This is a genomic window from Microbacterium gallinarum (assembly GCF_014837165.1).
Lineage (GTDB): Bacteria > Actinomycetota > Actinomycetes > Actinomycetales > Microbacteriaceae > Microbacterium > Microbacterium gallinarum.
Window position 1 is genome coordinate 226809 of the sequence record NZ_JACSPM010000003.1, and the last position, 57671, is coordinate 284479.

The window sequence follows — 57671 nt, forward strand, 5'->3', positions numbered from 1 at the left end:
AGTACCCGTGGACGGCCGAGCACCCGCTGCCCGATCCCGGCGGCCGGCTGAAGTTCGGTGTCTATCCCGACGACGAGCCGGTGTTCCGATGGATGCGTGAGGGCGCGCCCGGCCGCGTGCGCTGCATCGAGGCCGAGGTCATGGACCTCTCCGACGACATCGCGTACTCCGTGCACGACTTCGAGGACGCGGTCGTGAACGGCTACCTCGATCCCGCGCGCCTCGCGGACGCCTCGGAGCATGCGGCCCTTCTGTCCGCGATCCAGAGCTGGGTCGGATTCGACTTCGCGCGCGACGAGCTCGAGGACGCCCTGTACCGACTTATGCGGATGCCGGAATGGATCACGTCCTTCGACGGCACGCGCGCCTCGCTCGCAGGTCTCAAGAACCTCACCTCCGACCTCATCGGCCGGTTCGCGCGGGCGGCGACCACCGCGACGCGTGAGGCATACGGAATGTCGGCGCTCACCCGCTATCGTGCCCACGTGGTCGTTCCGCGTGTGGTGGAAGCCGAGATGGCGGTGCTCAAGGGCATCATCGGCGCCGTCGTGGTCTCGATCGAGGGCCGCAAAGACCTGTACAAGGAGCAGCGGCGCGTGCTCAAGCGGCTCGCGACGGCGCTCTGGGAGCGTCCGGAAGAGCTCGACGCACTCCACGCGGAGGACTTCGCAGCCGCCGGCACCGAGGCCGCCCAGCGGCGCGTGGTCGTCGACCAGGTCGCGAGCCTGACGGATCAGCACGCGATCGCGTGGCACGGCCGTCTGGTCGGCGAACTGGATCCCGCGACCATCGGCGTGTGGTCGCCAGCCGCGCGAGCGCCCGGGACGCGCTGATGGCGGGGCGCATCCGTCAGAGCGACGTCGAAGAGGTCAAGTCCCGCACGAACATCGCCGACATCGTCGGTGAACGGGTCGCGCTCAAGAACGCCGGGGTCGGCGCCATGAAGGGACTCTGCCCGTTCCACGATGAGCGCAGCCCGAGCTTCAACGTGCGCCCGCAGGCGGGCTTCTACCACTGCTTCGGCTGTGGCGAGTCGGGTGACGTCTACTCGTTCCTGACGAAGATGGACCATGTCTCGTTCACCGAGGCCGTCGAGCGGCTCGCAGGGCGCATCGGCTACACGCTGCACTACGAGGACGGCGGAGCGGCACCCGAGCACACCGGGCGCACGCGCCTGTACGCCGCCAACGCTGCGGCAGCCGAGTTCTTCCGTGGTCAGCTCCTCACAGCCGAGGCAGACACCGCGCGCCGCTTCCTCGGCGAGCGCGGCTTCGACGCGGGCGCCGCCGCCCACTTCGGCGTCGGCTACGCACCGAAGGGCTGGGAGGGCATGCGCGACGCGCTGCGGTCCGCCGGCTTCACCGACGAGGAGCTCACCAACGCCGGTCTCGTCTCGCAGGGGCAGCGCGGTGTCTACGACCGGTTCCGCGGTCGCGTCGTGTGGCCCATCCGCGACGTCACCGGACAGGTCATCGGCTTCGGCGCCCGACGGCTCTACGACGACGACAAGGGGCCGAAGTACCTCAACACTCCCGAGACGACGATCTACAAGAAGGCGCAGGTGCTCTACGGCCTCGACCTCGCCAAGCGCGACATCTCGCGCGAGCATCGGGTGGTGGTCGTCGAGGGCTACACCGACGTCATGGCGTGCCACCTCGCGGGGATCACCACGGCGATCGCGACGTGCGGAACCGCCTTCGGCTCCGACCACATCACCGTGCTGCGGCGGGTAATGGGCGACGACTCGACCGCGGGCGAGGTCGTGTTCACGTTCGACCCGGATGCCGCGGGCCAGAAGGCGGCGCTGCGCGCCTTCGCCGACGCCAAGCGCTTCAACGCGCAGACGTACGTCGCGACCGGGCCCGAAGGGCTGGATCCCTGCGATCTGCGGCTGAAGCGAGGCGACGGCGCAGTACGGGGACTGATGGACACCAAGGTGCCCATGGTGGAGTTCGTGCTCGATCAACGGATCGCGGGCTACGACCTCACCAGCGTCGAGGGGCGCGTCGGCGCACTGCGTGCTTCGGCCCCCGTCGTGGCCGAGCTCCGCGACGCGCTGCTGCAGCCGGAGTACATCCGCGTGCTCGCCCGTCGCCTCGGCATGGACACCGAAGACGTCCGGCGCGAGGTCGAGCGCGCCGGACGCAGTGGGGCGCGCCGCGACAGCGCACCCCCGACGGCACAGGCCGACAATGCGCCCGGCGAGCCGCTCGTGCGCGTGACGGTGTCGTCGCTGCCGCTCACGGCCGACGTCACGCTCGAGCGCGACGCGCTGATGGGGTTCCTGCAGTTCGGGCACCGCATGGATGCCGCGCTCGTCGCACGCGCGGTGGGCCTGCCGTTCCGGCATCCCGCCCTCGATGCCGTCCGGCAGGCGGTCCAGCAGCACGCCGACTCCATGCAGCGTCCCGGGTGGGCGGTCGAGGCGGTCTCCACGGTGCGCGAACCCTTTCGCTCGCTCGGCGCCGAGCTGCTCGCGTCCGACTTCCCGGCCCTCGACGATGCGGCGGCGCTGTCGTCGGCCTCCGACCTCGCCCGGCGGCTCGTGATCCGCTCGCTGGACGCGCAGAAGAACGAGCTGCTCGGGGCCATCCAGCGTGTGCCCGCCGCTTCAGAGGAGGGCCGCGCCATCCGGCTGCAGCTGCGCGAACTCGACGCGGAGCGCCAGCGGCTCGGCAACGAGTCCTGACGCACGGAGCGGCTGGCGCGCGCGAGCCGCGCAGGGCAGGATGAAGGCATGCCTCGACGACGAGCCGCCGACGCCGCCATCCATGCGGTCGACCTCTCGATCGCCCGTGTCGGACGCGGCGGAGCCGCCCAGCGGGTCATCGACGGCGCGACCTTCACCATCGCGCACGGCGGCACGCTCGCCGTCATGGGCCCGACGGGTGCCGGCAAGTCGAGTCTCGCCGCGGTGCTCGCAGGCTCCGATGACACGAGCCTCGCCGTCATCGGCGGCGATGCCGAGGTCGAGGGCATCGGCGTGCGCCGGCCCGGACGTGCGCACCGGCTGCACACGTACCTGACGGGCTATCTGCCGCAGGCCGCCGGCATGGCGCTGCCGGCCCGGCTCACCGTGGGCGAGGTGATCTCCGAGCCCATCACGAGCCGCGACCGGCGTGTGAATCAGCGGGCGCTGCAGATCCGGGTCGCGACGCTCCTCGACGAGCTGATGCTGCCGCTCGGCACTGCGGCGAAGTACCCGTACGAACTGAGCGCCGGGATGCGGCAGCGGGTGGCCTTCGCCCGCGCACTGGTCCTGCAGCCCAAGGTGCTCGTCGCCGACGAGCCGTTCTCCAACATGGACGTCGAGGTGCGCAAGGCCGCGCGCGACGCGATCCTGCGGCGCCGGGCCGAGTACGCGATGTCTACGCTCGTCGTGACGAATCAGGCCGACGTGGTCCGCGAACTCGATGCGGACGTGCTCGTGCTGCGCGGTGGCCACACCGTCGCGTATGGCCACGGCACGGACGACCTGCTGTGGACGCCGGATGGCGACGCGGACCACCGGCTGGTCGCGTCCTGACGTCACGAGCACCCCTCAGCGTTTGCTAACATAGTGGGGTTGCCTGCGCGAGCGGGTGACTCTTCCTCCATAGCTCAATTGGCAGAGCAATCGGCTGTTAACCGATAGGTTCTTGGTTCGAGTCCAAGTGGGGGAGCGAAAGCCCCGGGGCTCCACCCTCGGGGCTTTCTTCATGCCTGAGATCGACTGTGCTCAGGCGTCGATGTCGTCGACGCCCGGCGTCCAGGCGTGACCAGGCCGGCCCCATCCGCGCTTGCGCGCGATCTTCTGCGCGGTCTTCCAGTCGCTGTCGCCGAGGCGGTCGACGTACAGGATGCCGTCGAGGTGGTCGAACTCGTGCTGCATGATGCGCGCGCGCCAGCCGTCGACCCGGATGCGCACGGGGCTGCCGTCCAGGTCGGTGCCGGTCACCAGCACCTCGTCGGAACGCCGCAGCGGGAACCGCTCGCCGGGGAACGACAGACAGCCCTCGGACTCCTCGTCGGGGTCGGGGTCGCCGGGCTCGAGCGGGCGCATCCACAGCTCGGGGTTGATGATCACGCCGCGCCACGGGGCACCGTCGTCATCGGTGTACGAATACGTGTAGACGCGCAGCGCCGCGCCGACCTGCGGGCCGGCGAGGCCGACGCCGGGCGCGGCATCCATCGTCTCGAACATATCCGCCACCAGCGTGCGGATCTCGTCCGTGATCTCGTCGATCGCCACGGCGGGAGCGTGGAGAACAGGGTCACCCATGATGCGAATCGGCAGAACGGCCACGCCTTGAGCCTACCGAGAGGCGACCGCGACTAGTGTCGACGTGTGGTGTGGATGGCGGACGAGCTGCAGGACGTGGGCGACCAGCTGGTCGGCGCGTTCCAGAACCCGGCCCTCCTCGTCGGCATCCCGCTGGCCCTCCTCGGCGCCGTCTTCATGTCGTTCGGCGCGCAGTATCAGCACCGCGGCGTGACGAAGGTCGAGAAGCTGACCGGCTCGGCGGGCACCGGTGGACTGAACTTCCAGCACCTCCTCAAGCTCCTCTCGCGACCTTCGTGGGTCGTCGGCACGCTCATGCTGGGGCTCGCGATCGCGTGCCAGCTGTCGGCGCTGGCCGTCGCGCCCCTCATCGTCGTGCAGCCGCTCGGCGCGATCGCGCTGGTCATCACGACTCTCCTGAACGCGCAGATCAGCGGGCATCGCCCGACGAAGCGCTCGCTGATCGCGATCGGCGCGTGCGTGGGCGGCATCTTCGTGTTCGTCACGATCGCCGCGCTGTTCGCGACCGAGAAGCCGGTCACGAATCAGCAGCTCATCACGATCCTCGTCCTGTTCGGCGTCGTCACTCTGGCACTGGGCGCCCTCTGGCTGTGGCGGCGGCAGAAGCTCGGCGCGCTGTTCTACATCTCGGCCGCCGGCGTCATGTACGGCTTCGTCGCCACGCTCGCGAAGGTCATCATCGAGCGGATCAAGACCGGCGACTTCGAGTGGCTCACGCTCACGTGTCTCGTGGCGCTCGTCCTGGGTGCGGTCGTCGGTGCGTACTTCGTGCAGACGGCCTACTCGTCGGGTCCGCCCGACCTCGTCATCGCCGGGCTCACGGTGATCGACCCGATCGTCGCCATCATCATCGGCCTCGCCATCCTCGGCGAGGCCAGCGGAGCCCCCGTATGGGTCTACCTCGCGTTCGCGGTCGTCGGCGGAATCGCCGTGTGGGGCGTCTTCCAGCTCGCGCGGTATCACCCGCAGATCCTGAGCGACAGCCAGGAGCTGCCGATCCGGCGGGGGAGCGAGCCGGGCGCCGACTCGACGCAGCCGATGACCGGATCGATCCGCGTCACCGAGGCGGTCGCGAAGGTCTGGCCCGATCCGCCGGTCAAAGACAAAGACGACCGGCGCTGATCACGCCGGGTCGTCGACGTGGATGACGAGACGGCCGTCTTCGATGCGACCCTTGTCGCCTGGCGTCGGAGCCGGCGCGGGCAGCTCCACCCGGGCCTCCCAGTCGGCGTGGGCGTCTTCGGCGGACGGACGCCACACGGCGTCGAACCCCGAGCCGACTCCGGCGAGCGATCCGCCGGCAGAGCCGTCGAGCTGCTTGCGCAGCTGCGAGCGCTTGAGGCGGGGCGCGAGCGCGATCAGCGCGACCGTCGCAGCGAGGATCCCCGCCACCACGAGCCAGCCCATCGCGTCCACGGGCCGATTCTCCCACGGGCTCGCGCGCGGAGACAGGGAAGGGGCCGCCCGCCGGCGGCCCCTTCGTCATGTAGGGCGGGTGGGACTTGAACCCACGATCGTCGGGTTATGAGCCCGCTGCCTTGACCAGCTTGGCCACCGCCCCCTGCGGACCGAGCCTAACGCCCGGACACCTTGTTCATCGCCGTGCCGATGTAGGAGTACTTCACGAAGACCTCCGCCGCGATGCCCGCCTCTTCGAGGAGGCCCTGGACCGCACTGAGCATGTAGCTCGAGTCCCACCCCATGTAGAGCCAGGTGTCGTCGTCGAGGCGGTCCCACTGGCCGTTCCACGACTGCGCGGTGTACACGGGCCCGCCGCGTCGCGCGCTGTAGGCGACGACGGCAGGACGGGCATCCGCCCACAGGCGCTTGAACACGCGGTTGAAGAGGTACTTCACGTCGGGCACCTCCCAGTGCTCGCCGCGGTACTCGACGTAGTCCCACTCGCGCTCCCAGCCGCGCGGCCATCCCCGCCGGTGCACGGCATCGAGGATCGGCGTGAGACCGTCGTCGTCGATGAGCGTGGCGCCTGGTCGCGCCCAGATCTCGACGAAGCGCTGCCCCAGGGTCGCGGACCGCTCGGCGATCGCGGCGGTGCCCCAGCTCTCGCGCTGGGCGAGGTCCGAGGTGAGGCCGACGGCGCTGCGACCGTAGACCGCCCGCTTCTCGGGGAATGACGCGTCGAACGCGCGGAGGGACAGCTCCTCTTCGAGGAGGGTCAGGTTGCCGAGCGTCGTGGCGAGGGCGCGGTGGCTGTTCTGCTCGTCTTCGCTGTACTCGGACCACGCGCGCACGCCGTCTCCCGACCACGACTCCGACGGCGACAGCGGGACGATGTGCTCGACGTCGAGTGGCGCCCCACCGTCGACGCCCGCGAGGCGCCCCAGCACGTACGCCGCGTGCGGCAGCTCGGAGTACTTGAGGGCGGCGCGGATGCGCTCGTCGGACGGGGTGATGCGCGAGATGGCGGTGACGAGATCGGCCTCACCGCCCTCGCGGGCGCGGATCAGGCGTGCGACGAGCCGGTCGTTGTCGAGGCCGGCCACGGTTCGGCGCAGAAGGAGCGCCTGCAGGTGCTCCAGCGTGCGGATCAGGTCCGCCCGTTCCAGCGCGCCTTCGCGCCAGTCTCGGTACACGCGCATGACGAGCGGGCGGACTGCCGTGCCGAAGACGCCGAGGTGACCGAGATGGCGCGAGACCGCGGCATCCGTCTCCCTCTCCGGCTCGAGCAGCACACGATAGATCGCGGAGTACCCCCGCCACTCGGCGGCGTGGCTCCGGAGGTCGTCGATCTCGAGTCGCGGGAAGACCTGCCGGAAGGTGTCGTACACGCCGCGGCTGCGCGCGACGACAACCTCGCGGCCCGTCGTCATGATCAGGTACTGACGCCAGAACTCGGCGATCGAGTCGCCGGTGTTGCGCTCGATCGGGAGCCAGTACTCCGCCTCGACCTCTCGCTGTTCGTCGTGCGAGAGCCCCATCAGCACGTAGTTGTGGATGAGCTCGTGGTCGCGCAGCGGCTCGCCCGTCGAGTTGAGGCTCTCGAAGATCTGCTGCGCGTTCGCGCCGGCCCGCAGGGTGATGGCGACGTGCTCCAGCTTCTGCAGGCCTCGCCAGATGTGCGGGGCCTCATCCGCGCTGATCTGGCTGCGGAAGAAGGCGTAGTTGTCGTCGAAGCGCGAGTCTCGCGCGCCGTCGCCCTCGCCGCGGCGGTCCAGGACGACGTCCTCGAACACCTCCGCCCACGCCCGGTGCGGACGCAGCTTCGTCGCGTCCGCGTCGTGCGGCTGCACGAGGACGCGGGCGAGCTCGGCGGCCAATCCCGGGTCGCTCTCGCGGACCGTGTGCTGCAGGGCGGCGACGAGGAGCATGATCGTCGTGATCCGCTGCTGCCCGTCGATGAGGACGAGTTCGGGCTGGTCGCCGGCGGTGGTCGATGACAGGATCGACCCGATGAAGTGCATGTGGCGGTCGTCGAGATCGGCGACCTCGCGGATGTCGGACAGCAGCTGCTCGCACGCGCCGATGTCCCAGCGGTACTGCCGCTGATAGACCGGGACGACGATGGTCCAGTCGCCTGCCGAGAGCCAGCGGATCGTGTTGACCGCGGTCGCGTCGACATTGGTGGCCCTGACCATCGCCCGGATACGCTCCTTCGAAGCTGTCGTGGCGCGGGGGCCGATCGGCCCCCGGACACGCCGATCACGAGTCTAATCGGCCGTGCCTGAGGCATCCGTTATTCACGGTCCCGTCCAGGGGCCGCCGAGAGCCTCCAAGGTAGGCTTGCCTTAGTTGGGCCTGTTAAAACGTGCTGGCCCGCTGACCGAAAGGCAATCCGTCATGGGTTACATCAAGTCCGCCGCTCTCGAGGAGACCGGCTACGTCGTCCTCGACCGCTACAACCAGGAGCTCGACCCCAAGGAGTGGCTCGACATCGAGTACAACGACTGGAAGTCGTCGGGCGACACGCGCTTCGCGCCGCTCGCCAGCGCATTCGGCGACATCGAGTGCAACGGCTTCTGGAACCACAAGCCGCCGCGCACCGACAAGGACGGCGTCTGGATCGACTCGCAGGTCGAGAAGGCCCCGAATCTCACGCGCCGCGCGCAGGAGCCGGGCGCGAACGTCGGTCGCTGCCGCGTCATCGAACTGCAGCCGACTCCCTACGGTGAGACCCTCTACAACCTTCACCAGGACGACAACAACCGTCTCAACCCGGACGGCACGGGCTGGGTGGTCCGCGGCTTCTTCAACCTGACCGACGACAAGGACAGCTTCTTCGTCCTCCGCGAGAACCGCACCGACCCCGAGGGCGAGGTGCGCATCGCCCTCCCCGCCGGCGCGCAGCTCATCATCGACACGCAGCGCCTGTGGCACGCGGCGACGCACATCGGCACCGAGCCGCGCTACTGCCTCATCACCTCGTGGACCTCCGGTCCCGAACTGGACGCGTACATCGAGAAGTACCACGGCGTGAACCACGTCGAGAGCGTCCACGTCCCGCAGGACGTGCTCGAGGCCGGCTACGCCGAGCAGGCCCGCAAGGACGCCGCCCGCGCCGCCTACTACGCCGCCAAGGGCCAGGCTGCGGTGAATGTCATGAGCGAGGCCTGATCGGCTCCACCCGCTCTCGAAGGCCCCGGCTCAGCAGCCGGGGCCTTCGTCGTGGAGGGATGCTGCGACACGGCCTAATCACATCCTTGTGATTCACCCTGCCGGTGGGTGATAATGGCGACAGCACAACCGAATACACCGCCGGACATCCGTGCACAGGTCGTTGGGGAAGACGTACCTGATGAAACGGAGAGATCATGGCGACACCACAGGCGCGTGGAGTGATCTTCATTCACTCCGCGCCACGAGCATTGTGCCCCCACCTCGAGTGGGCGATCGGTCGTGCCCTGGGCCGAGCGGTCAGCTTCGACTGGGCCGACCAGCCGGTGCTGCACGGTGCGCGGCGCGCGGAGTTCTACTGGGAGGGCACCGCCGGCACCGGCGCGGCGCTCGCCACCGCGATCCGCGGGTGGGAGCACCTGCGCTTCGAGGTGACCGAAGACCCCACCCCGCGCAGTGACGGCGGCCGCTGGCTGCACACGCCGGGACTCGGCATCCACTACGCGCAGACCGACACCGCGGGCAACGTGGTGATCGGCGAGGACCGCATCCGCTACGCCATGGAGGTCTCGGGCGGCAGCGCCGTCGAACTGCACCGTGAACTGCAGGTCGCGCTCGGGGCAGCCTGGGACGAAGAACTCGAGGCCTTCCGTCACGCGAGCGACGACGCACCTGTCGTCTGGCTGCACAAGGTCGGCTGAGGCGAGGTTTCGCCCTGCGACGCCGGACGCGGCATCCACAACTTCACAGACTCAGGCGGCTCGAGGCGCCGCCACCGAGGCTCGGAGAGAAGTGACCCGGGCAGCGGGAGGGCGAACCGCCGCCTGACACGACAGACGCCCCCGGAGGCTTCCCGGGGGCGTCTTCGCGTATGCCGGTGCGGCGCCGCGTCGGATCCGGCGTCAGACCGAGCGGAATGCGACGACGGCGTTGTGGCCGCCGAAGCCGAACGAGTTGCTGATCGCGAGCTGCGGGCCGTCGCCCAGCGGCTGCGCCTCGCCCGACACCTTGAGCGGGATCTCGGGATCCTGGGTCGAGATGTTGATGGTCGGCGGAGCGACGCGGTCGCGCAGCGCGAGGATCGTGAAGATCGCCTCGAGCGCGCCGGTGCCGCCGAGGAGGTGGCCGGTCGAGGCCTTGGTGGCCGACACCGGGATGTCGTGCACGCGGTCGCCGAACACGCTCAGGAGCGCCTTGTACTCGGCGATGTCGCCCGTGGGGGTCGACGTCGCGTGCGCATTGATGTGGGTGACGTCGTCGGGCGTCGCGCCCGCGGCCTCGAGCGCGAGACGCACGGCGCGCGAGGCGCCGAGACCCTCCGGCTCGGGAGCGGTGATGTGATACGAGTCGGCCGTGACGCCGCCGCCGGCGACCTCGGCGTAGATCCTGGCGCCGCGGGCCTTCGCGTGCTCCTCGGTCTCGAGCACGAGGCACGCCGCGCCCTCGCCCATGACGAACCCGTCGCGATCGACGCTGTACGGGCGCGAGGCGGTCTCGGGGGAGTCGTTTCGCCTGGAGAGAGCCTGCATCGCCGCGAACGCCGCAAGCGTGAGGCCGTGGATCACGGCCTCCGAACCGCCGGCGATGATCACGTCGGCGTGGCCGGCCCGCAGCGCGTCGACCGCGTTCACGATCGACTCGGTGCTCGACGCGCAGGCGGAGGCGACGGTGCGCGCGTAGGCGCGTGCACCGAGGTGCATCGACACCGCGGCCGCCGGCGCGTTCGGCATGAGCATCGGGACGCTCATCGGCATGACGCGCCGCGGTCCCTTCGTCTTGAGCACGTCCCACGCGGCGAGCGTCGTCTGCAGCCCGCCGATGCCCGTGGCGAAATCGACGCCGAAGCGCTCCGGATCGACCTCGGGCTTTCCGGCATCCGCCCACGCCTCCTGTGCCGCCACCAGCGCGAACTGCGCGGACGGGTCGAGACGGTTGGCGACCGGACGGTCGAGGACGGTGTCGGGACGCACCGTGGCCTCGGCGGCGAAGGTCACCGGGATCTGGTACTCCTCCACCCAGTCGTACTCGAGCGTGTGGGTGCCGGAGGTCCCGCCGAGGAGGGCCGACCAGCTCTCGGGCGCGGTGCCGCCCAGCGGGGTGGATGCGCCGATGCCGGTGACGACGATTCGGGGTGTGCTCATGGGGATGGAGTCCTCGTAGATGGCCGGTGGGGGCTGTGCGCCCCCACCGTGGCCTGCGTCAGCAAGCCGGGGTATGGGGCGGCGCCCCACAGGAATGGTGCTTACGCCTGGTTCGACGTGATGTAGGTGACGGCGTCGCCGACGGTCTTGAGGTTCTTGACCTCGTCGTCCGGGATGGTGACGCCGAACTTCTCCTCGGCGTTCACGACGATCGTCATCATCGAGATGGAGTCGATGTCGAGGTCGTCCGTGAACGACTTCTCGAGCGCAACCTCGTCGGCCGAAATGCCCGTCTCGTCGGTGATGAGCTCGGCGAGTCCGGCAAGGACCTCGTCGCTGCTGAATGCCATGGGTTTCTCCTGTTTCTTCGGGGTTCGCGAACCGGGTGGTCCGGCTCAAGTCTAGGGTCGGGGCGCAGAGGGCTCAGGGGAGCACGACGACCTGGGCGCCGAACACGAGTCCGGCGCCGAAGCCGATCTGCAAGGCGAGACCGCCGCTCAGCTCGGGGTGCTCCTCGAGCAGACGGTGCGTGGCCAGCGGGATCGAGGCGGCCGACGTGTTGCCCGTCGTCTCGATGTCGCGACCGACGACCACCGTGTCGGGCAGGCCCAGCTGCTTGGCGAATTCGTCGATGATGCGCATGTTGGCCTGGTGGGGCACGAAGGCCGCCAGATCGGATGCCTGCACCCCGGCAGCCTCGAGGGCCTGGCGTGCGACCTTGACCATCTCCCAGACGGCCCAGCGGAAGACGGTCGGGCCCTCCTGGCGCAGGGTCGGCCACGGCGCCGTGCCGTCGCGGAACTCGGTGAGCGTGTGGTTCATGCCCACCGCTTCGGCCTTCGAGCCGTCGGAGCCCCACACGGTCGGGCCGATGCCGGGCGTGTCGCTCGGGCCGATGACGACCGCTCCGGCGCCGTCGCCGAGCAGGAACGAGATGCTGCGGTCGGCGGGGTCGACGACGTCGCTGAGCTTCTCGGTTCCGATCACGAGGGCGTAGTGCGCGGCGCCGGCGCGGATCAGGGCGTCGGCCTGGGCGACGCCGTAGGCGAAGCCGGCGCAGGCGGCGTTGAGGTCGTAGGCGGCGGCCGGGTTCGATCCGACGCGGTCGGCCACGATCGCCGACACCGAGGGCGTCTGCTTGGGGTTGCTGATCGTCGCGACGATGACGGCGTCGATCTTCGCGGGGTCCACGCCCGAGCGCTCGATCGCCTCGCGGCCGGCGTCGGTCGCCAGGTCGATCGCGGTGGTCCCGGCGACCGCGCGGGTGCGGGTGATGATGCCGGTGCGCTGGCGGATCCACTCGTCGCTGGAGTCGATGGGCCCGACGAGGTCGTCGTTGGGCACGGCGATCTCACCGCGCGCGGCTCCGTAGGAGTAGATGCGCGTGTGGGCGGGCCCGGTGGGCTGGACGAGTGTGGGGGTCATGCGGATTCTCCGGTCATGCATCGGCCGAGGCGCTCAGCAGAGCGGCTGCAGCCTGGAGGTCGTCGGGTGTCTTGACGGCGACGGCGGGAGTGCCGCGCAGGGCCCGCTTGGCGAGCCCCGTGAGCGTACCCGCGGGCGACAACTCCACGATGCCCGACACACCCTCGGCTGCGAAAGACGCCATGCAGAGATCCCAGCGCACCGGCGAGGCCACCTGGTCGACGAGCAGTTCGACGAATGCCGGGCCGGAGCCGACGGCCGCGCCGTCGCGGTTGCTCCAGATCGTGATGCGGGGATCGGATGCCGCGACCTGTGCCGCGGCGCTGCGCAGCGTCTCTACCGCGGGCGCCATGTAGCGGGTGTGGAAGGCGCCGGCGACCTGGAGCGGGATGACCCGGGTGGCGGCGGGCGGCTCGGCGGTGAGGGCGGCGAGGGCGTCGAGCGCACCGGCGGCCACGAGCTGGCCGCCGCCGTTGTAGTTGGCGGGGGTGAGGCCGAGCTCTTCGAGCCGGGAGACGACGGATGCCTCGTCCCCGCCGATGACGGCGCTCATGCCGGTCTGCTCTGCTGCTGCGGCTTCGGCCATGGCACGTCCGCGGATGCCGACGAGGCGCAGGGCGTCCTCCTCGGACAGGATGCCCGAGGCCGCGGCTGCGGCGAACTCGCCCACGGAGTGGCCGGCGACACCGGCGACGGCGTCACGATCGGGGAGCGCGTTCCACGAAAGGAGGCTGGCCGCGACGATGAGCGGCTGGGCCACCTGCGTGTCGCGGATCCGGTCGGCATCCCATTCGGTGCCGGCGGCGACGAGGTCGACGCCGGACCACTCGGAGTAGGCCGCGAGGCGTTCGGCGGTGCCGTCGACGGAGAGCCAGGGGGACAGGAAGCCGGGGGACTGGGAGCCCTGCCCGGGGAAGACGGCGATTCTCACTCGTCCATCCTTTCAAGGATCATCGTGCGCCTTCTGGCGATCCCCGCACAGAAATGCGAAGGAGCTTTGTGAGACCTGTACAGATCAGGGGGCGCTTCGGCGCGAAGAAGGCGCGCGTCGGCGGGTCGCGTCGGTGCCGATCGAGCCCAGGATGAGCGCCGTCTGGAGGATCAGCGCCTCACGCGGGCCCGTGGCATCCCAGCCGATCACCTCCGAGACGCGCTTGAGCCGGTAGCGCACAGTGTTCGGATGCACGAACAGCTCACGGGCGGTCGCCTCGAGCGATCGTCCGTTGTCGAGGTAGCTCCACAGCGTGGCGACCAGATCTGCGCTGTGCGACTGCAGCGGGCGGTAGATGCGGTCGACCAGCGTCAGCTTCGCGAGCGGGTCACCCGCGAGCGCGCGCTCGGGAAGCAGGTCGTCGGCCTCGACGGGACGCGGCGCGTGGCGCCACGCGCGGGCGACGGCGAAGCCCGCCAGCGCGGCGCGGGCGCTCTGGCCCGCGTCGACGAGAGCCGGAACGGTCGGACCGAGCACGAGGAAGCCCGGGCCGAACCCGGGCTCGAGCCGCCGCGCGATCTCCGTGAAGGGCAGATCGGCGGCGACGTCGTCGGGGCGGGTCGCCGACTCGGAGCGTCCCACGACGAGCACGAGCCGCGAGCCCTGCACACCGATGAGCACGTCGACGCCGAGCTTGCGGGCGGTGCGCCGCAGCTGGTCGATGTCGAACTGCGGCGGCGTGGTGCCTACGAGCACGGCGACTTCGCCGTGGCCGTGCCACCCCAGCGCGGCGATCCGGCTGGGCAGCTCCTCATCGGCCTCGCCGGTGAGGATCGAGTCGACGACGAGCGCCTCGAGGCGGGCATCCCACAGTCCTCGCGCCTCGGCGGCGCGCGCATACACGTCGGCGGCTGCGAAGGCGACATCGCGCGAGTAGAGCAGGATCGCCTCGCGGAGGTGCTCGCCCTTTCCGGCGACCCGCTCCTCGGTGATCTCGACCGTGACGCGGATGAGCTGCAGTGTCTGCTGCAGGCTCACGCTGCGCAGCAGCTCCCGCGGCGCGGCCGCGAAGATGTCGGCGGCGATCCAGGGCGTCGAAGTCGGATCCTCGTACCACGAGATGAACGACGTGATGCCCGCCTGCGCGACCAGGCCGACGGCCGACCGGCGCGCCGGCGGCATATCGGCGTACCAGGGGAGGGTCTCCTCCAGCCGCTTGATGGTCGCCGTCGCGAGGTCACCCGAGATGCGCCGCAGCCAGGCGAGCGTATCGGTCTTGTCCATCGACGAGGGGGCGGGCATCGCGCCGGTCAGCTCTCGCCGCCGGCGTTTCCGCTCGTGCCCGCGGTCACGTCGTGCAGGCGGTACTTCTCGATGGCCTGCGCCGCCAGCCCGCGATCGACGGTGCCGTCCGCAGCCAGCGCCTGGAGCGTCCGCACCACGATCGACGGACCGTCGATCTTGAAGTAGCGACGCGCTGCGGCACGGGTGTCGGAGAAGCCGAAGCCGTCGGCGCCGAGCGTGACGAAGCGGTGCTCCACCCACGGGCGGATCTGGTCCTGGACCGCGTGCATGAAGTCGCTGACGGCCACCACCGGACCGGGGGTGTCGCGCAGCTTCTCGGTGATATACGCGGTGCGCGGCTCTTCGTCCGGGTGGAGGAAGTTGTGCTCGTCGGCGGCGAGGCCGTCACGGCGCAGCTCGGTCCACGACGTGACCGACCACACGTCGGCCTGCACGCCCCAGTCGTCGCGCAGCAGCTGCTGCGCCTCGAGCGCCCACGGCACGCCGACGCCCGACGCGAGGAGCTGTGCGCGGGGGCCGTCGCCCTCGGGCGACGAGATGCGGTGGATGCCGCGCACGATGCCGTCGACGTCCACGCCCTCCGGCTCGGCCGGCTGCACGAGCGGCTCGTTGTACACCGTCAGGTAGTACATGACATTCGGGTCGGGGTGGTTGCCGCCGTACATGCGCTCGATGCCCGAGCGCACGATGTGCGCGATCTCGTAGCCGTAGGCGGGGTCGTACGACACCGTCGCGGGATTCGTAGAGGCGAGCAGCTGCGAGTGGCCGTCGGCGTGCTGGAGGCCCTCACCCGTCAATGTCGTGCGTCCGGCGGTCGCTCCGATGATGAAGCCGCGCGCCATCTGGTCGCCGGCCGCCCACTGGGCGTCGCCGGTGCGCTGGAAGCCGAACATCGAGTAGAAGACGTACACCGGGATCAGCGGCTCGCCGTGCGTCGAGTACGACGTGCCCGCCGCGGTGAACGCCGCGAGGGCGCCGGCCTCGTTGATGCCGACATGCACGATCTGGCCCTGCGGGCTCTCCTTGTAGGCGAGGAGCAGCTCACGGTCGACCGAGGTGTAGTTCTGGCCGTGCGGGTTGTAGATCTTCGCCGTCGGGAAGTACGCGTCCATGCCGAACGTGCGCGCCTCGTCGGGGATGATCGGGACGATGCGGTGACCGAAGTCCTTCGCCCGCAGGAGGTCCTTGAGCAGACGGACGAACGCCATCGTCGTGGCGATCTCCTGTGTGCCCGAGCCCTTCTTCGGGAGCGCGTACGCCTCGTCGCCGGGGAGCTGCAGGCCGACGTGGTGCGTGCGGCGCTCCGGCAGGAAGCCGCCCAGCTCGCGGCGGCGCTCCAGCATGTACTGGATCGTCTCGTCCTGCGGACCGGGGTTGTAGTACGGCGGCAGGTACGGGTTCTCGTCGAGCTGCTCGTCGGTGATCGGGATGCGCATCGAGTCCCGGAAGTACTTGAGGTCCTGCAGCGTCATCTTCTTCATCTGGTGGGTCGCGTTGCGGCCCTCGAAGTGGTGACCCAGGCCGTAGCCCTTGATCGTCTTCGCCAGGATGACGGTCGGCTGCCCCTTGTGCTCGGTGGCCGCCTTGTAGGCCGCGTAGACCTTGCGGTAGTCGAGACCGCCGCGACGCAGGTTGCCCCAGATGTCCTCGTCGGACCAGTCCTTCACCAGCGCCGCCGTGCGCTCGTCGCGCCCGAAGAAGTGCTCGCGGATGAAGGCGCCGTCCTCGGCGCGGTACGTCTGGAAGTCGCCGTCGGGCGTGGTGTTCATGAGGTGAACGAGCGCGCCGTCGGTGTCCTTCGCGAGCAGCTCGTCCCAGCCGCTGCCCCAGACCACCTTGATGACGTTCCACCCTGCGCCGCGGAAGAAGCTCTCGAGCTCCTGGATGATCTTGCCGTTGCCGCGGACCGGGCCGTCCAGGCGCTGCAGGTTGCAGTTGACGACGAAGGTCAGGTTGTCGAGACCCTCGTTCGCCGCGACCTGGAGCTGGCCGCGGCTCTCGACCTCGTCCATCTCGCCGTCGCCGAGGAAGGCCCACACGCGCGAGTCCGACAGGTCCTTGATGCCGCGATTGGTGAGGTACTTGTTCGACATCGCCTGATAGATGGCGTTGATCGGACCGAGACCCATGGAGACCGTCGGGAACTGCCAGTACTCCGGCATGAGCCGCGGGTGCGGGTACGAGGGGATTCCGTCGGGCGCCTTCGACTTCTCCTGACGGAAGCCGTCGAGCTGCGTCTCGGAGAGACGCCCCTCCAGGAAGGAGCGCGCGTAGATGCCGGGGGAGGCGTGACCCTGGATGAAGATCTGGTCGCCGCCGGTCGGGTCGTCGAGCCCGCGGAAGAAGTGGTTGAAGCCGACCTCGTAGAGCGAGGCGGACGACGCGTACGTCGAGATGTGCCCGCCCACGCCGATTCCGGGTCGCTGCGCGCGGTGCACGGTGATCGCCGCGTTCCAGCGCAGCCAGCGCCGGTACCGGCGCTCGAGCTCCTCGTCGCCGGGGAACTCGGGCTCGTTGTCGGGCGCGATGGTGTTGATGTAGTCCGTGGTGGGGACCTGCGGCACGTTCAACTGCAGCTCGTGCGAGGTCTGCAGGAGGCTGAGCATGATCTCGCGGCCACGACCATGGCCCTTCGCCTGAACGAGCTGCTGCAGGGATTCCTGCCACTCGGAGGTCTCGTCGGGATCGCTGTCGAGGGGTTCCTGCGAGTACGGATCCTGATCGTTGACAGTCACAGATGACCTTTCGTCGTCTGGCAGATCGTGCCAGGTAATCGCTACCGGAGCGGACAGGCCTTTGTCGGCCCTGTACAACGCACCATCCTCCAGCCTAGCGAGTCGTGGGTCCAGCGGACGCCGTTTGCGAGCACGAGGCGATGAGCAGGCGTTCGGGCGCGAGGCCCCGACCTTAGACTGAACGACGAGGGCCTTTAGCTCAGCTGGTAGAGCGCCACGTTTACACCGTGGATGTCGTCGGTTCGATCCCGGCAGGGCCCACCGTCTTCACGACCGAGGTGTCGATGCCCGGGGTAGGTTGGAGGGCGTGAACGCCAGCCCCGCCGACCAGCGCCGCCTCGTCGAGGTCGCCGAGCTCGATGCCCGTATCCGTCACGCCGACCACGCCCGCAAGAACCCGCCGCAGGCGGCGAAGGTGCACGAGCTCCTCGCCCACCGCCAGACGCTCACTCAGGAGCTCTCCGTGCGGCTCGGCGCGCGCGACGACCTCCGCACGGAGCTGGCGCGCATCGAGTCCGACGTCGCGGTCGTCGACGCGCGCAGCGCCCGCGACGCCGAGCGCCTCGCGACCTCGAGCAACTCCAAGGAGGCGCAGGGGCTCGAGAGCGAGCTCGCTTCGCTGGCCCGGCGCAAGAGCGACCTCGAAGACGCCGAGCTCGAGGTGATGGAGCGGCTCGAGGAGGCCGAGGCCGCGGTCGCCGAGCAGGAGGCCCTCATCGCCGAGACGAACGCCCAGGGCGCCGAGCTCAGCGCCGAGGGCAAGCGCGTCGTCGCCGAGGCGACCGCTGCCTTCGAGGCGGCTTCCCGCGACCGCGCCGCCCTCGCCGGCGAGGTGCCGGCAGACCTCCTCGGCCTGTACGACAAGCTCGCCACGCGCAGCCCCGGTGCCGCCTTCCTCCGGGCGCGCACGTGCGAGGGCTGCCACATGGTGCTGTCGGGCACCGACCTCAACGTCGTGCGGCAGACCCCCGAAGACACTGTCGTGACGTGCCCGGAGTGCGGTTGCATCCTCGTCCGTACGAACGAATCCGGCATATGACGCCGCGCCTCGTCGTCGACGCCGACGGGGGATCGTGTGGCGAAGCGGATGCCTCGGCCTGACGCCCCGAGCTGGATCGTCGTCGGCCGCACCGACGGCGGCGTGGTAGCCGCGCTGCTCGACGCAGACGGCGCCGAGACCGGCCGTCACCCGCTGACCGCGTCCGATCTGCCCGGCTGGGTCGCCGAGCGCGAGGCCGCGGACGCACCGCGCTGGGTCTGGAACGACACCCCGCAGTGGTACGCGTCGTTGCTGCGCGCGGGCGTCCGGGTCGGCCGCTGCCACGACCTGCGCTTGTGTCACGCGATCCTCCGCTCGTCGGCGTACGTCGTCCGAGGCGCGATGCGCGGAGCAGGAGGGTGGGATGCCGCGCCCTTCGTCGCGGTCGCCGACTCCGCGCCTGCGCTGTTCGACCTCGACGGCGCGGAGCGGCCCGCCGGTCCGCCCGACGATCTGGACGAGGTGCTCGCCGAGTTCGCGCGCCAGCGCGGCGCAGTCGCGAGCTCCGCGGATCCCTCGCGGCTGCGGCTGCTCCTGGCCGCCGAGTCGGCGGGAGCGCTGATCGCCGAGGAACTGCGGGCAGCGGGACTGCCGTGGGATGCCGCGGCCCACGACCGCATCCTGGTCGACCTCCTCGGCGAGCGGCCGCCGGGCGGCGGGCAGCCCGAGAAGCTCGCCGCGGCCGCCGCGAGGGTGCGCGCGGCGCTCGGCGATCCGACCGCGAGTCTCGACTCGCAGCCGAAGCTCCTCAGGTCGCTTCACCGGGCGGGCGTGCTGGTGGAGTCCACCAGCCGGTGGGAGCTCGCCGAGCACCAGCATCCGGCCATCGATCCTCTGCTCGAGTACAAGAAGCTCGCGCGGCTGCTGTCGGCCAACGGCTGGGCGTGGCTCGACGAGTGGGTCGCCGGCGGACGCTTCCGGCCGGTTTTCGTGCCGGGCGGCGTGGTCACCGGGCGCTGGGCATCGTCGGGCGGTGGCGCCCTGCAGCTGCCGCGCCAGCTGCGCGAGGCCGTGCGCGCCGACCCCGGATGGAAGCTCGTCGTCGCCGACGTGGCTCAGCTCGAGCCGCGCGTGCTCGCCGCGATGTCGAGCGACACCGCTCTTGCCGCCGCCGCACGCGGGCGCGACCTGTACGCCGGCATCGTCGAGAGCGGCGCGGTTCCGTCACGCCAGCAGGCTAAGATCGCGCTCCTGGGTGCGATGTACGGCGCGACGACGGGGGAGTCGGGCCGGCTGATGCCGCGCCTGCGTCGCGCCTACCCGCGGGCGATGGGCCTCGTCGACGATGCCGCTCGCACGGGAGAGGACGGCGGCGTGGTCTCGACCTGGCTCGGGCGCACGTCCCCGCCGCCGTCGGAGGCATGGGCGGCCGCGCAGTCCCAGGCGACCGAGGCCGAGGCATCCGGAGCCGACGAGACCCGCGCACGCCGCTGGGCGCGCGACCGCGGCCGCTTCACCCGCAACTTCGTGGTGCAGGGCACCGCCGCCGAGTGGGCGCTGGCGTGGATGGCCGACCTGCGGTCGCGCCTGCACGCGATGCCTCCGGTCGTCGAGGACCTGGCTGCGTCGCGGTCCGGACCGGTGTTCGCCCGCCGCCCCCACCTCGCCTTCTTCCTGCACGACGAGGTCATCGTGCATGCCCCGGCATCGCTCGCCGACTCGGCTGCACAGGCGGTGACGGATGCCGCGGCCGCGGCCGGACGGCTGCTGTTCGGCGACTTCCCTGTGGACTTCCTGCTCGACGTGCACATCGCCGACTCGGCGCTCAAGGGCTAGGTGGCGAACGCACCCCATGCCGGCGTGGGAGAATCGACTCCGCGAATGGGTCGGCTGGACGGTCGCGTCGCGAGCGGTTCGCCGCTTCGCGCCGAGGAACGTCCGGGCTCCGCAGGGCAGGGCGGTGGGTAACACCCACCCGGAGCGATCCGCGAGACAGTGCCACAGAGAGCAGACCGCCGGGACCTCGGTCCCGGTAAGGGTGAAAGGGTGGTGTAAGAGACCACCGGGGTCGCGGTGACGCGACCCGCAAGGTAAACCTCGCCCGGAGCAAGGCCAGACAGGGGATGATGACGCGGCCCGCCGAGTCCCCGGGTAGGCCGCTGGAGCGGCACGGCAACGTGTCGCCGAGAGAGATGACCGTCCACGGGGCTTCGGCCCCCGGACAGAACCCGGCGTACAGGCCGGCCCATTCGCCCTCTCGTCAGCTGCTCAGGCGAGCGCGAGGGCCGCGGCGCTGTGCTGGTGGAATGATCGCGGGGTTCCCCCGCGAGGCACCGAGAGGTGTCAGGCGAGCGCGAGGGCTGCCGCCCCGATGATGCCCGCGTTGTTGCGATGCACGGCCGGCACGATGGGCGTGCGCAGGTCGAGCAGGTGCAGGAACTGGTCGGCGTGCTTCGAGACGCCGCCGCCGACGACGAAAAGGTCGGGGCTGAAGAGGAACTCGATGTAGCTGTAGTACCACTGCAGACGCTTGGCCCACTTCTCCCAGCTGAGATCCTCGCGCTCCATGGCGGAGTAGGCGGCGTACGCCTCGGCATCCTTCCCGTGCTTCGCCCGCTGCACGTGGCCGAGCTCGGAGTTGGGTACGAGCACGCCGTTGTAGAGCAGCGCCGACCCGATGCCAGTGCCGAGAGTGGTGAGGATCGTCAGGCCCGGCTTGTCCTTCGCCGCGCCGTAGCGGAGCTCGGCGACGCCGGCGACATCGGCATCGTTGGCGAAATGGATGTCGCGCCCCAGCCCGGCCTCGAAGAACTTCTCGGCCTCGAAGTCGATCCACTTCTCCGAGACGTTCGCCGCCGACAGCGTGCGGCCGTTCTTCACGATCGCGGGGAACGCGACGCCGAGGGGAATGGACTCGCCCGTCACGCCGAGGGTCGAGAGCACTTCGGTGACGGCATCGAGCACGTCCTGGGGCTCGGCCCCCTCGGGGGTCGCGACCTTGATGCGGTCGCTGATGAGCTGTCCGCGCTCGAGGTCGACCAGTCCTGCCTTGATCCCGGTGCCGCCGATGTCCACGCCGACAGCGCGAGTCGCCTGAGAAGCCATACCCTCACCCTATCCAGCCCCGGCGCGCGCGGGTGCGAGGCGGCGGTCAGTAGGATCGTGCGGAGGGCCGCCTCGACCGATCGGAATCCCAGGAGCGCACCATGACGAGTGACAGCGAGAAGTACTGGTACAACCTCAAGACGGGCGAGGTCGAGAAGGGCTTCGAGTCCCCGGCCCCCGACCGCGCCGGGCCGTTCGACACCGCCGAGGAGGCCGCTCAGGCGCCCGAGGTCATCCGCAGGCGCTCGCGCGCGTGGGCCGAGGAAGAGGCCCGGGAGGACTCCTGGGGTGGCTCCGCGGCGTCCGGTGACGACCGCGACGACCAGTAGTCTGGCTACGGCCGCATCGGGCACCCGGAGAGGATGCGATGGACAAGCAGCGTGACTTCGTTCTGAGGACGATCGAGGAGCGGGGCGTGAAGTTCGTCCGGCTGTGGTTCACCGACGTCATCGGCACGCTCAAGTCGGTGGCGATCGCCCCGGCCGAGGTCGAGGGAGCCTTCGCCGAGGGCCTCGGGTTCGACGGATCCGCCATCGAAGGTCTCACGCGCTCGTACGAGTCCGACCTGCTGGCGCACCCCGACCCCACGACCTTCCAGACCCTGCCGTGGCGGGGCGAGATCGACCCGACGGCGCGCATGTTCTGCGACATCACGACGCCCGACGGGCAGCCGGCGGTCGCCGACCCGCGCCACGTGCTCAAGCGCACGCTCGCCAAGGCGGCCGACGCAGGCTTCACCTTCTACACCCACCCCGAGATCGAGTTCTACCTGCTCAAGTCGTCGTCGTTCGGCGCTGACGGACCTGAGCCCGTCGACTCGGCCGGCTACTTCGACAATGTGCCCGGCGGCACCGCACACGACTTCCGTCGCCGGTCCGTCCGCATGCTCGAAGACCTCGGCATCTCGGTGGAGTTCAGCCACCACGAGGGCGGTCCCGGTCAGAACGAGATCGACCTGCGCTACGCCGACGCCCTCGCGACGGCCGACAACATCATGACGTTCCGCACGGTGATCAAAGAGGTGGCGATCGAGCAGGGCGTCTACGCGACGTTCATGCCGAAGCCCCTCAGCGGCAAGCCGGGCAGCGGAATGCACACCCACATGTCGCTCTTCGAGGGCGACGTCAACGCCTTCTACGAAGAGGGCGCGCAGTACCAGCTGTCGAAGGTGGGCCGTCAGTTCATCGCGGGCCTGCTGCGCCACGCCAACGAGATCGCGGCGGTGACCAACCAGTTCGTCAACTCCTACAAGCGACTGTGGGGCGGCGACGAGGCTCCGAGCTTCATCTGCTGGGGTCACAACAACCGCTCCGCGCTGGTGCGCGTGCCGCTCTACAAGCCGAGCAAGGGCCAGTCGTCTCGCGTCGAGTACCGCGCGCTGGACTCCGCCGCCAACCCGTACCTCGCGTACGCGCTCATGCTGGCGGCCGGCCTGAAGGGCATCGAAGAGGGCTACGAGCTCCCGCCCGAGGCGGAAGACAACGTGTGGTCGCTGACCGATGCCGAGCGCCGCGCGCTGGGCTACGCCCCGCTGCCTGCGAGCCTCGATCACGCCCTCGAGTACATGGAGGAGTCCGAGCTCGTCGCCGAGACCCTCGGCGAGCAGGTGTTCAACTACGTGCTGCTCAACAAGCGCCGCGAGTGGCAGGAGTATCGCTCGCAGGTCACCCAGTTCGAGCTCAAGAGCAACCTCGAGATGCTCTGAGCCGCCCCTGGCGCATGTCCGCGAGCGAACGTTCCAGCTCTCTCACGCATCTCGCGCGCCTCGGCTTCACGAGTCTGAGCGACGCCGACGCCCTCCTCACGGAGGTCGAGGCGTCGACCGGCGTGCCTCGCAACGCCATGACGTCCGGCGCGCAGCTCGCGGCGGACGCCGATGAGGCGCTGAGCGCGCTGGCGCGCATCGCCCGGCGCGATGCCGATGCCGTGCGGCGCCTGCACGCCGACGAACAGGGCTGGCGTGCGCTGTGGGCGCTGCTCGGCGCGTCCACGGGCTTCGCCGACTTCTTCCATCGCAACCCGGCCGAGCTGTCGGAGCTTGCCGGCGCAGGCGTGACGCTTCCGTCATCCGTCGAGTTGCGCGACACCCTCCTCGACGCGGTCAGCGCCGAGGACGGGTTCGCCGCAGACGGGGGAGAGGCAGCCTGGGTCGCCCTCCGCGTCCGCTACCGGCGCATGCTCGCCCGCATCGCCGCGTTCGACCTCTTGAGCGCGTCTCCGGTGGATCATGTACCGTCGGTGGCGGCACGATTGGCGGATGCCGCGGCCGCGGCCCTGGAGGCATCCCTCGCGGTTGCGCGCACCCGCGTCTCGGGTGGCGCAGCAGGCGCCGGGCTGTTCCCCCGCGATCAGGTCGCGCGTGCGAAGCTCGCGATCATCGGCATGGGCAAGGCGGGCGCGCGCGAGCTCAACTACGTCAGCGACGTCGACGTCATCTTCGTCGCCGGGACGGACGAGGGCGCGGCGGAAGAGCTGAGCGAGAGCCGCGTGGTCGACATCGCCACGCGCCTCGCTGTGCAGACGATGCGGGGCATCTCGGGCATCGAGATCGAGCCGCCGCTGTGGGAGGTCGACGCCAACCTGCGCCCCGAGGGCAAGCAGGGGGCGCTCGTGCGCACGCTCGACTCCCATCTGGCGTACTACGAGCGCTGGGCGAAGAGCTGGGAGTTCCAGGCGCTGCTGAAGGCGCGCGCGATCGCCGGCGACCTTACGCTCGGCGAGGCATACGTCGCGGCCGTGCAGCCGAAGGTGTGGACGAGCGCCGCGCGCGAGAGTTTCGTCGACAGCGTGCAGCGGATGCGCGAACGGGTGACCGAGCACATCCCGGCGGCGGAGGTGGCGCACCAGATCAAGCTCGGTCCGGGCGGCATCCGCGACATCGAGTTCACCGTGCAGCTGCTGCAACTCGTGCACGGGCTCTCCGACGACCGGATCCGCCAGCGCGGCACGCTCGAGGCCCTGGACGCGCTCGTCGCCGAAGGCTACATCGGGCGGAACGAGGCATCCGCCTTCGCGCGCGACTACCGTGTGCTGCGCCTGCTCGAGCACCGCGTGCAGCTGCGCAATCTGCGGCGCACGCACCTGATGCCGTCACGGCCCGAGGAGCTGCGGGTGCTCGCTCGCGCGACCGGCCTCGCCGAGACGGGCGACGGCGTGTGGGAGCTGTGGGAGTCGGTGAAGCGCGAGGTGCGCGACATCCACGTCCGTCTCTTCTATCGCCCTCTGCTGTCTGCCGTCGCCGCCCTGCCGGCCGAGGAACGGGCGCTGTCGGCCGAGCAGGCGCACGACCGTCTCGCGGCGATCGGCTTCGCCGACCCGGCGGGGGCACTGCGGCACATCGCCGCACTGACGAGCGGGCTGCGGCGAAAGGCGGCGATCCAGCGCCACCTGATGCCCGTGATGATCCGCTGGTTCGCCGAGGGCGTCGATCCCGACTACGGTCTGCTCGCGTTCCGCCGGCTGAGCGAGCGGCTGGGCGACACGCCCTGGTTCCTGCGGATGCTGCGCGACTCGTCCGCCGCCGCCGAGAGCCTGACGCGCGTGCTGTCGGGGTCGCGGTACATCGGCGAGCTCATGGAGTGGATCCCCGAGTCGGCCGCCTGGCTCGATGACGATGAGCTGCTGCGCCCGCGGACGGGCATCGCGCTCCAGCAGGAGGCCCGTGCGATCCAGGCGCGCCACGGGTCGCTCGAGGACGCGATGCGATCCGTGCGCGCGCTTCGCCGCAGGGAGCTGCTGCGCACCGCCATGGCGGCCGTCATCGGCACCATCACGATCGAAGAGGTCGCCGACGCGCTCACCACGATCACCGATGTGACGATCCAGGCGACGCTGCGTGCGGTCCGCCCGACGATCGTCCCGCCTGAGGACGCCGACCTCGACTTCTCGGTCATCGGCATGGGGCGCTTCGGCGGGCGCGAACTGGGCTTCGGCTCGGATGCCGACGTGATGTACGTGTATCGCGCGAACAGCGTCGACCCGCAGCGGGCGCACGAGCTCGCAGTGAAGCTGGTGGCGGCGCTGCGGACGCACTCCGAAGACCACCGGGTGCCGCTCGACCTCGACGCCGATCTTCGCCCCGAAGGGCGCAACGGGCCCATCGCGCGCTCGCTCGACGCCTATGCGGAGTACTACCGGCGGTGGTCGCTGTCGTGGGAGGCGCAGGCGCTCCTGCGGGCGCGCGGGGTGGCGGGCAGTGTCAAGCTCATCGGGTCCTTCATGGAGCTCGCCGACCAGGTGCGGTATCCCGCGACGGTCGATCAGCAGGGTCTGCGCGAGATCAAGCGCATCAAGGCGCGCGTCGAGAGCGAACGTCTGCCGCAGGGCGCCGACCCCGCCCGGCATCTGAAGCTCGGGCCCGGCTCGCTCAGCGACGTGGAGTGGCTGGTGCAGCTGCTGCAGCTCGAACACGCCCACGAGGTCGAGGGGATGCGGACGACGTCGACACTGGTCGCCCTGAAGGCCGCGCAGCAGGCAGGCGTCATCGCGGCGGTGCCGGCGGCGCGCCTGACCGACGCCTGGCGGCTGGCGAGCCGCCTGCGTTCGGCCAACACGCTGCTCTCCGCCCAGACGAGCGACATCCTGCCCGTGGATCGCAAGCGCCTCGACGGCATCGGTCGCCTGCTGGGCTACCCGCCGCGTTCGGCCACGCAGGTGGAGGAGGACTACCTCGGCACCACCCGCCGGGCGCGACGCGTGTTCGAGAAGCTCTTCTACGGCTGAGCCGGGCAGAGGGTGATGCCCCCGATGCTGTCGCCGTCGAGCGGTGCGCCGTTGAGCGCGGCCACCACGCGCACCGCGCGGTCCCAGTAGCGCGCGTAGTGCTGCGGATCGGCGTTGACCTGCGTGCGATGCGCGACGAGCGTCGGCTCGAGCCCGGCGCGGTCGGGTACCCGCGCGAGCATCGCCCGATAGAAGATCGTCGCCGCGCTGTAGGGGTCCAGCCGCGCCTCGCGCGACCCCCAGCCGTCCTGCTGCTGGAACAGCCCGATGGAGGTCGTGCGCGAGCCGTCGGGGTTGGTGACGCCGTTCGTCTCCCAGTCGCCGTAGTCGATGTTGCGCAGCGACGACTCGCCCATCGCAGTCATCACGGCGATCGTCTGATCGCGCTCGTCGAGCCCGAGGTCGCGGCCGGCGGTGAGGATCGTGCAGGCGTTCGCTAGCCGCTCGTTGCCGTAGCCGGCGACGCCGGGCATGGCGGGGAGGATGAACCGCGGGGCCGGTGCGGCCTCGGGTTCGTCGATGGGGGTGGACAGCGCGTGCGCGACCAGAGCGCCCGCCACCGCGACGCCGGCGATGACGGTCACGATCGTCACCGCCACCGACGCGGCGACGATGCCGAGGACACGCGAGAAGCGTCCCGTCCTCGGACCGGATGCACGCCGATGCACGGCCTTCCGCCGCCGCGCCGGCTTCGACACGCGCGCCGCAGCGCGTCGCTTCGTCGCAGCGGGTCGGGAGGACATCGGTCGTTCGCTTTCGGTCAAGCGGAGGGCGGTCCGTTCAGCGTAGGGGCGGCGGCTGGGTGAACGCCACGGGGAGCCGAGCACGACACGCGGAACGGCCCCCGGCGTGGTGCCGGGGGCCGTTTCGTGAGCGATGCTCGACTGCGGTTCGAACTCAGACGCCGAAGTACAGCTCGTACTCGAACGGGTGAGGACGGGCCGCGAGCGGCTTGATCTCGTTCTCGAGCTTGTACTCGATCCACGTCTCGATCAGCTCGGGCGTGAACACGCCACCCGCGAGGAGGAACTCGTGGTCGGCCGCGAGGGCGTCGAGCGAGTCCTGCAGCGAGTTCGGCACCTGCGGGATGTTCTTGGCCTCCTCGGGCGGCAGCTCGTAGAGGTCCTTGTCGACGGGCTCGTGGGGCTCGATGCGGTTCTTGATGCCGTCGAGGCCGGCCATGAGCTGTGCGGCGAAGGCGAGGTAGGGGTTGCCCGAGGCGTCGGGGGCGCGGAACTCGATGCGCTTGGCCTTGGGGTTGGAGCCCGTGATCGGGATGCGGATGGCCGCCGAGCGGTTGCCCGCCGAGTAGACCAGGTTGACCGGGGCCTCGTAGCCCTTGACGAGGCGGTGGTAGCTGTTGAGGGTCGGGTTGGTGAACGCGAGCACCGAGGGCGCGTGCGCGAGGATGCCGCCGATGTACCAGCGCGCGATGTCGGACAGGCCGCCGTAGCCCTTCTCGTCGTAGAAGAGCGGCTCGCTGCCGTTCCACAGCGACTGGTGCGTGTGCATGCCCGAGCCGTTGTCGCCGAAGAGAGGCTTCGGCATGAACGTCGCGACCTTGCCCCACTCGAGGGCGGTGTTCTTGACGATGTACTTGAACTTGAGGATGTCGTCCGCCGCGTGCACCATCGTGTCGAAGCGGTAGTTGATCTCGGCCTGGCCGCCGGTGCCCACCTCGTGGTGCGCCCGCTCGAGGTGAAGACCCGCCTCGATGAGCTTGAGGCTGATGTCGTCGCGCAGGTCGGCCTGCTTGTCGACGGGGGAGACGGGGAAGTAGCCGCCCTTGAACGGGGTCTTGTTGGCGAGGTTGCCGCCCTCTTCGACGCGGCCTGTGTTCCATGCGCCCTCTTCGGAGTCGACCGAGTAGAAGCTGGAGTTCTGCTTCACTTCGTAGCGCACGTCGTCGAAGATGTAGAACTCGGCCTCAGGGGCGAAGAACGCGGTGTCCGCGATGCCCGTCGACGCGAGGTACTTCTCGGCCTTCTTCGCAACCTGGCGCGGGTCCTTGCTGTAGATCTCGCCGTTGCGCGGGTTGTAGATGTCGAAGATCATGATCAGCGTCTTCGCCTCGCGGAACGGGTCGAGGTACGCCGTCGAGACATCCGGGATCAGCTGCATGTCGGACTCGTGGATGTTCGCGAAGCCGCGGATCGACGAGCCGTCGAAGAGCTGGCCGACCGTGAAGAACTCCTCGTCGACGGTCGACGCCGGGATGTTGAAGTGCTGCTGCACACCAGGAAGATCCGTGAATCGGATGTCGAGGAACTTGACGTCCTCGTCCTTGATGAACTTGAGCACCTCGGATGAATCTTTGAACATGAAGGCTCCAGTGATAGGGCATCGGGAAGTGCCGCACGCGTGCGCGCTTGTCAGGAACGGTACCCGGAGGGGATTGCCCGGCAGTGACACCATTGTTTCCAGGATGTTACGGGCCCCTGGGTACGCTTGACCAGTGACAGAACAGGCCCACGACTACCCCGGGGAACGACTCGGGCTGCCCCGTGAAGGAAGCGGATCGATCGCGCGGCTCGGCCGGCGCGTCGGCGCGCTCTTCGTCGATTACGGGGCCGCGTACCTGATCTCCGGCTTCTTCGGGTGGGACCCGCTTGCGATCCTGGCGATCTTCGCCGCGATCCAGATCGTGTTCATCCCCACGCTGCAGGGCAGCCCCGGCCACCGCATCTTCGGTCTGCGACTCGCGCGGCTCGACGGGGCATGGACCGGCCTGTGGCGGCCCGTGGTGCGCACGCTGCTGCTGATCGTGGTCGTGCCCGCGGTGATCTGGGACGCCGACCAGCGCGGACTGCACGACAAGGCCGCAGGAACGATCCTCCTGCGCGCCTGACGCGCGATCAGCGCGGGCGCGGGGCGCGCACCTTGGTCGGGTCGATGCCCTTCGGGATCGGCAGCGAGGTGAGCGTCTGAGACACCGAGTCGATGCGCTTGATGACCGCGGCCATCGTCGCGCGATCGACCTTCGTGGGCAGGGCCTTGATCGTCGCGGCGAGCTTCGAGATGGGCACGTCGCCTTCGCCGTGGCCGACATAGAGCACGGTAACCGGCACGCCCGACGCGACGCGCTGAACCTTCGAGCGCTCGTCGTTGACGAGGCGGGTGAGGCGACCGCGCGCGCCCTCGCCGACGATGACGACGCCACCGCGGCCGACGGCGCGGTAGACCGCCTCCTGGGTCTTGGGGTTGACGCCCACCGGCATGTCGGCCGCCTGCCACTTGCGGCCGAGCGACGTCGACAGCACGTGGCCGGCGGCTCCGGGCATCCCGTCGATCTTCTTGAACATCGCCCGAGTCGACAGGCGCGTCATGAGCATGAGGGAGCCGAGGATGCCGAGCATGAGGCCGGTGATGCCCCACAGGATGATGCTCCAGATCGCGACGGGCGGGATCAGGAAGCCCACGCCTACGCCGGCGGCGATGCCGAGCAGGACGATGCCCACGAGGAGCCACGGCAGCCAGGAGTACGCCTGCTGCGTGAACGTGTAGAGGGAGCGGATCTGCGAGAAGAAACCGGGGCGCTTCTCGGGAGCGGAACTGCGGGCGGCCATGGGGTCCAGCCTACCTTTTCGCGCGGGCGGACTGCGGCTCCTCCCCATGTCTTCCCGACCGGCGATCGTCCACAGGCGGGGATGAGCCCTCGCGGCGACCGTGAGCGCAGCGCCACGCTGGCGAGGTGACCCGCGAGACCGACGCCCTGCGCGCGCCGTACCGCCCGGTCCGCCCTGTGGGCGCGGCCGATGACGGGCCATGGCCGGGCCTCCTGGTGGGGCTGCCGTCGGGCGAGCGCCGCGTGCTCGTCGACGCGAAGGTGCTCGGACGCGAGTGGAGGGGGTGGGATGCCGCGCCCCACGGTCACGTGCTGTCGCCCGTCGATGTCGTCAGGCGCAGCGACGGGCACGATGTCGCTCTGCCGGTGTGCAGCGAGCGCATCACCGATCTGCTGGCGCGCCGGGCGGCGAACGGACCGCCGCTCATGCCCGGAGAGTCCGTGACGCTCGCCGTGAGCGTCCTGCGCGGATTCGCCGAGCTGCGCGATCCGGCCGCCGTGACGGGGGAGTGGTGGCTCACCGATGCCGGGCGGCCGGTGTTCGTGACGGATGCCGCGCCCCGATCGTTGCGCGACGCGTCGCTCTCGCTGCTCTCCGGAACGGCAGGGAGGCCGCATGAGGCGTGGGACGCTGCGAGCGCCGCCATCGCGGCGGAGCGTCCGTCGGCCATCGAGCTCGAGCGCGCGGAGGCACGGCTGTTCGACGTGGCCGAACCGCTCGCGATCACGACGGCGCCCGCCGGCTCGGGCGGTGTTCGGGCACTCGCACGCCATGACCGGCATGACGAGGCGGCGGAGGAGTCCGTGGGACGGCCGCGACCGTGGGACGGTCTCCTTCGCCACGTCGACTCCGACCTCGCCGACCTCGTCTCGCGCGCCACGACGCGTGTGTGGCGGCGCGCGACGAGCACGCGCGCGTCGTCACGCCGGGCACCGCTGCTGGTGGCGGGCGCCGCCGCGGCCGCGGTGCTCGGCGTGGGCCTGTTCTGGCCCTCGGGCGGCGATGACGCGGCCACGGCGGAGGTGCCGGCGCCCGCCGCCACCGCGACGATCGCACCTGAGGCCGCGACGCCCACGGGGTCGGCTGATCCGGCCGATGCGGTCGGCGAGGTCGAGACCGATCTGAGCCGCGTGGCGGGCGAGCTGCTGCACCGGCGCCTGGCCTGTCGCGGCGAGATCGACTGCCTCGCCGACGTGATGGTCGATCCGGAGTCGTCGTGGGCGGCCGGGCCCGTCGACGCGCCGCGCGAGGAGCGGTCGATCGCGTTGCTCGACGACTTCGGCGGGGTCGCTGTGCTGCGTGTGGATGCAGTGGACGGCGCAGCGGCTCAGCTCGTCGTCATCGAGCGCAGAGACGACGAATGGCTGCTGCGCGACGTACACGACGCCGCGCAGCAGCCATAGTCGAGGGGGCTCAGATGCCGAGCTGGCTCTCGAACTCCGCAGCTTCGAGTCGGGCCTTCACGGCACCGAGGAAGCGAGCCGCGTCGGCACCGTCGATCACGCGGTGGTCGTACGACAGCGCGAGGTAGACGTACGAACGGACCGAGATCGCGTCCTTGCCGTCGACCGACACGACGCCCGGCCGCTTGACGACGATGCCGGTGCCCAGGATCGCGGTCTGCGGCAGGAAGACGACCGGGGTGTCGAACAGCGCGCCGCGCGAACCGGTGTTGGTCAGCGTGAACGTGCCGCCGGCGAGCTCGTCGGGCTTGAGCTTGTTGTCGCGCGTGCGGGCGGCCAGATCGGCGATCTCGTGCGCGATCTGCGCGAGGTTCTTCGACGCGGCGTCGCGCAGCACGGGTGTCAGCAGACCGCGCTCGGTGTCGACCGCGATCGAGAGGTTCTCGCTCGGCGGGTACACGATGTCGGTGCCGTCGACCGTCGAGTTGATCACGGGGTACGCCTGCAGCGCCTCGGCGGCGGCGAGCGCGAAGAACGGCAGGAACGAGAGCTTGTCGCCGGTCTTGGACTGGAAGTCGCCCTTCACCTTGTCGCGGAAGCTCGCGAGCTTCGTGACGTCGACCTCGACCACGGTCGTCAGCTGCGCCGTCGACTGCATGGAGGCGACCGCACGCTCGGCAAGAACCTTGCGCAGACGCGACATCGGCTGGGTCGTGCCGCGAAGCGGCGAGACCTCGAGCGGGGCCGGTGCGGGGGCGGCGGCCGCGGCTGCGGGCGCAGGAGCCGACGCCGCCTCGGCGGCCTTCAGCACGTCTTCCTTGCGGATGCGGCCGCCGACGCCGGTGCCCTTGACGGTCGCGAGGTCGACGCCCTGCTGCTGCGCGAGACGGCGCACCAGCGGGGTCACGTAGGAGACGACGTCATCGTCCTCGGCGGCAGGTGCGGCGGGAGCCGGCGCGGCGGGGGCAGGCGCGGGAGCCGGCGCAGCCGCGGGAGCCGGAGCGGCCGCGGGAGCCGCTGCAGGAGCGGGAGCCTCTGCCGCGGGAGCCGGCGCGGCCGCGGGAGCCGGCGCGGCGGCCGGAGCCTCTGCGGCGGGAGCCTCGGCTGCAGGAGCGGGAGCCGCGGCCGCAGGAGCGGCGGCGCCGCCCTCACCGATGCGTGCGAGGGCCGATCCGACCTCGACCGTCTCGTCCTCCTGGACGAGGATCTCCTGAAGAGTGCCGGCGAAGGGCGAGGGGATCTCGGTGTCGACCTTGTCGGTCGAGATCTCGAGCAGCGGCTCATCGACCGCGACGTCGTCGCCGACCTGCTTGAGCCAGCGGGTCACGGTGCCCTCGGTCACGCTCTCGCCGAGCTCGGGGAGCACGACCTCCTTGCCACCGGACGCGGCCGGGGCGGCAGCGGGAGCGGCTTCGGGTGCGGCCTCGGCAGCCGGCGCAGCGGCCTCGGCAGCCGGAGCAGCGGCGGGTGCGGTCTCGGCGGCGGGCGCGGCCTCGGCGGGCGCTGCTGCCGGGGCGGCCTCCTGGGCGGGGGCCTCGTCAGCGGCGGGCGCGGCGGCCTCGGGCTGCGGTGCGGCCTCCGAGGAACCCGAGCCGTCGCCGATCTTGGCGAGCACGGCGCCGACCTCGACGGTCTCGTCTTCCTGGACCAGGATCTCCTCGATCACACCGCTGACGGGCGACGGGATCTCCGTGTCGACCTTGTCCGTGGAGATTTCGAGCAGGCCCTCGTCCTCCTGGACGGTATCGCCGACCTGCTTGAGCCAGCGGGTGACCGTACCCTCGGTGACGCTCTCACCGAGAGCGGGGAGGACCACGGAAGTGCTCATGACGATGTCTCCTTCGGAATGGATATCGGATCTAGCTTAGTGATGCCGCGAGGCCTCAGCGTCAGAGCGCGTGGAGCGGTTTTCCGGCGAGTGCGAGGAACGCCTCGCCCAGAGCCTCGCTCTGGGTGGGGTGCGCGTGGACGAACGGAGCGATGTCCTCGGGATGCGCTTCCCAGCCGACGGCGAGCTGGCCTTCGGTGATGAGCTCGCCGACCCGGTCGCCGACCAGGTGAACGCCGATCACGGGGCCGTCCTTCATGCGGACGACCTTGACGATGCCGCCCGTGCCGAGGATCTCGCTCTTGCCGTTGCCGGCGAGGTTGTACTCGTACGCGACGACCGCGTCGGCCCCATGGGCCTCGGATGCCTGCACCTCGGTGAGGCCGACGGACGCGACCTCGGGGTGGCTGTAGGTGACCTTGGGGATCTGGGTGTCGGGGATGACGACGGGGGAGAGGCCGGCGATCTCCTCCGCGACGAAGATGCCCTGCTGGAACCCGCGGTGGGCGAGCTGGAGCCCGGGAACGATGTCCCCGACCGCCCACACGTGCGGCACGCTCGTGCGCAGCCGCTCATCGGTCGTCACGAAGCCCCGGTCGATCGTGACGCCGGCCTCTTCGTAGCCGAGCCCGGCGGTCGCGGGCCCCCGTCCCACGGCGACGAGGAGGTAGTCCGCCTCGAACGTCTTGCCATCCTCGAGCGTGACGGTCACGCCGTCGGGCGTCTGCGTCACACCCTGGAACCGCACACCGAGCGACGAGGCGATGCCCCGGCGCCGAAACGCGCGCTCGAGAGCCTTGCTGAGGGCGACGTCTTCGTTGGGCACGAGGTGGTCGAGCGCCTCGATGATCGTGACGTCGACGCCGAACGAGCGCCACACGCTCGCGAACTCGACGCCGATGACGCCGCCGCCGAGGATCACCACGCGCGACGGGATCTCGTCGAGCTCGAGCGCGTGCTCGCTGGTGAGGACGCGACCGCCGATCTCGAGCCCCGGGAGGCTGCGGCTGTACGACCCCGTCGCCAGGATCACGTCGGTGCCGCGGTACACGTCGTCGCCGACGCGGACGGCGGGTCCTGCTTCCAGGCGGCCCTCGCCCTGGACGACGGTGATGCCGCGCGCCTTGACGAGCCCTTCGAGTCCCTTGAACTTCTTCGCGACGATGCCCTCGCGGTAGGCGCGGACGCCGGCCGGGTCGATTCCCTCGAACGTGGCGCGGATGCCGATGGTCGCGGCATCCCGAGCAGTGTCCGCCACCTCGGCTGCGTGGAGCAGCGCCTTCGTCGGGATGCAGCCCCGGTGCAGGCAGGTGCCGCCCACCTTGTCCTTCTCGACGAGGGCGACGGACTTGCCGAGCTCTGCGGCGCGCAGCGCGGCCGCGTAGCCTCCGCTGCCTCCGCCGAGGACGACGAGGTCGAAGGTGTGGTCGGTCATCAGGACTCCTCTGTCGTGACGAAGCGGATCAGGCTGCGGACGGTCGCTGCGGTCGGCCCCTTGTCGGTGTAGCCGTAGCCCCCGCCCTTGTTCATGCCGACACCGGCGATGTCGAGGTGCACCCACGGGATGCGCGGAGCGTCCGCCTCATCGCCGGTGCGACCGACGAAGTGGCGCAGGAACAGGCCGGCGAACAGCGAGCCACCGGCGGGGTCGCCGATCTTCGCGTTCTGCAGATCGGCGATGGGGGAGTCGAGATCGTCCACCATGTGCGCGGGCAGCGGAAGCTGCCACGCCGGCTCGGCCTCGGCGGCTGCGGCCGCGAGGTAGGCGGCGACCGCCTCGTCATCGCCCATGACCCCGACGTGGCGGGTGCCCAGGGCGATGGTGATGGCGCCGGTGAGCGTGGCGACGTCGACGATGACATCGGGATGCTCGCGACTCGCTGCGACCAGCCCGTCGGCGAGCACCAGGCGACCTTCGGCGTCGGTGTTGAGCACCTCGACGGTCGTGCCGTCGAGCATGCGCAGCACGTCGCCGGGGCGCGTGGCGCGGCCGGACGGCATGTTGTCGGCGACGCAGAGCCAGGCGGTGACCTTGACGGGTGCGCCGACGGTGGCGACGGCACGGAGCACGGCGAGCGCGGTGGCCGCGCCGCACATGTCGTACTTCATGCCGACCATGGAGGCGGCCGGCTTCAGCGACAGGCCGCCGGTGTCGAACGTGATGCCCTTGCCCACGAGCGCGACGTGGCGCGTCGCGCCCTCGGGGGCGTACTCCAGGCGGATGAGGCGCGGCGGCCGGTCGGAGCCCTGACCGACGCCGAGGATGCCGCCGTAGCCGCCCTCGCGCAGCGCGTCCTCATCCAGCACCTCGACCGTGACGCCGAGGCCGTCGACGGCCCGGGTCGCGCGCTCGGCGAAATCGGCGGGTCCGAGCCACTCGGCCGGGGTCGTCACCAGATCCTTCACGAGCGCGACCGCGTCGGCGGTCGCCGTGATCGCGGCGAGCCTCTCGTCGTCGGCGGTCGCGGTGCCGTGGACGACGACCTTCGCGGCGCGGGGCTTGGGCGCCTCGGACTTGTAGCCGTCGAAGCGGTAGCCGCCGAGCGCGGCGCCTTCCGCCGCAGCGGTCCACAGCGCGCCGTCGGCGAACGGCGCGGCGACGGCGACTGTGGCGAAGCCGGTCAGCGTGCGGATCGCGGAGCCGACCGCGTCGCGCAGGGCCGCGGCATCCGGAGCCGCACCGGTTCCCACGACGGCCAGCGGCCTTTCCGTGGACTGCGGTGCGTAGACGCGTTGGAAGGAGTTGGGCGAGCCGGTGAAGCCGGTGGCGAGGAGTGCCTCCCGCAGGCCGGGCCAGTCGCCCAGGTCGGGGGCGCCTTCGCCATCGATCGGGGGAAGGGCGAGGAGAAGGACGTCGGCGTCGGACTCTCGGACGGGGGATTCGCTGTACGCGAGGTCGGGAAACGACATGGTCTCCATCCAACCACGGCTGTTCGCTCTGAGCGGGACGGCCCTCGACCCCGGTCGTCGGCGTCGGCTCGTAGCATGGAGGCATGCCCCTCACCGGTCCGCTGTTCGAGCGCTCCGCCTCCGCGCCTCCCGTGCCCCGAGGCCTCCCGCTCGTGGTGGCGCTGACCGGCTTCACCGACGCGGGCAGCGCGGTCAGCCGTGTCGTCGACTACTTCCGCGACGACATCGTGCCCACCCCCCTCGCGGTCTTCTCCAACGACGTGCTGCTCGACTATCGCGCCCGCCGACCGGTGATCGCGTTCGACCAGGACCACCTCACCGACTACCGGCCGCCGCGGCTGGAGCTGTCGTTCGCTCACGATGCGCTCGGCCAGCCCTTCCTCCTGCTCGCCGGCTACGAGCCCGATTTCGCCTGGGATGCCTTCGCCGCCACCGTCCTCGACTTCGTCGACGACTACGAGGTGTCCACGGTCACGTGGGTGCACGCGATCCCGATGCCGGTGCCGCACACGCGCCCGATCGGCACGACCGTGAGCGGAACGCGCGGCGAGCTCACCGAGGCGCACTCGGTGTGGAAGCCGCACACTCAGGTTCCCGCCACGGCCGGGCACCTGCTCGAGTATCGCCTCGCCGAGGCGGGAGTGCGCGTCGCCGGGTTCGTGCTCCTCATTCCCCACTACCTCGGCGACACCGATTACCCGGCCGCCGCTCTCGCCGCGCTCGACAGCCTCACGGTGGCCACCGGGCTCGTGTTCACCGGCGAAGAGCTGCGCGAGGAGAACCGCGACTACCTGTCCAAGGTCGAAGACCAGGTCTCCGGCAGCGATGAGCTCTCCCGCATGGTGAAGGGCCTGGAAGAGCGCTACGACGCCTATATGGCGGGGTCCACGCTCGCGGCGCCGATGATCCACACCGGAGACCTGCCCAGCGCCGACGAGCTCGCCGCCGAGCTCGAGCGGTTCCTTGCGAGCCGTCCGACCGGCGACGAGGACACGCGCGGCCTCTGATCGGAATTCGCGGGCGCCCGCGGGTGTTGTACAGGAGAGCGATCCGATGCATTGCCGCTGATGCTGGCGGCTGATCCCAAGTATGCGATACTGGATGCTCTGACCCGTTGTCAACTGGTTCCCCGAGGTGCACTCGGCGGCGCCGGGACTTGACAAGGGTCTTACTAGTGTCCGAAATCTACCGGGGGCGTCGGCACACATCTCCGGTGAAAGGCGAAACGTGACCTCAGGCACGAACACCAAGGCCCGCTCGGCCGCGAAGGACACCGAGACGGACGAGACCACGGCGGCCGAGACTGCGACGAAGGCGCCCGCGAGGGCCGCGTCGAAGCCCGCCGCCAAGAAGACGGCGACCAAGACCGCGCCCAAGAGTGCGAAGGCCGCGCCCAAGAGCGCCAAGGCCGCGCCCAAGAAGGCTGCGAAGAAGGGCGCCGCGTCCGACGAGGACCTCGAGGACGACGTCGAGGAACTCGACGACGTCGAGCTCAACGCTGACGACGACCTCGAAGAGGCGGGCGACGACGACGCCGAGACGCCTGCTCGCCCGGCTGCCCGCCGCGGCGCGAAGGCCGCCGTGGCCGAAGAGGCTCCCGCGGCCGAAGACGAGGAGGAGGAAGAGGAGAGCACCAAGCCGGCGTTCACCGAGCCTCTCCCGACCGGCGCGATCGTCATCACCTCGAGCGACGAGGACGATGTCCCCGTCTACTCGACGCAGATCACCGGCGCGACGGCCGACCCGGTCAAGGACTACCTCAAGCAGATCGGCAAGGTGCCGCTCCTCAACGCGGCCGAAGAGGTCGAGCTGGCGATGCGCATCGAGGCGGGTCTGTTCGCCGAGGAGAAGCTGTCGCACATGTCGGCGGCCGAGAAGTCCTCGCAGCTGGGTCTCGACCTGCAGTGGGTCGCCCGCGACGGTCAGCGCGCGAAGTCGCACCTGCTCGGTGCGAACCTCCGTCTCGTCGTCTCGCTGGCAAAGCGCTACACCGGCCGCGGCATGCAGTTCCTGGATCTGATCCAGGAGGGCAACCTCGGTCTCATCCGCGCGGTCGAGAAGTTCGACTACACCAAGGGCTTCAAGTTCTCGACCTACGCGACGTGGTGGATCCGCCAGGCGATCACCCGTGCCATGGCCGACCAGGCTCGCACGATCCGCATCCCGGTCCACATGGTCGAGGTCATCAACAAGCTCGCGCGCGTCCAGCGGCAGATGCTGCAGGACCTCGGTCGCGAGCCCACGCCGGAAGAGCTCAGCCGTGAACTCGACATGACCCCCGAGAAGGTCATCGAGGTGCAGAAGTACGGGCGGGAGCCCATCTCGCTGCACACCCCGCTCGGCGAGGACGGCGACAGTGAGTTCGGCGACCTGATCGAAGACACCGAGGCCGTCGTCCCGGCTGACGCCGTCGGCTTCACGATGCTGCAGCGTCAGCTCGAGTCGCTCCTCGACTCGCTCTCCGAGCGCGAGGCGGGCGTCATCCGCATGCGCTTCGGACTCGGCGACGGTCAGCCCAAGACGCTCGACCAGATCGGCGACACGTTCGGCGTGACGCGCGAGCGCATCCGCCAGATCGAGTCCAAGACGATGGCGAAGCTCCGTCACCCGAGCCGTTCGCAGTCGCTGCGGGACTACCTCGAGTGAGCGAGGCGAACGACGGCAAGGCGCTCACCGTCTCCGTCGAGGGTTCGTCGTACGCCCGCATCCCGATCCGCACGCGGGTCGTGATGCCGGGCGACGACCTCGACGACTTCGTGAGCGAGTACGCCTCAGGTGTCGTCCGTGACGGCGACCTGCTCTTCGTGACGGAGAAGATCGTCGCGATCACCCAGGGTCGGTCGTACCTCGTCGACGAGATCCGGCCGCGCAAGCTCGCCTACTTCCTCTCGAAGTACGTGACCCGCACCCCGTACGGCATCGGCCTCGGCATGCCCGAGACCATGGAGATGGCGTTGCGCGAGTGCGGCACGATCCGCATCCTGTTCGCGGCCGCGGTGTCGGCCGTGACCAAGCTGTTCGGCCGCAAGGGCGACTTCTACCGCATCGCGGGCGACAAGGCGCGAGCGATCGACGGTCCGACGAGCGGCACGATCCCTCCCTACAACAAGGCTGTCGTGCTCGGACCCGAGCGTCCGCGCGAAGTGGCCGCCCACCTCAAGGCCCTCCTCGGCGGCGTCCCCGAGGTCGCGGTGGTCGACATCAACGACCTCGGCGGCAACATCCTCGGGTCGACGGTCGACAAGGCGTACGAGAAGCGCCTCGTCGCGATCCTGCAGGACAACCCGCTCGGTCAAGGACACCAGTCCACGCCGCTCGGGATCATCCGCGCGGTCTGACCGCCCGATCCCACGTACGAAGGCGCGGCACCCCCCCGGGGTGCCGCGCCTTCGGCGTTCCGGTCCGGTCGGCTCAGAAGCCGATCGCGGCGCGGTAGCGGGGCTTGTGGCCGGTGCGGATGCCGGTGACGCTGGGCTTGTTCTCGTACACGCCGGCGCCCCAGTTGCCCTCGACGAGCACGGGGCCGTCCGGCGTCACGACGATGTCCCAGCCGACGTACTGCACCTGCGGCACGACGCGGGCGACGCGGTCGACGAACGCCTTGACCTCGTCGACCATCGGCAGCTGGAAGTCGGCGATCACGAAGCCGCTGTCGGGATGCTTCTCGTGCACATGGGCGTGCGAGTCGTACCCGGGACCGACGGCGTGGCCGTTCTCGTCGAGCATCGTGTAGAAGCCGCCGAACGTCATCTGGTCGCTCACGGCGCCGCGGCCGAACTTCTGCGCCATCGCGAGGATGTGCGTGTTCTCGCCGTCGAAGAAGGCGGTGACACGGGTCGTGTTGACGGTGCCGGGGCAGACGGCGGCGAGATCGGCGTGCTGGCGGATGACCTCTTCGATCAGCACCTCGCCGCGCTCGAGCAGGCCGCGGTGGAAGGCATCCCAGTCGTCGACGTCCTCGGCACGGTAGCGGTGGACTCCGGTGCCCGCCTGGCCGACGGGCTCTTTCGTCACGATGGTGCCGTGGCGCTCGGTGAATGCGCGGACGGCGTCGGCGTTGTCGTCCTCGACGATCATCCACTCGCGGTGCAGGTGCTCGCTGAAGACCCGGTCGAACTCGACCTTGTCGTGGAACTTGTGCCGGAAGTCGGGGTGATCGTACTTCTGCGACAGTTCGTTCGACACCGGATGCGTCATGTAGGTCGCGCGCTCCGCGCGGCTGAGGATCGCGAAGTCGTAGTCGACATAGTCCTGGAACCCGACCTGGCGGAAGCCGGCCGACCACAGCATGTCGACGAGGACGGCGGGCGTCCACTTGCCGTGCTGCTGCGACGTCTCCTTCGCGCGTTCGACCACGGATCCGACGTCGATGCGGCGGGCGCGGGCGGCGAGGTAGCGAAGGCGGGGCGCGAGGCCGAGGCCCTGAGAAGGCATGCGTACTCCGGGTTGGGGATCGAGGGTCCCGGATAGTCTAGAGGCGTGAGTTCGGCGAACCCTGGGCATGGCGACGCTGCGTGGATCCATCGGCCGTCCAGTGCCCCGGTCGCCCGCGTCTCGGCCTCGGCCATCGCGCACAACGCCGCGCTGGCGCTCGCGCGACTCACGGAGGGCACGCGGGCGATCGCCGATCTGCGGGCCGACGCCTGGGGCCACGGTGCACCGGCGGTGGCCGCCGAGCTGCTCGCCGCGGGCGTGGACCGTCTGGTCGTCGACGACGCCCCGGCAGTGCGCGTGCTGGCGGCGGCGGGCGTCGCCGGGGCGACGACGAGCGCAGCGCCCGACCTCGACCCCACGACGCTGTACGGACTGCCGGGTGGTGCGCCTGACGCTGTGCCCGCGATGCGCCTGAGCGGCACGGTGCTGAGCGTGAAGGCGCTCCGCGCGGGGGAGGGTGTGTCGTACGGATACCGCTTCCGCGCGGCCGCAGACACTCGCGTGGCGCTGGTCACCGGCGGCTACGCCCAGGGCGTCGTGCGCGACCTCGGCAACCGGGCGCGGGTGACGATCGGCGGTGCGTCGCTGCCCATCGTCGGCCGCGTGGCGATGGACGTGTGCGTGGTGGACGTCGGAGACGCGCCGGTGCGGCGCGGCGACGAGGTCGTCTTCTTCGGCGATCCTCGGGCGGGTGAGCCATCGATCGCGGACTGGGTGGAGGCCACCGGCCTGCGCGCCGACGAGCTCGTCACCGTCGTCGGGCTGCGCGCGACGCGGGAGCAGGTCGCATGAGCGCCGTGCTCCGCGTGGACCTCGATCGCTTCGCGGCCAACCTCGCCCGTGTGCGCGGTGCAGTGGCCCCGGCCGAGCTGATGCTCGTCGTGAAGGATGATGCCTACGGGCACGGGCTCGACGGGATCGTGCGGCGGGCGCAGCGCGAGGGCGTGCGCTGGATCGGCGCATTCGACGTCGCGACCGGTTGCCGCGTCAGGGAGGTGCTGGGCGACGACGTCCGCATCTTCTCGTGGATCGCGGCCTCTCGGGCGGAAGCGGCGCAAGCCGTCGCCGCAGGACTCGACCTCGGCGTCGGCGACGCCGAGCTGCTCGAGGACGTCGCCGCCGAGGCGCGGGCGGCCGGTGCCGTCACGCGCGTGCACCTCAAGATCGACACCGGTCTGCACCGCAACGGCGTGCGACCCGAGGACTGGGCGAGGTTCACCGCGCGGGCGGCACAGCTGGCGGGGGAGGGATGCCTCGACGTCGTCGGCATCTGGAGCCACATCGCCGAGGCATCCGATGAAGAGGATGACGCCGCTCGCGCGCTGTTCGATGCGGCCGTGACGACCGCGCGCGAGGCGGGTCTCTCGCCGACGATGCTGCACCTGTCGGCCAGTGCCGCCTCGTTCGCCCGGCCCGAGTTCCGCTACGACCTCGTGCGCGTGGGGGCGTTCTGCTACGGCATCCGCTCGGCGGGCGGCCCGGGCGAGGAGCACCTGGGCGTGCGGCCGATCGCGGCGCTGGAAGCGCACGTCACCGCCGTCGATGTTGACGGGGCGTCGATCGACATCGGTCCGCTGGACGGCCTGCCGTCGACGCTCGCCGGTCGGGTGACGGTCGGCACGCCGGGTGGTCCGCGTGCCCTGAAGGCTTCAGGATCGGGCTTCCGAGTGGCGAGGTGGCCGGATGCCGCGCCCGGCGCGCTCGTGCGCATCTACGGACCCGGCGACGGGGGCGAGTCGTCGGCGACCGATCTCGCCGAGGCGATCGGGACGATCGGCGAGGAGATCGCGGTGCGCGTCTCGCCGCTGGTGCCGAGGATCTACTCGGGGGAGTGAGTCCGGGGCGTCAGTTGGCCTCGGCCAGCCGGGCCGTCTCGTCGTGCCACGAGGTGGCGACGGCGCGGAGCTTCTCTTCGTACTTGCGGCCGTGGTGGGCGCAGAAGAGCAGTTCGCTGCCGTTGACCTCGGCCGCGATGTAGGCCTGAGCGCCACAGGAGTCGCAACGATCCGCCGCAGTGAGGCGGTACTCGAGGACGGAGCCCAGCTCGGTGGGTGTCGAAGTTGTCATCTCGGGCCTCCTCGTAGTGATAGAACTCCGGTGCGGGTCATGAAATACAACCACGCCTTTGTTTCGAGAATGCCGCGAACGGGTCACATTTCGCTCACCGCGTACGGCGCGGCACCGCGAAGCGTGTCGGGCGACCGGCGTCCACGGCCCCGGATACCCTTGGAGATTGTGACCGCCGAGTACTCCGCCCACCATCTGCAGGTCCTCGAAGGACTCGAAGCGGTCCGCAAGCGCCCCGGCATGTACATCGGCTCGACCGACTCCCGCGGGCTCATGCACTGCCTGTGGGAGATCATCGACAACTCGGTCGACGAGGCGCTGGCCGGCCACGGCTCGCGCATCGAGATCATCCTGCACGCTGACGGCAGCGTCGAGGTGCGCGACCGCGCCCGCGGCATCCCGGTCGACATCGAGCCCCGCACCGGGCTCTCGGGCGTCGAGGTCGTGTTCACCAAGCTCCACGCGGGCGGCAAGTTCGGCGGCGGCTCGTACGCCGCATCCGGCGGCCTCCACGGCGTCGGCGCATCCGTGGTCAACGCGCTGTCCGAGCGTCTCGACGTCGAGGTCGACCGCGGCGGCAAGACGTGGGCCATGTCGTTCCACCGGGGTGAGCCCGGGATCTTCGCGAACGGATCGCCGACGTCGGCCTTCACGCCCTTCGAGAAGAGCTCCGAGTTGCGCGTCGTCGGGCGCGCCGCGAAGGGCGTCACCGGCACCCGCATCCGCTACTGGGCCGACAAGCAGATCTTCACGAAGGATGCGGCTTTCGCCCTCACCGAACTCGAGCAGCGGGCACGCCAGACGGCGTTCCTGGTGCCGGGTCTCGAGATCGTGATCCGCGACGAGCGGGGCGAAGAGGCAGTCGAGACCAGCTTCCGGTTCGACGGCGGCATCTCGGAGTTCGCGGACTTCCTCGCGCCCGACGCTCCCATCACCGACACGTGGCGCCTCACCGGCAGCGGCTCCTTCACCGAGACCGTACCGGTGCTCCAGCCGTCGGGGGCCATGGTCCCCACCGAGCTCCAGCGCGAGTGCGAGGTCGACATCGCGGTGCGCTGGGGGACCGGCTACGAGACCACGACCCGCTCGTTCGTCAACATCATCTCCACGCCCAAGGGCGGAACGCACCAGCAGGGCTTCGAACAGGGGCTCATGAAGGTGCTGCGCACGCAGGTCGAGCAGAACGCGCGACGCCTGAAGTTCGGCTCGAACGACAAGCTCGAGAAGGATGACATCCTCGCCGGACTCGCGGCCGTGCTCACGGTGCGCATCCCCGAGCCGCAGTTCGAGGGCCAGACCAAGGAGGTGCTCGGCACTCCGGCCGTCCGCCAGATCGTGGCGAACGTCGTCGCCAAAGAGCTCACGGCGCGCTTCGCGTCGTCCAAGCGCGACGACAAAGCGCAGACGTCGCTGCTGCTCGACAAGGTCGTCGCAGAGATGAAGGCGCGCATCTCGGCGCGCGCGCACAAAGAGACGCAGCGCCGCAAGAACGCACTCGAGTCGTCGTCGCTGCCGGCCAAGCTCGCCGACTGCCGCACGAACGAGGTGGCGGCCTCCGAGCTGTTCATCGTCGAGGGCGACTCGGCGCTCGGCACGGCCAAGCTCGCGCGCAACAGCGAATACCAGGCTCTGCTCCCGATCCGCGGCAAGATCCTCAACGTGCAGAAGGCGTCGATCAGCGACATGCTGTCGAACGCCGAATGCGCGGCGATCATCCAGGTGATCGGCGCCGGCTCGGGGCGCTCGTTCGACCTCGACGCCGCGCGCTACGGGAAGATCATCCTGATGAGCGACGCCGACGTCGACGGGGCGCACATCCGCACGCTGCTGCTCACCCTCTTCTTCCGCTACATGCGGCCGCTGATCGACGACGGGCGCGTGTACGCCGCCGTGCCGCCGCTCCACCGTGTAGTCGTGATGAATCCCGGCACGAAGCCGAACGACACGATCTACACCTACACCGAGCAGGAGCTCCACGCGCTGCTGACCAAGCTCACCAAGGCGGGCAAGCGCTGGCAGGAGCCGGTGCAGCGCTACAAGGGCCTTGGCGAGATGGACGCCGACCAGCTCGCCACGACGACGATGGACCGCGCCGGGCGCACGCTGCGGCGCGTTCGCATGCAGGACGCCGAGGCTGCGGCATCCGTCTTCGAACTCCTCATGGGCAACGACGTGGCGCCCCGCAAGGAGTTCATCATCGACTCCAGCGACCGTCTCGCCCGCGAGCGCATCGACGCGTGACCCGCCTCGGGTCGATGCGACACGAGGCCCTGGCGGAGATCACCGGGATCAGCGGACGCCGGTGCCGACCGCGCCGATGACAGCGTCGAGCGGCGTGCCCGAGGCATCCCGCTTCGCACCCGCGTCGGGCAGCGTGCGGGTCGCACCGTCCGGGCCCACCGCGCGGGGCTCGGAGCCGACCCACGCGAGCGTGAGCACGTCTTCGCCCTTGAGCAGCCGCTGAGCGCGCACACCGCCGGTCGCGCGTCCCTTCGCGGGGAACTCGGTGAACGCCGAGACCTTCGCGCTGCCCGGGTCGGTTCCGGCGAGGGCGGCGCGGGAGCCTGCGACGGTGACCACCACGGCGTCGAACGTCGACGCACCCACGACGCTGAACGAGATGACCTCGGCGCCGTCGCTCAGCCGGACACCCGCCATGCCGCCGGCCGCGCGACCCTGCGGACGCACCGAGGAGGCGTCGAACCGCAGCAGCTGGGCGTCGTCGGCGACGAAAACGAGCTCGGCGCCGTCGGTCGCCGGCGCGGCCCCGACCACGCGGTCGCCGTCGCGCAGCGAGATGATCTCGATGTCGTGCTTGCTGCCGAGCTCGGCGGCCGCGACGCGCTTGACGACACCGTGGCGCGTGCCGAGGGCGATCGGCGGGCCGTCTTCGAGGGGGACGATCGCCACGACGTGCTCGCCCGACGACAGGCCGAGGTACTGGTCGGCGCGCGTTCCCGCGGCGAGCTGCACGGAGTTGCCGGGGACGGAGGGCAGGTCGACGGGGGAGAACCGGATGAGCCGCCCGGCGCTCGTGACCGCACCGACGTCGCCCCGCGTGGTCGCATCGACCCACGAACGGATGGCGTCGTGCTTGGCGCGGCGCGACGGCGGGACGATGCCGCCGTTCGGCGCGTCGGCGGCGAGCTCGGCGCGCACCATGCGTCCGGTCGCCGACAGGAACACGCGGCACGGCGCATCCGCGATCTGCAGATCGGCGGCTGCGGCCGCCGCACGCGATCGCGGCGCCGCCGGTCCGCCGTTGAGGAGGAGGGTGCGCCGCGGGGTGCCGTACGTCTCGGCCGCGGCATCCAGCTCCCGCGCCACCTGCGCGCGCAGCAGGATCTCGCTTCCGAGGAGCTCCTCCAGCTCGGCGATCTCGGACTTCAGCTTGTCGCGCTCGGCCTCGAGCTCGATGCGGGAGAAGCGCGTGAGCCGGCGAAGGCGCAGCTCGAGGATGTACTCGGCCTGCGGGTCGGACAGGTCGAAGACGTCCATGAGGCGCGTTCGCGCCTGTTCGCCGTCGTCCGACGTGCGGATGACCTGGATGACCTCGTCGATGTCCAGGATCGCGATGAGCAGGCCCTCGACGAGGTGCAGTCGCTCCTTGCGCCGCGCCAGCCGGTAGCGGCTGCGGCGCGTCACGACGCTCAGGCGGTGGTCCAGGTAGACGCGCAGCAGCTCGCGCAGTCCGAGCGTCTGCGGCTGACCCTCGACGAGGGCGACGTTGTTGATGCTGAACGAGTCCTCGAGCGGCGTGAGCCGGTACAGGTGCTCGAGCACCGCGTTCGGGTCGAAGCCCGTCTTGATGCCGATGACGAGCCGCAGACCGTTGTGGCGGTCGGTGAGGTCGGTCACGTCCGCGATGCCCTGGAGCTTCTTCGCGGTGACGGCGTCCTTGATCTTCTCGATGATCCGCTCTGGGCCGACGAGGTACGGCAGCTCGGTCACGACGATGCCGGTCCGGCGCGGGCCGAGCGACTCGATCGAGACCTTGGCGCGCGTGCGGAAGCTGCCGCGGCCCTTCGTGTAGGCGTCCTTGATGCCGTCGAGGCCCACGATGATGCCGCCCGAAGGCAGGTCGGGCCCGGGCACGAACTCCATGAGCTCTTCGACGGTCGCCTCGGGGTTGTCGAGCAGGTGGATCGCCGCCCCCACGACCTCGATGAGGTTATGGGGTGCCATGTTCGTCGCCATGCCGACGGCGATGCCGGTCGCGCCGTTGACGAGCAGGTTCGGGTACGCGGCGGGCAGCACCTCGGGCTGCTGGAACTGACCGTCGTAGTTGGGGATGAAGTCGACGACGTCCTCGTCGAGGTTCTCGGTCAGCGCCATCGCCGGTGCCGCTAGGCGCGCCTCGGTGTAGCGCGGTGCGGCGGGGCCGTCATCGAGCGAGCCGAAGTTGCCGTGCCCGTCGACCAGGGGAACGCGCAGCGAGAAGGGCTGTGCGAGGCGCACCAGGGCGTCGTAGATCGGGGCGTCGCCGTGCGGGTGCAGCTTTCCCATGACCTCGCCCACGACGCGGGCGCTCTTGACGTGCCCGCGGTCAGGCCGCAGGCCCATGTCGGCCATCTGGTACAGGATGCGGCGCTGCACGGGCTTGAGTCCGTCGCGCGCGTCGGGCAGCGCGCGCGAGTAGATGACGGAGTACGCGTACTCGAGGAAGGACCCCTGCATCTCAGTCGAGACGTCGACGTCCTCGATGCGGCCGTGGTCGACGGGAGCGGAATCGGTGGGGGATGCAGGCATGACGATGTGGCCTCGGGTGACGGCGGTGCGGCGAGGGTCGTCTGCGGGTGTGCGAGACTGACCCCGATGTCGATCAGCCTACCCGCGGACCCGCCGCGAGCCCGGAGCCTCACCGGTGTCGTGCCGCAGATGTCGGCAGCGCTCGATGGAGCCTCGGACTGGTTCCCGCCGGCCGAGAGCGCCGTGGTGTGCGTGTTGGACGGGCTCGGATCGCACAACCTGTCGGCGCGCGCCGGACACGCGCGCTTCCTGTCGCAGGCGGGATCGAAGAAGGATGTGGCGCGCACCGTCTTCCCCTCGACGACGGCGTCCGCCCTGACCAGCCTGCTCACCGGCACGCTGCCGGGGGAGCACGGCATCGTCGGCTACCGCGCGCGAATCCCGGGCACAGACGACGTCGTCAACCAGTTGCGCGGATGGGACACCGACGGCCTGCCGCTCGAGTTCCAGCGCGCGACGCCGCTCGCGACGTCACTGGCCCGGCCGTTCTTCGTCGTCACCAAGAGCGAGTACCGCGACACGGGCTTCACGGCCGCGACGCAGGCGGGCGCGGAGTTCATCGGCGTCGACGACCTCACCGAGCGTGTTCTCACGGCGGCGCAGCTCGCGACGCAGCATCCGGGGTCCCTCGCCTATCTTTACGCACCCGAGCTCGACGGCGTCGGGCATCGTCGCGGGTGGCAGTCCGACGAGTGGACCGTGATGCTGGAGAGAGTGGATGCCGCGGCCCGCGCATTCGCCGACGCACTGGCCCCGGGCACCGGCGCGGTGGTGACGGCCGACCACGGCATGGTCGACATCCCACGGCACCGGCAGATCCTCCTTCGCGACGGCGATCCTCTGCTCGACGGCGTGCGGCTGATCGGCGGCGAGCCGCGCATGCTGCACCTCTACGCAGAGCCCGGCCGCGCGGAGGACGTGGTCCAGGCGTGGCGCTCGGCGGAGGAGGCGCGGTCGTGGGTACTCTCACGCGACGAGCTGATCGCGTCGGGCGTGCTGGGACCGGTGAGCCCCGAGGTGCGGGAGCGTCTCGGCGACGTCGTCGTCGCGGCGCGATCGGGCGTCGTCTATTACGACGACCGCCTGGCAGACAAGGCACCGCAGAAGATGATCGGCCAGCACGGCTCGTTCACGACCGAGGAGCGGGTCGTCCCGCTGCTGCGGCTGGGCGCGTTCGCCTGACGGCGACGCGGATCTCGATAGACGGCGCCGCGCTTCGTGCGGCGCCGCACTCGATCGGCGCCGGCTCAGTCGTCGCTGCGGGCGCCGAAGACGATCTCGTCCCACGACGGCATCGATGTGCGGCCCTTGCGACGACCCGCCTCCGCTACCGCGGACGGCGCCACGTCGAAGTCGGAGGCCTCGGGTTCGTCGTCACCCGGGGTCTCGTCGTAGCCGGGCTCGAGCGCGTCGAACAGCGCGACCGGCGACTGCGATCGCGACGTGACGGCCTCATCGGCACCGGGCAGCGGTTCGCGCTGGCCACGGCGGCGCCGGAGCGCCTCGAGGAGGTCGGCCGTCTCGGCCGAGGTCACGGCCGGCTCGTCGGCGCGCTTGATCGCCGCCTGCTGCACGGCCTGCGCGGCCGGAGCGGGAAGATCGGGCGACTCGAAGTCGGCGTCGGGCAGCTTGCGCGGCCCGAAGGCGCCGCTGTCGAAGCGGGTGTCGTCTTTGGCCGGCGTCGTCTCGAGCGCGCGCAGTCGGGGGATGAGACCCTCGGGCAGCGAACCCTGTCGCGACAGCTGGATGGCGTCGGCGTTGAGCGGAGACAGAGTGCTGCGGCGGGGGTCGAAGCCCCAGCGTGCGTCGTGGTCGACTTCGTTGGCCGTGAACTCGAGCTTGATGATCCACCCGGTGGGCTCTTTCCAGCTCGTCCACCGCTCGCCCGAGGCGCCCGCCTCGTGCAGCTTGGCGCGGACGGCGGCGCCGAACGTCGGGTTGCGGTCGCCTTCGAAGTCGCCGCCGAGCAGCACGGCGACGGCGAGCGCCTGGCCCACGATGTGCTCGCGCTCCGCGAGGACCGGGCCTTCGAACCGGCGGACGTCCTCCACGCGCGCGCCGAGAAGGCTCGCGACCTCCTCGGCTGAGAGTCCGGCGCGGATGTGCGATTGGATCTCGCGCGGACTCGGCCGCGCGGCCTGCGTGTCGTCGTCGCGGTCGCGTCGCGCCTTGCGCAGTTCGATGCGCAGCACGTCGTCGACGGCGAGAGCGAACCTCTCCCCGGACTCGGTAGCCAGGACGAGTGTGTCGTCCTCGGTGCCGATGACCTTGAGCTGTTCCATGCGAACGCCCCTCCGATCCTGCGTGTCCCGGCCATGCTGACACAGGCGATGTGCAACGCCGGGAATATCCCGCGCGTGGCGCGAGTTTCAGGGGGACGCATGGTCGAACAATCTCTGCAACGCATTTGCGAAAACGGAGACGGTCATGCAAACTATCGCCGCCTGAACGGGCGCACCCGCAAGACTTCGGAAGTTGAGACGTTTACGAATGGCCACCGATTACGACGCCCCCCGCAAGACCGAGGACGACAGCGAGTCGATCGAGGCTCTCAAGGAGCGCGTTCCCGACAAGCTCTCGGGAGCGGTCGACGTCGAGGATGCCGACAACCCGTCGGGCTTCGAGCTCCCCGGGGCTGATCTGTCCGACCTCGAGCTCGACGTCGTCGTGCTGCCGCCGCAGGAAGACGAGTTCACGTGCTCGAACTGCTTCCTCGTGAAGCACCGCTCGCAGCTCGACCACGAGACCTCGGACGGGCCTATGTGCCGGGAGTGCTCGGCTTGACCTGAGCGCGGCGCACGGCGGCGGCGAGCCGATCGGGCGTCCGCGACGAGATCACCCATGCCGGTGTCGGATCCTGAGGATCTGACACCGGCATCACTACGAGTCCGTCGATCCCACCGCGGATGACGTGCCACGAGCGCGGGTCGAGACCCGCACCGCGCTGCTGGCGCGCATCCTCTCCGACGTGCACTGCCGGATCGCCCAGCAGGTCGACGGGGATGTGTGCGCGCCCGGCGCGGAGCTCTCCGCCCTCGACGGCGACGACCGGCGAGCCCGCCACGAGCAGGGCGACCACGGCGACCCCGACGACCGCCCCGATCACGAGCGCGAGCGTGGTGTCGATGGGGGCGAAGACGAGGGCGACCATCGGTCCTGCGACCGCGGCGCTCACCATGACCCAGAGGGACGGACCGAGCCGTTCGCGATAGTCGCGGGCTCCGACGTCGTGCGCTGTCTTCTGCATTACCCTCATTGGGTGACTGAAACGGTGGACGTCCCCATTATCGCCTCCGACGTCCCGGTGTACGCGCACCCGGGTGACGCCGGCGCCGACCTCATGGCCGCCGAGGCGACTCGCCTCGAGCCGGGTCAGCGGGCGATGGTGGGCACCGGGGTGCGCATCGCCCTCCCGGAGGGATACGTCGCGTTCGTCGTGCCGCGCAGCGGGCTCGCCGCCAAGCACGGCATCACCGTCGTGAACGCCCCCGGGACGGTCGACGCCGGCTATCGCGGTGAGATCAAGGTCATCCTCTTGAACACCGATGCCGAGCACGCCCACGACATCGCGGTCGGCGACCGCATCGCCCAGCTCATCGTGATGCCGGTGCCCCGCGCCCGGTTCGTCCCCGTCGAGGCTCTGCCCGAGAGCGCCCGAGGCGAAGGCGGCTTCGGCTCCACGGGCTTCTCAGGCGGGAGCGCTGCTGTGCCGCCGACGAGCCTGGGCGAGTCCACGCGGGAAGCTCCCCGCGATCTTGACAAGAAGGACGGAGTCCTCGCATGACCGACCCCACTCCCGCAGCCGACTCCCCGCGCAAGGACGCGCCCGAGGACCGCGCCGTCGCCGGCCCGTTCGACGAGTCCGAGGCGAACCCGGTCCGCCCGTACATCGACCTCGGCGGGATCAAGATCCTCCCGCGGGAGGGCCTCAACCTGCGTCTCGAGGTCGAGGAGCAGACCAAGCGCATCGTCGCGGTCGGGCTCGACTACGCCGGTTCGACCCTGCAGGTGCAGCCGTTCGCCGCTCCGCGGACCGTCGGACTGTGGGCTGAGACCCGCGAGCAGATCCGCCAGCAGATTCGCCAGCAGGGCGGGCGCGTCGAGGAGCGCGAAGGCCCCCTCGGCCCCGAGCTCCTCGCCGAGGTCCCCGTGGCGGCGGGGCCCGACGGCACGTCGGGCAAGCGGCTCGCCCGGTTCGTCGGCGTGGACGGACCCCGCTGGTTCCTCCGTGGCGTGATCGGCGGAGCGGCGACGTCCGACGTCGAGGCCGCAAACGCCGTCGAAGACCTCTTCCGCTCGATCGTCGTCGTGCGCGGCGGGTCCCCGATGCCGCCCCGCGACCTCATCCCGCTGCGCATGCCGGCCACCCCGGGCGCGGCGTGACCGACCGACCCGAGCCCTCGCCCGGCGACGAGCAGCGCAGCGCCGATCTGACCCCGCCGCCGGCGGCCGAGGCATCCGCTTCCGACCTTCTCGGCGCCGCGCTCGGCGGTGCCGCACGCCGTGCAGGGCTCGACCCGGCCGAAGGCGCGTCGACCGGTCACGTCGTCTGGGCCGCGATGGGCGGGTGGCGGGGCGTCCTCGAGTCCGTCCTGCCCGGCCTCGTGTTCATCGTCGTCTACACGCTCACCATCGACCCCGACACGGGCGAGGGCGACCTGTGGCTCTCGCTCGGGCTGTCGGTCGGCATCGCGGCGGTCTTCACCGCGGCGCGGCTCATCGCCCGCCAGCCCGTGACGGCCGCGATCGGCGGATTGATCGCGGCCGGTGTCGCTGCGGCCTTCGCGGCGTTCACGGGCGAGGCATCCAACAACTTCATCCCCGGCTTCATCACGAACGCGCTCTACGGAAGCGCCTTCCTGATCTCGGCGCTCATCGGATGGTCGCTGATCGGCCTGGCCGCCGGATTCCTGATGGGGGAGGGCACCGCCTGGCGCGCCGACAAGCGCAAGCGCCGCGTGTACTTCTGGCTCGCGATCGCGTGGGCGTCGCTCTTCGCCGCGCGCCTGCTGGTGCAGCTCCCGCTGTACTTCGCCGACAACGTCACCGCGCTCGGGACGCTCAAGCTCGTGATGGGGCTCCCTCTGTTCGCGCCGCTCGTCGCGGTCACCTGGCTCGCCGTCCGCGCACTGTATCCGCGTGGCGAGTCGAACGAGGTCACCGCTGCGGAGTGATACATTTATCTTGATATCAAGATAAATTGACCCCGCCGCGGATTAGGTCATCCTCACTAGCCGAGGGCTCCGGTGCGGGGGAAGATGGGGAGTGCCGGGCTCCGGCCCCGCTCCCGCCGCCGACGAAGGAGACAGACGTGTCCACGGTTGACAGCTTCGGTGCCAAGAGCACCCTGACGGTCGGCAGCACCGACTACGAGATCTTCCGCATCGACAAGGTCGCGGGCTACGAGAAGCTCCCGTTCAGTCTAAAGGTGCTGCTCGAGAACCTCCTCCGCACCGAAGACGGTGCGAACGTGACGAAGGCGCAGATCGAGGCGCTCGGCTCGTGGGATGCCGCGGCTGAGCCCGACACCGAGATCCAGTTCACGCCCGCCCGTGTCGTGATGCAGGACTTCACCGGCGTGCCGTGCATCGTCGACCTCGCCACGATGCGCGAGGCGGTCACCGCGCTGGGCGGCGACCCCAACAAGATCAACCCGCTCTCGCCCGCCGAGATGGTCATCGACCACTCCGTCATCGCCGACCTCTTCGGTCGCGAGGACGCCCTCGAGCGCAACGTCGAGATCGAGTACGAGCGCAACGGCGAGCGCTACCAGTTCCTCCGCTGGGGCCAGACGGCGTTCGACGACTTCAAGGTCGTCCCGCCCGGCACCGGCATCGTGCACCAGGTGAACATCGAGCACCTCGCCAAGGTCATCTACGACCGCAACGTCGACGGCGTGCTGCGCGCGTACCCCGACACGTGCGTCGGCACCGACTCCCACACCACGATGGTCAACGGCCTCGGTGTGCTCGGCTGGGGCGTCGGCGGCATCGAGGCCGAGGCCGCGATGCTCGGCCAGCCCGTCTCGATGCTCATCCCGCGGGTGGTCGGCTTCAAGCTCACCGGCGAGATCCCCGCCGGCGTCACGGCGACCGACGTCGTGCTCACGATCACCGACATGCTCCGCAAGCACGGCGTCGTCGGCAAGTTCGTCGAGTTCTACGGCGAAGGAGTCGCCTCGGTGCCGCTCGCCAACCGCGCCACGATCGGCAACATGAGCCCCGAGTTCGGCTCCACGGCCGCGATGTTCCCCATCGACGACGTCACGATCGACTACCTCCGCCTGACGGGTCGCGACGAGGCTGCGGTCGCGCTCGTCGAGGCCTACGCCAAGGAGCAGTCGCTCTGGCACGACCCGGCCCGCGAACTCGTCTTCAGCGAGTACATGGAACTCGATCTCGGCACGGTCGTGCCCTCGATCGCCGGCCCGAAGCGCCCGCAGGACCGCATCCTGCTCTCCGAGGCGAAGTCGCAGTTCGAGGTCGACATCCTCAACTACGCCGACCCGACGGAGTCGAACGACATCGTCGACCTCGAGTCGAAGCACTCGTTCCCCGCCTCCGACCCCGGTGCGGTCCCGGGGGACGAGCACGAGGAGACGCGCGTCGTCCACATCTCCAGCGGCGGTCCGGCCGCGGCATCCAAGCCCGTCACGGTCACCACGCCCGACGGCACGTCGTACATCCTCGACAACGGGGCCGTCACCCTCGCCGCGATCACGTCGTGCACGAACACGTCCAACCCGTCGGTGATGCTCGCGGCCGGACTGCTCGCCAAGAAGGCGCTCGACAAGGGCCTCAAGAGCAAGCCGTGGGTGAAGACGACGCTCGGCCCGGGTTCGAAGGTCGTCACCGACTACTACGAGAAGTCGGGGCTCGACAAGGCCCTGGAGGGTCTCGGGTTCTTCACCGTCGGCTACGGCTGCACGATCTGCATCGGCAACTCCGGTCCCCTCATCGAGGAGGTCTCCGCCGCGATCAACGAGAACGACCTCGCGGTCACCGCGGTCCTCTCGGGCAACCGCAACTTCGAGGGACGCATCAGCCCCGACGTGAAGATGAACTACCTCGCCTCGCCGCCGCTGGTCGTCGCGTACGCCCTGGCCGGTTCGATGCACTTCGACTTCGAGTCCGACCCGCTCGGCAAGGACACCGACGGCAACGACGTCTTCCTGAAGGACATCTGGCCGACGCCCGAAGAGGTGCAGGCCACGATCGACTCGTCCATCTCCCGCGAGCAGTTCATCAAGCAGTACGCCACCGTCTTCGACGGCGACGAGCGCTGGAAGAGCCTGCCCACCCCCGACGCCGCGCAGTTCGAGTGGGATCAGGACTCCACGTACGTCCGGAAGGCGCCGTACTTCGACGGGATGACGATGGAGCTGACCCCGGTCGCCGACATCACCGGTGCCCGCGTGATGGCCGCCCTCGGCGACTCCGTCACGACCGACCACATCTCGCCGGCGGGCAACATCAAGGCCGGCACCCCGGCCGCGCAGTACCTGACCGAGCACGGTGTGGCGCAGAAGGACTTCAACTCCTTCGGCTCGCGCCGTGGCAACCACGAGGTCATGATCCGCGGCACGTTCGCCAACATCCGCCTGAAGAACGAGCTCGTCGCCGCGGTGAACGACGGCCAGATCGTCGAGGGCGGCTACACGCGCGACTTCACGCAGGAGGGCGGCCCGCAGTCGTTCATCTACGACGCGTGCATGAACTACCAGGCGCAGGGCACCCCGCTGGTGGTGTTCGGCGGCAAGGAGTACGGCTCGGGCTCGTCGCGCGACTGGGCGGCCAAGGGCACCAGCCTGCTGGGCGTCAAGGCGGTCATCACCGAGAGCTTCGAGCGCATCCACCGCTCGAACCTCATCGGCATGGGCGTCGTCCCGCTGCAGTTCCCGGCCGGCGAGAGCTGGAAGTCGCTGGGTCTCGACGGCACCGAGATCGTCTCGATCTCGGGGCTCGAGCAGCTGAACGAGGGCGTCACGCCCAAGACCGTGCGGGTCACCGCCGAGCCGAGCGAGTTCTCGCCCGCGGGCAAGCAGACGGTCGAGTTCGACGCGGTCGTGCGGATCGACACGCCCGGCGAAGCCGACTACTACCGCAACGGCGGCATCCTGCAGTACGTGCTGCGTTCGCTGGTCTGACAGCTGATTCACGGGGGACCGCATGCCGCGGCATCCGGTCCCCCGTCTTGTCGCAGGTAGACTTGCAGAGCCCTTCCGGGGCCGGAAAGGAGCCGGGATGTCGCTGCTGTCGTCCATTGGCGGACCCCGCGATCTCGACGCGCTGAGCACCACCGAGCTCGAGCAGCTCGCGGAGGAGGTCCGCGCGTTCCTCATCGAGAACGTCGCCCGCACGGGTGGTCACCTGGGCCCCAACCTCGGTGTCGTCGAACTCACGATCGCCCTGCACAAGGTCTTCGACTCGCCCTCCGACCCGTTCATCTTCGACACGGGCCACCAGTCGTACGTGCACAAGCTGCTCACCGGTCGACAGGACTTCTCGAACCTGCGCTCGCGCGGCGGCCTCGCCGGCTATCCGCAAAGGTCCGAGAGCCCGCACGACGTCGTCGAGTCGTCGCACGCATCCAGTTCGCTCAGCTGGGCCGACGGCGTCTCGCGCGCCCTGACGCGCACCGGGCGCAAGGACCGCCACGTGGTCGCCGTCGTCGGCGACGGGTCGCTCACCGGCGGCATGACGTGGGAGGCGCTCAACAACATCTCCGACGACAACGACCGCAACCTGGTGATCGTCGTCAACGACAACGGACGGTCGTACGCACCGACCATCGGCGGAATGGCCCGCTACCTCAACCGCGTGCGCACTGCCGAGACGTACCGCAACCTGCACCGCGGCTCTGACACCCTCTTCCGCAAGCTCGGCCCCGCCGCCCGCGCGGTGTATCGCGGCGTGCGCGGCGGCACGCACGGCTTCCTCTCGCGCTTCACGAACAACGCGGCGCTGTACTCGAACCTCGACATCAAGTACCTCGGCCCGGTCGACGGTCACGACCTGCCCACGCTCATCGAGACGCTGGAGCTCGCGAAGTCGTACGGCGCGCCCGTCATCGTGCACGCGATCACCGAGAAGGGCCGCGGCTACCAGCCCGCCCTCGACGACCAGGCCGACGCGTTCCATGCCGTGGGCAAGATCGATCCGCTGACCGGCAAGACGGTCGGAAGCTCGGGCGGCGCGCCGGCGTGGACCGACGTGTTCGCCGAGGAACTGGTCTCGGTCGGGGAGCGGCGCGACGACATCATCGCGATGACGGCCGCCATGCTGCGCCCGACCGGCCTGCTGCCGTTCGCGCAGCGGTTCCCCGATCGCGTGTACGACGTGGGCATCGCCGAGCAGCACGCGGTGGCCTCGGCTGCCGGGCTCGCGTTCGGCGGTCTTCACCCCGTGGTGGCGATCTACGCGACGTTCATGAACCGCGCGTTCGACCAGGTGCTGATGGATGTCGCGCTCCACCGCGCGGGCGTCACGTTCGTGCTCGACCGCGCCGGCGTCACCGGCCCCGACGGTCCGAGCCATCACGGCATCTGGGACCTCGCCATGCTGCAGCTGGTGCCGCACATCCGCATCGCGGTGCCGCGTGACGCCGAGCGCCTGCGCGAAGAGCTGCAGGAGGCCGTGGCTGTGCACGACGCGCCCACGGTCATCCGGTTCCCGAAGGGCGGTGTCAGCCCCGAGCTGCCCGCCGTCGAACGCCTCGATGACGGGGTCGACGTGCTGGTCCGCTCCGAGGCGGAGGATGTGCTCATCGTGGGCATCGGCCCCATGGCGCACATCGCCGTCGACGTCGCGGGACGCCTGCGCGACCAGGGGATCGGCGCGACGGTGGTCGACCCGCGGTGGGTCGTGCCCGTCCAGCCGTCGATCGTCACGCTCGCGGCATCCCACCGTCTCGTCATCACGATCGAGGACGGCATCCGTGTCGGCGGCATCGGCACGCGTGTGCGCCAGGTGCTCCGCGAGGCGGGCGTCGACACCGCCGTCGACGAGCTCGGCGTGCCCGACGAGTTCATCGACCACGCCAGCCGCGAGCAGATCCTCGACGACGCCGGCCTCACGCCGGCGAAGATCGCGCACGACGTCGTGGCGCAGGTGCTGGGCACCCGTATCCCCGTCGCCCGCGGCGCCCAGACCACCGAGATCCCGACGATCCCCACGCTCGCGCGCGACCAGCAGCGGCGCTGACCGTTGCGCTGGGCGGCGCGTCGACTTCGTCGTCGGCGGGGCGCCCGGCATCCGGCGTGAAAGCATGGACGGATGACCAGCGCCAACCTCAGCAGGGCGGAGACCGCGACCCGGTCCGCCGCCGTCTCCGTCCTCTCCGCGCGCGTCGAGCTCGACGTGACGACAGCACCTGACGTGGATGAGACCGGGTTCGCGACGGTCAGCACGCTGGAGATCGAGACGGATGCCGCAGCCGCCGGCGCTGACATCGAGACGTGGATCGACTTCATCGGCGAGGCCGTCGAGGCTGTCGAGGTGGACGGCGTCGCCCGTCCG

General features: G+C 70.3%; 48 protein-coding genes, 3 tRNA genes and 1 other RNA gene (2 of these 52 cut by a window edge). 30 read left to right on the forward strand and 22 right to left on the reverse strand.

Annotated elements, in window-relative coordinates; translation table 11 throughout:
• From H9622_RS10605 to H9622_RS10620, 4 genes are all read left to right on the forward strand, one after another.
• A protein-coding gene (locus tag H9622_RS10605) for a deoxyguanosinetriphosphate triphosphohydrolase (protein ID WP_191766364.1) crosses the window boundary here: on the forward strand, positions 1 to 833 show its 3' portion. It extends 508 nt beyond the left edge of the window; the window shows 833 of its 1341 coding nt (coding positions 509-1341); its start codon lies beyond the left edge, outside the window; the stop codon is at positions 831 to 833.
• Positions 833 to 2689, forward strand: a complete 1857-nt coding sequence (gene dnaG / locus H9622_RS10610; protein WP_191766603.1) for a DNA primase — start codon at positions 833 to 835, stop codon at positions 2687 to 2689. Before H9622_RS10605 ends, dnaG begins: the two co-directional genes overlap by 1 nt.
• A gap of 48 nt (positions 2690 to 2737) precedes the next feature.
• A complete protein-coding gene (locus tag H9622_RS10615) occupies positions 2738 to 3526 on the forward strand; it encodes an ATP-binding cassette domain-containing protein (protein ID WP_191766365.1) in 789 nt (262 codons plus the stop codon).
• A gap of 63 nt (positions 3527 to 3589) precedes the next feature.
• Positions 3590 to 3662: transfer RNA gene (locus H9622_RS10620), tRNA-Asn, on the forward strand.
• A gap of 56 nt (positions 3663 to 3718) precedes the next feature.
• On the opposite strand, the gene def is transcribed toward H9622_RS10620, so the two are convergent.
• Complete coding sequence (def, locus tag H9622_RS10625; RefSeq protein WP_191766366.1) at positions 3719 to 4285, reverse strand: peptide deformylase; 567 nt, start codon at positions 4283 to 4285, stop codon at positions 3719 to 3721.
• A 51-nt stretch (positions 4286 to 4336) separates the two neighbouring features.
• Between def and H9622_RS10630 the strand changes: the two genes are divergently transcribed.
• On the forward strand, positions 4337 to 5404 hold the full coding sequence (locus H9622_RS10630) for a DMT family transporter (protein ID WP_191766604.1): 1068 nt from the start codon (positions 4337 to 4339) through the stop codon (positions 5402 to 5404).
• On the opposite strand, the gene H9622_RS10635 is transcribed toward H9622_RS10630, so the two are convergent.
• From H9622_RS10635 to H9622_RS10645, 3 genes are all read right to left on the reverse strand, one after another.
• Positions 5405 to 5698 (reverse strand): hypothetical protein, encoded by a 294-nt coding sequence (locus tag H9622_RS10635; protein ID WP_191766367.1) that lies wholly within the window; start codon positions 5696 to 5698, stop codon positions 5405 to 5407.
• A 71-nt stretch (positions 5699 to 5769) separates the two neighbouring features.
• Positions 5770 to 5843, reverse strand: a tRNA-Ile gene (locus H9622_RS10640).
• Positions 5844 to 5856: 13 nt separating this feature from the next.
• Positions 5857 to 7878, reverse strand: a complete 2022-nt coding sequence (locus H9622_RS10645) for a DUF262 domain-containing protein (protein WP_191766368.1) — start codon at positions 7876 to 7878, stop codon at positions 5857 to 5859.
• A 202-nt stretch (positions 7879 to 8080) separates the two neighbouring features.
• Here H9622_RS10645 and H9622_RS10650 point away from each other — a divergent pair, with 202 nt between their 5' ends.
• Positions 8081 to 8854, forward strand: a complete 774-nt coding sequence (locus H9622_RS10650; protein WP_191766369.1) for a hypothetical protein — start codon at positions 8081 to 8083, stop codon at positions 8852 to 8854.
• Between the two features lie 197 nt (positions 8855 to 9051).
• A complete protein-coding gene (locus H9622_RS10655; RefSeq protein ID WP_191766370.1) occupies positions 9052 to 9555 on the forward strand; it encodes a DUF3145 domain-containing protein in 504 nt (167 codons plus the stop codon).
• 201 nt (positions 9556 to 9756) lie between these two features.
• On the opposite strand, the gene H9622_RS10660 is transcribed toward H9622_RS10655, so the two are convergent.
• The 6 genes from H9622_RS10660 to aceE form a co-directional block, all read right to left on the reverse strand.
• Complete coding sequence (locus H9622_RS10660; RefSeq protein ID WP_191766371.1) at positions 9757 to 10995, reverse strand: beta-ketoacyl-[acyl-carrier-protein] synthase family protein; 1239 nt, start codon at positions 10993 to 10995, stop codon at positions 9757 to 9759.
• Between the two features lie 101 nt (positions 10996 to 11096).
• The gene (locus H9622_RS10665) at positions 11097 to 11345 is read right to left on the reverse strand and encodes an acyl carrier protein (protein WP_191766372.1); all 249 of its coding nucleotides are present in this window, start codon (positions 11343 to 11345) and stop codon (positions 11097 to 11099) included.
• Positions 11346 to 11418: 73 nt separating this feature from the next.
• The gene (locus tag H9622_RS10670) at positions 11419 to 12420 is read right to left on the reverse strand and encodes a beta-ketoacyl-ACP synthase III (protein ID WP_191766373.1); all 1002 of its coding nucleotides are present in this window, start codon (positions 12418 to 12420) and stop codon (positions 11419 to 11421) included.
• Positions 12421 to 12433: 13 nt separating this feature from the next.
• Positions 12434 to 13351 (reverse strand): ACP S-malonyltransferase, encoded by a 918-nt coding sequence (locus tag H9622_RS10675; RefSeq protein ID WP_191766374.1) that lies wholly within the window; start codon positions 13349 to 13351, stop codon positions 12434 to 12436.
• Between the two features lie 84 nt (positions 13352 to 13435).
• The gene (locus H9622_RS10680; protein ID WP_225221953.1) at positions 13436 to 14635 is read right to left on the reverse strand and encodes a PucR family transcriptional regulator; all 1200 of its coding nucleotides are present in this window, start codon (positions 14633 to 14635) and stop codon (positions 13436 to 13438) included.
• Positions 14636 to 14661: 26 nt separating this feature from the next.
• Positions 14662 to 17391 carry a pyruvate dehydrogenase (acetyl-transferring), homodimeric type gene (aceE, locus tag H9622_RS10685; RefSeq protein ID WP_191766376.1) on the reverse strand — a complete coding sequence of 910 codons (2730 nt, stop codon included), beginning with the start codon at positions 17389 to 17391 and terminating at the stop codon, positions 14662 to 14664.
• 188 nt (positions 17392 to 17579) lie between these two features.
• On the opposite strand from aceE, the gene H9622_RS10690 reads away from it, so the two are divergent.
• The 4 genes from H9622_RS10690 to rnpB all read left to right on the forward strand — a co-directional run bounded on the left by H9622_RS10690 (position 17580) and on the right by rnpB (position 20622).
• Positions 17580 to 17652: transfer RNA gene (locus H9622_RS10690), tRNA-Val, on the forward strand.
• 46 nt (positions 17653 to 17698) lie between these two features.
• Positions 17699 to 18430, forward strand: coding sequence for a zinc ribbon domain-containing protein (locus tag H9622_RS10695; RefSeq protein ID WP_191766377.1), 732 nt, complete (start codon positions 17699 to 17701; stop codon positions 18428 to 18430).
• Between the two features lie 48 nt (positions 18431 to 18478).
• Entirely contained in the window at positions 18479 to 20206 is a 1728-nt protein-coding gene (locus H9622_RS10700) for a bifunctional 3'-5' exonuclease/DNA polymerase (protein WP_191766378.1), read from the forward strand.
• A 46-nt stretch (positions 20207 to 20252) separates the two neighbouring features.
• An RNA gene (gene rnpB / locus H9622_RS10705) (RNase P RNA component class A) lies at positions 20253 to 20622 on the forward strand.
• 91 nt (positions 20623 to 20713) lie between these two features.
• Here rnpB and ppgK read toward each other — a convergent pair.
• Positions 20714 to 21475 carry a polyphosphate--glucose phosphotransferase gene (gene ppgK / locus H9622_RS10710; protein WP_191766379.1) on the reverse strand — a complete coding sequence of 254 codons (762 nt, stop codon included), beginning with the start codon at positions 21473 to 21475 and terminating at the stop codon, positions 20714 to 20716.
• 101 nt (positions 21476 to 21576) lie between these two features.
• On the opposite strand from ppgK, the gene H9622_RS10715 reads away from it, so the two are divergent.
• Genes H9622_RS10715 through H9622_RS10725 form a run of 3 tightly spaced genes read left to right on the forward strand, consistent with a single transcriptional unit; the run spans position 21577 to position 26197 of the window.
• Complete coding sequence (locus H9622_RS10715) at positions 21577 to 21804, forward strand: SPOR domain-containing protein (RefSeq protein WP_191766380.1); 228 nt, start codon at positions 21577 to 21579, stop codon at positions 21802 to 21804.
• Between the two features lie 38 nt (positions 21805 to 21842).
• The gene (locus tag H9622_RS10720; RefSeq protein WP_191766381.1) at positions 21843 to 23180 is read left to right on the forward strand and encodes a glutamine synthetase family protein; all 1338 of its coding nucleotides are present in this window, start codon (positions 21843 to 21845) and stop codon (positions 23178 to 23180) included.
• A gap of 14 nt (positions 23181 to 23194) precedes the next feature.
• Complete coding sequence (locus H9622_RS10725) at positions 23195 to 26197, forward strand: bifunctional [glutamine synthetase] adenylyltransferase/[glutamine synthetase]-adenylyl-L-tyrosine phosphorylase (RefSeq protein ID WP_191766382.1); 3003 nt, start codon at positions 23195 to 23197, stop codon at positions 26195 to 26197.
• Here the strand turns inward: H9622_RS10725 and H9622_RS10730 are convergent.
• Both H9622_RS10730 and glnA read right to left on the reverse strand, forming a co-directional pair.
• Entirely contained in the window at positions 26188 to 26940 is a 753-nt protein-coding gene (locus H9622_RS10730) for a peptidase M23 (RefSeq protein ID WP_225221955.1), read from the reverse strand. The genes H9622_RS10725 and H9622_RS10730 overlap by 10 nt on opposite strands.
• A gap of 154 nt (positions 26941 to 27094) precedes the next feature.
• Positions 27095 to 28519 (reverse strand): type I glutamate--ammonia ligase, encoded by a 1425-nt coding sequence (gene glnA, locus H9622_RS10735; protein WP_191766383.1) that lies wholly within the window; start codon positions 28517 to 28519, stop codon positions 27095 to 27097.
• Positions 28520 to 28652: 133 nt separating this feature from the next.
• Here glnA and H9622_RS10740 point away from each other — a divergent pair, with 133 nt between their 5' ends.
• On the forward strand, positions 28653 to 29045 hold the full coding sequence (locus H9622_RS10740; RefSeq protein ID WP_191766384.1) for an RDD family protein: 393 nt from the start codon (positions 28653 to 28655) through the stop codon (positions 29043 to 29045).
• Between the two features lie 7 nt (positions 29046 to 29052).
• Here H9622_RS10740 and H9622_RS10745 read toward each other — a convergent pair whose 3' ends face one another.
• Complete coding sequence (locus tag H9622_RS10745) at positions 29053 to 29763, reverse strand: DUF4191 family protein (protein ID WP_191766385.1); 711 nt, start codon at positions 29761 to 29763, stop codon at positions 29053 to 29055.
• 125 nt (positions 29764 to 29888) lie between these two features.
• Between H9622_RS10745 and H9622_RS10750 the strand changes: the two genes are divergently transcribed.
• On the forward strand, positions 29889 to 31166 hold the full coding sequence (locus H9622_RS10750) for a hypothetical protein (RefSeq protein ID WP_191766386.1): 1278 nt from the start codon (positions 29889 to 29891) through the stop codon (positions 31164 to 31166).
• A 10-nt stretch (positions 31167 to 31176) separates the two neighbouring features.
• On the opposite strand, the gene sucB is transcribed toward H9622_RS10750, so the two are convergent.
• From sucB to H9622_RS10765, 3 genes are all read right to left on the reverse strand, one after another.
• Positions 31177 to 32994: a 2-oxoglutarate dehydrogenase, E2 component, dihydrolipoamide succinyltransferase gene (gene sucB / locus H9622_RS10755; RefSeq protein WP_191766387.1), complete on the reverse strand. Its 1818-nt coding sequence runs from the start codon at positions 32992 to 32994 to the stop codon at positions 31177 to 31179.
• 61 nt (positions 32995 to 33055) lie between these two features.
• Positions 33056 to 34429, reverse strand: a complete 1374-nt coding sequence (lpdA, locus tag H9622_RS10760; protein WP_191766388.1) for a dihydrolipoyl dehydrogenase — start codon at positions 34427 to 34429, stop codon at positions 33056 to 33058.
• On the reverse strand, positions 34429 to 35904 hold the full coding sequence (locus H9622_RS10765; protein ID WP_191766389.1) for a leucyl aminopeptidase: 1476 nt from the start codon (positions 35902 to 35904) through the stop codon (positions 34429 to 34431). Before H9622_RS10765 ends, lpdA begins: the two co-directional genes overlap by 1 nt.
• 83 nt (positions 35905 to 35987) lie before the next feature.
• Here H9622_RS10765 and H9622_RS10770 point away from each other — a divergent pair, with 83 nt between their 5' ends.
• From H9622_RS10770 to H9622_RS10780, 3 genes are all read left to right on the forward strand, one after another.
• Positions 35988 to 36911: a proteasome assembly chaperone family protein gene (locus H9622_RS10770; protein ID WP_191766390.1), complete on the forward strand. Its 924-nt coding sequence runs from the start codon at positions 35988 to 35990 to the stop codon at positions 36909 to 36911.
• Between the two features lie 220 nt (positions 36912 to 37131).
• The gene (locus H9622_RS10775; protein WP_191766391.1) at positions 37132 to 38550 is read left to right on the forward strand and encodes an RNA polymerase sigma factor; all 1419 of its coding nucleotides are present in this window, start codon (positions 37132 to 37134) and stop codon (positions 38548 to 38550) included.
• Entirely contained in the window at positions 38547 to 39242 is a 696-nt protein-coding gene (locus H9622_RS10780) for a coenzyme F420-0:L-glutamate ligase (RefSeq protein ID WP_191766392.1), read from the forward strand. Before H9622_RS10775 ends, H9622_RS10780 begins: the two co-directional genes overlap by 4 nt.
• 73 nt (positions 39243 to 39315) lie before the next feature.
• Here the strand turns inward: H9622_RS10780 and H9622_RS10785 are convergent, their stop codons facing one another.
• A complete protein-coding gene (locus tag H9622_RS10785) occupies positions 39316 to 40338 on the reverse strand; it encodes a sugar-transfer associated ATP-grasp domain-containing protein (protein WP_191766393.1) in 1023 nt (340 codons plus the stop codon).
• Between the two features lie 45 nt (positions 40339 to 40383).
• On the opposite strand from H9622_RS10785, the gene H9622_RS16120 reads away from it, so the two are divergent.
• The gene (locus tag H9622_RS16120) at positions 40384 to 41130 is read left to right on the forward strand and encodes an alanine racemase C-terminal domain-containing protein (RefSeq protein ID WP_318247088.1); all 747 of its coding nucleotides are present in this window, start codon (positions 40384 to 40386) and stop codon (positions 41128 to 41130) included.
• On the forward strand, positions 41127 to 42173 hold the full coding sequence (locus H9622_RS10795) for an alanine racemase (protein ID WP_191766394.1): 1047 nt from the start codon (positions 41127 to 41129) through the stop codon (positions 42171 to 42173). The genes H9622_RS16120 and H9622_RS10795 overlap by 4 nt, the downstream gene beginning before the upstream one ends.
• Positions 42174 to 42183: 10 nt before the next feature.
• On the opposite strand, the gene H9622_RS10800 is transcribed toward H9622_RS10795, so the two are convergent.
• Positions 42184 to 42405 (reverse strand): DUF7455 domain-containing protein, encoded by a 222-nt coding sequence (locus H9622_RS10800; protein WP_191766395.1) that lies wholly within the window; start codon positions 42403 to 42405, stop codon positions 42184 to 42186.
• 168 nt (positions 42406 to 42573) lie between these two features.
• Here H9622_RS10800 and H9622_RS10805 point away from each other — a divergent pair, with 168 nt between their 5' ends.
• Positions 42574 to 44646: a DNA gyrase/topoisomerase IV subunit B gene (locus H9622_RS10805; RefSeq protein ID WP_404802867.1), complete on the forward strand. Its 2073-nt coding sequence runs from the start codon at positions 42574 to 42576 to the stop codon at positions 44644 to 44646.
• A 48-nt stretch (positions 44647 to 44694) separates the two neighbouring features.
• On the opposite strand, the gene H9622_RS10810 is transcribed toward H9622_RS10805, so the two are convergent.
• Entirely contained in the window at positions 44695 to 47154 is a 2460-nt protein-coding gene (locus tag H9622_RS10810; protein ID WP_191766396.1) for a DNA gyrase/topoisomerase IV subunit A, read from the reverse strand.
• Positions 47155 to 47220: 66 nt separating this feature from the next.
• On the opposite strand from H9622_RS10810, the gene H9622_RS10815 reads away from it, so the two are divergent.
• Complete coding sequence (locus H9622_RS10815) at positions 47221 to 48336, forward strand: alkaline phosphatase family protein (RefSeq protein WP_191766397.1); 1116 nt, start codon at positions 47221 to 47223, stop codon at positions 48334 to 48336.
• A gap of 65 nt (positions 48337 to 48401) precedes the next feature.
• Here the strand turns inward: H9622_RS10815 and sepH are convergent, their stop codons facing one another.
• A complete protein-coding gene (gene sepH, locus H9622_RS10820; protein WP_191766398.1) occupies positions 48402 to 49436 on the reverse strand; it encodes a septation protein SepH in 1035 nt (344 codons plus the stop codon).
• Between the two features lie 208 nt (positions 49437 to 49644).
• On the opposite strand from sepH, the gene H9622_RS10825 reads away from it, so the two are divergent.
• Complete coding sequence (locus H9622_RS10825) at positions 49645 to 49938, forward strand: DUF4193 domain-containing protein (protein ID WP_191766399.1); 294 nt, start codon at positions 49645 to 49647, stop codon at positions 49936 to 49938.
• On the opposite strand, the gene H9622_RS10830 is transcribed toward H9622_RS10825, so the two are convergent.
• Positions 49913 to 50401 (reverse strand): DUF3093 domain-containing protein, encoded by a 489-nt coding sequence (locus H9622_RS10830; protein ID WP_191766400.1) that lies wholly within the window; start codon positions 50399 to 50401, stop codon positions 49913 to 49915. The genes H9622_RS10825 and H9622_RS10830 overlap by 26 nt on opposite strands.
• Positions 50402 to 50413: 12 nt before the next feature.
• On the opposite strand from H9622_RS10830, the gene dut reads away from it, so the two are divergent.
• The 6 genes from dut to pepN all read left to right on the forward strand — a co-directional run.
• Positions 50414 to 50938 (forward strand): dUTP diphosphatase, encoded by a 525-nt coding sequence (gene dut / locus H9622_RS10835; RefSeq protein ID WP_191766401.1) that lies wholly within the window; start codon positions 50414 to 50416, stop codon positions 50936 to 50938.
• A complete protein-coding gene (locus H9622_RS10840) occupies positions 50935 to 51537 on the forward strand; it encodes a DUF3710 domain-containing protein (protein WP_191766402.1) in 603 nt (200 codons plus the stop codon). Before dut ends, H9622_RS10840 begins: the two co-directional genes overlap by 4 nt.
• The gene (locus tag H9622_RS10845; RefSeq protein ID WP_404802868.1) at positions 51534 to 52328 is read left to right on the forward strand and encodes a DUF3159 domain-containing protein; all 795 of its coding nucleotides are present in this window, start codon (positions 51534 to 51536) and stop codon (positions 52326 to 52328) included. The genes H9622_RS10840 and H9622_RS10845 overlap by 4 nt, the downstream gene beginning before the upstream one ends.
• A 137-nt stretch (positions 52329 to 52465) precedes the next feature.
• Positions 52466 to 55300, forward strand: a complete 2835-nt coding sequence (gene acnA / locus H9622_RS10850) for an aconitate hydratase AcnA (RefSeq protein ID WP_191766403.1) — start codon at positions 52466 to 52468, stop codon at positions 55298 to 55300.
• Positions 55301 to 55397: 97 nt separating this feature from the next.
• Entirely contained in the window at positions 55398 to 57356 is a 1959-nt protein-coding gene (gene dxs, locus H9622_RS10855; protein ID WP_191766404.1) for a 1-deoxy-D-xylulose-5-phosphate synthase, read from the forward strand.
• Between the two features lie 72 nt (positions 57357 to 57428).
• Positions 57429 to 57671, forward strand: the 5' portion of a protein-coding gene (pepN, locus tag H9622_RS10860; protein ID WP_191766405.1) for an aminopeptidase N. 2268 nt of this gene lie beyond the right edge of the window; only the first 243 of its 2511 coding nucleotides appear in the window; its start codon is at positions 57429 to 57431; the stop codon falls past the right edge of the window.

Bases quoted from the DNA above. Each gene is read 5' to 3' on its own strand.
- H9622_RS10825 (WP_191766399.1), top strand. From the start codon at position 49,645: ATGGCCACCGATTACGACGCCCCCCGCAAGACCGAGGACGACAGCGAG.
- H9622_RS10830 (WP_191766400.1), bottom strand. From the start codon at position 50,401: ATGCAGAAGACAGCGCACGACGTCGGAGCCCGCGACTATCGCGAACGG.
- H9622_RS10650 (WP_191766369.1), top strand. From the start codon at position 8,081: ATGGGTTACATCAAGTCCGCCGCTCTCGAGGAGACCGGCTACGTCGTC.
- H9622_RS10665 (WP_191766372.1), bottom strand. From the start codon at position 11,345: ATGGCATTCAGCAGCGACGAGGTCCTTGCCGGACTCGCCGAGCTCATC.
- H9622_RS10730 (WP_225221955.1), bottom strand. From the start codon at position 26,940: ATGTCCTCCCGACCCGCTGCGACGAAGCGACGCGCTGCGGCGCGCGTG.
- H9622_RS10840 (WP_191766402.1), top strand. From the start codon at position 50,935: ATGACCGACCCCACTCCCGCAGCCGACTCCCCGCGCAAGGACGCGCCC.
- H9622_RS10720 (WP_191766381.1), top strand. From the start codon at position 21,843: ATGGACAAGCAGCGTGACTTCGTTCTGAGGACGATCGAGGAGCGGGGC.
- lpdA (WP_191766388.1), bottom strand. From the start codon at position 34,429: ATGACCGACCACACCTTCGACCTCGTCGTCCTCGGCGGAGGCAGCGGA.
- H9622_RS10810 (WP_191766396.1), bottom strand. From the start codon at position 47,154: ATGCCTGCATCCCCCACCGATTCCGCTCCCGTCGACCACGGCCGCATC.
- sepH (WP_191766398.1), bottom strand. From the start codon at position 49,436: ATGGAACAGCTCAAGGTCATCGGCACCGAGGACGACACACTCGTCCTG.
- H9622_RS10795 (WP_191766394.1), top strand. From the start codon at position 41,127: ATGAGCGCCGTGCTCCGCGTGGACCTCGATCGCTTCGCGGCCAACCTC.
- H9622_RS10630 (WP_191766604.1), top strand. From the start codon at position 4,337: ATGGCGGACGAGCTGCAGGACGTGGGCGACCAGCTGGTCGGCGCGTTC.
- dnaG (WP_191766603.1), top strand. From the start codon at position 833: ATGGCGGGGCGCATCCGTCAGAGCGACGTCGAAGAGGTCAAGTCCCGC.
- H9622_RS10725 (WP_191766382.1), top strand. From the start codon at position 23,195: ATGTCCGCGAGCGAACGTTCCAGCTCTCTCACGCATCTCGCGCGCCTC.
- H9622_RS10700 (WP_191766378.1), top strand. From the start codon at position 18,479: ATGCCTCGGCCTGACGCCCCGAGCTGGATCGTCGTCGGCCGCACCGAC.
- dxs (WP_191766404.1), top strand. From the start codon at position 55,398: ATGTCGCTGCTGTCGTCCATTGGCGGACCCCGCGATCTCGACGCGCTG.
- H9622_RS10770 (WP_191766390.1), top strand. From the start codon at position 35,988: ATGCCCCTCACCGGTCCGCTGTTCGAGCGCTCCGCCTCCGCGCCTCCC.
- H9622_RS10800 (WP_191766395.1), bottom strand. From the start codon at position 42,405: ATGACAACTTCGACACCCACCGAGCTGGGCTCCGTCCTCGAGTACCGC.
- H9622_RS10655 (WP_191766370.1), top strand. From the start codon at position 9,052: ATGGCGACACCACAGGCGCGTGGAGTGATCTTCATTCACTCCGCGCCA.
- glnA (WP_191766383.1), bottom strand. From the start codon at position 28,519: ATGTTCAAAGATTCATCCGAGGTGCTCAAGTTCATCAAGGACGAGGAC.
- H9622_RS10680 (WP_225221953.1), bottom strand. From the start codon at position 14,635: ATGGACAAGACCGATACGCTCGCCTGGCTGCGGCGCATCTCGGGTGAC.
- H9622_RS10815 (WP_191766397.1), top strand. From the start codon at position 47,221: ATGTCGATCAGCCTACCCGCGGACCCGCCGCGAGCCCGGAGCCTCACC.
- H9622_RS10785 (WP_191766393.1), bottom strand. From the start codon at position 40,338: ATGCCTTCTCAGGGCCTCGGCCTCGCGCCCCGCCTTCGCTACCTCGCC.
- H9622_RS10765 (WP_191766389.1), bottom strand. From the start codon at position 35,904: ATGTCGTTTCCCGACCTCGCGTACAGCGAATCCCCCGTCCGAGAGTCC.
- H9622_RS10670 (WP_191766373.1), bottom strand. From the start codon at position 12,420: ATGACCCCCACACTCGTCCAGCCCACCGGGCCCGCCCACACGCGCATC.
- ppgK (WP_191766379.1), bottom strand. From the start codon at position 21,475: ATGGCTTCTCAGGCGACTCGCGCTGTCGGCGTGGACATCGGCGGCACC.
- H9622_RS10715 (WP_191766380.1), top strand. From the start codon at position 21,577: ATGACGAGTGACAGCGAGAAGTACTGGTACAACCTCAAGACGGGCGAG.
- H9622_RS10645 (WP_191766368.1), bottom strand. From the start codon at position 7,878: ATGGTCAGGGCCACCAATGTCGACGCGACCGCGGTCAACACGATCCGC.
- H9622_RS10745 (WP_191766385.1), bottom strand. From the start codon at position 29,763: ATGGCCGCCCGCAGTTCCGCTCCCGAGAAGCGCCCCGGTTTCTTCTCG.
- H9622_RS10660 (WP_191766371.1), bottom strand. From the start codon at position 10,995: ATGAGCACACCCCGAATCGTCGTCACCGGCATCGGCGCATCCACCCCG.
- H9622_RS10615 (WP_191766365.1), top strand. From the start codon at position 2,738: ATGCCTCGACGACGAGCCGCCGACGCCGCCATCCATGCGGTCGACCTC.
- sucB (WP_191766387.1), bottom strand. From the start codon at position 32,994: ATGAGCACTTCCGTGGTCCTCCCCGCTCTCGGTGAGAGCGTCACCGAG.